The 54,154-nt window shown below is 68.5% G+C and carries 73 protein-coding genes (1 of these 73 cut by a window edge); 46 read left to right on the top strand and 27 right to left on the bottom strand.

Going from position 1 to position 54,154, the window contains the following annotated elements; all coding sequences use genetic code 11:
* The 18 genes from ACIA8K_RS12665 to ACIA8K_RS12580 all read left to right on the top strand — a co-directional run.
* Nucleotides 1-352: the 3' portion of a hypothetical protein gene (locus ACIA8K_RS12665; RefSeq protein ID WP_396058026.1), read on the top strand. It extends 140 nt beyond the left edge of the window; the window shows 352 of its 492 coding nt (coding positions 141-492); its start codon lies beyond the left edge, outside the window; its stop codon occupies nt 350-352.
* Entirely contained in the window at nt 349-690 is a 342-nt protein-coding gene (locus tag ACIA8K_RS12660) for a phage head-tail adapter protein (RefSeq protein ID WP_396058023.1), read from the top strand. The genes ACIA8K_RS12665 and ACIA8K_RS12660 overlap by 4 nt, the downstream gene beginning before the upstream one ends.
* A complete protein-coding gene (locus ACIA8K_RS12655) occupies nt 687-1,124 on the top strand; it encodes a hypothetical protein (protein WP_396058021.1) in 438 nt (145 codons plus the stop codon). Before ACIA8K_RS12660 ends, ACIA8K_RS12655 begins: the two co-directional genes overlap by 4 nt.
* Complete coding sequence (locus tag ACIA8K_RS12650) at nt 1,124-1,612, top strand: hypothetical protein (RefSeq protein ID WP_396058019.1); 489 nt, start codon at nt 1,124-1,126, stop codon at nt 1,610-1,612. Before ACIA8K_RS12655 ends, ACIA8K_RS12650 begins: the two co-directional genes overlap by 1 nt.
* A gap of 71 nt (nt 1,613-1,683) precedes the next feature.
* Nucleotides 1,684-2,424, top strand: a complete 741-nt coding sequence (locus tag ACIA8K_RS12645; protein WP_396058018.1) for a hypothetical protein — start codon at nt 1,684-1,686, stop codon at nt 2,422-2,424.
* Nucleotides 2,425-2,538: 114 nt separating this feature from the next.
* Entirely contained in the window at nt 2,539-2,883 is a 345-nt protein-coding gene (locus ACIA8K_RS12640; protein ID WP_396058016.1) for a phage tail assembly protein, read from the top strand.
* Between the two features lie 98 nt (nt 2,884-2,981).
* Nucleotides 2,982-3,251 carry a hypothetical protein gene (locus ACIA8K_RS12635; protein WP_396058014.1) on the top strand — a complete coding sequence of 90 codons (270 nt, stop codon included), beginning with the start codon at nt 2,982-2,984 and terminating at the stop codon, nt 3,249-3,251.
* A 2-nt stretch (nt 3,252-3,253) separates the two neighbouring features.
* Nucleotides 3,254-6,613 (top strand): hypothetical protein, encoded by a 3,360-nt coding sequence (locus ACIA8K_RS12630; protein ID WP_396058012.1) that lies wholly within the window; start codon nt 3,254-3,256, stop codon nt 6,611-6,613.
* Nucleotides 6,613-7,476 carry a phage distal tail protein gene (locus ACIA8K_RS12625; RefSeq protein ID WP_396058010.1) on the top strand — a complete coding sequence of 288 codons (864 nt, stop codon included), beginning with the start codon at nt 6,613-6,615 and terminating at the stop codon, nt 7,474-7,476. Before ACIA8K_RS12630 ends, ACIA8K_RS12625 begins: the two co-directional genes overlap by 1 nt.
* Entirely contained in the window at nt 7,476-9,194 is a 1,719-nt protein-coding gene (locus ACIA8K_RS12620) for a hypothetical protein (protein ID WP_396058008.1), read from the top strand. The genes ACIA8K_RS12625 and ACIA8K_RS12620 overlap by 1 nt, the downstream gene beginning before the upstream one ends.
* Nucleotides 9,195-9,213: 19 nt before the next feature.
* Nucleotides 9,214-9,903: a hypothetical protein gene (locus tag ACIA8K_RS12615; RefSeq protein ID WP_396058006.1), complete on the top strand. Its 690-nt coding sequence runs from the start codon at nt 9,214-9,216 to the stop codon at nt 9,901-9,903.
* A 12-nt stretch (nt 9,904-9,915) separates the two neighbouring features.
* Entirely contained in the window at nt 9,916-10,971 is a 1,056-nt protein-coding gene (locus tag ACIA8K_RS12610; protein WP_396058004.1) for a fibronectin type III domain-containing protein, read from the top strand.
* Nucleotides 10,968-11,267 carry a DUF2746 domain-containing protein gene (locus ACIA8K_RS12605; RefSeq protein ID WP_396058002.1) on the top strand — a complete coding sequence of 100 codons (300 nt, stop codon included), beginning with the start codon at nt 10,968-10,970 and terminating at the stop codon, nt 11,265-11,267. Before ACIA8K_RS12610 ends, ACIA8K_RS12605 begins: the two co-directional genes overlap by 4 nt.
* Nucleotides 11,264-11,662: a deoxycytidylate deaminase gene (locus ACIA8K_RS12600; protein ID WP_396058000.1), complete on the top strand. Its 399-nt coding sequence runs from the start codon at nt 11,264-11,266 to the stop codon at nt 11,660-11,662. Before ACIA8K_RS12605 ends, ACIA8K_RS12600 begins: the two co-directional genes overlap by 4 nt.
* A gap of 4 nt (nt 11,663-11,666) precedes the next feature.
* Nucleotides 11,667-12,755, top strand: coding sequence for a hypothetical protein (locus tag ACIA8K_RS12595; RefSeq protein ID WP_396057998.1), 1,089 nt, complete (start codon nt 11,667-11,669; stop codon nt 12,753-12,755).
* Nucleotides 12,752-13,378: a DUF4082 domain-containing protein gene (locus tag ACIA8K_RS12590; protein WP_396057995.1), complete on the top strand. Its 627-nt coding sequence runs from the start codon at nt 12,752-12,754 to the stop codon at nt 13,376-13,378. Before ACIA8K_RS12595 ends, ACIA8K_RS12590 begins: the two co-directional genes overlap by 4 nt.
* A gap of 72 nt (nt 13,379-13,450) precedes the next feature.
* Nucleotides 13,451-14,362 carry a hypothetical protein gene (locus ACIA8K_RS12585; protein ID WP_396057993.1) on the top strand — a complete coding sequence of 304 codons (912 nt, stop codon included), beginning with the start codon at nt 13,451-13,453 and terminating at the stop codon, nt 14,360-14,362.
* 85 nt (nt 14,363-14,447) lie between these two features.
* Nucleotides 14,448-14,726, top strand: a complete 279-nt coding sequence (locus ACIA8K_RS12580; protein WP_396057991.1) for a hypothetical protein — start codon at nt 14,448-14,450, stop codon at nt 14,724-14,726.
* A 54-nt stretch (nt 14,727-14,780) separates the two neighbouring features.
* Here the strand turns inward: ACIA8K_RS12580 and ACIA8K_RS12575 are convergent, their stop codons facing one another.
* Nucleotides 14,781-15,077 carry a hypothetical protein gene (locus tag ACIA8K_RS12575; RefSeq protein WP_396057989.1) on the bottom strand — a complete coding sequence of 99 codons (297 nt, stop codon included), beginning with the start codon at nt 15,075-15,077 and terminating at the stop codon, nt 14,781-14,783.
* A gap of 149 nt (nt 15,078-15,226) precedes the next feature.
* On the opposite strand from ACIA8K_RS12575, the gene ACIA8K_RS12570 reads away from it, so the two are divergent.
* Complete coding sequence (locus tag ACIA8K_RS12570; protein ID WP_396057987.1) at nt 15,227-15,679, top strand: hypothetical protein; 453 nt, start codon at nt 15,227-15,229, stop codon at nt 15,677-15,679.
* An 81-nt stretch (nt 15,680-15,760) separates the two neighbouring features.
* Here ACIA8K_RS12570 and ACIA8K_RS12565 read toward each other — a convergent pair whose 3' ends face one another.
* Both ACIA8K_RS12565 and ACIA8K_RS12560 read right to left on the bottom strand, forming a co-directional pair.
* Nucleotides 15,761-16,015 (bottom strand): hypothetical protein, encoded by a 255-nt coding sequence (locus tag ACIA8K_RS12565; RefSeq protein WP_396057985.1) that lies wholly within the window; start codon nt 16,013-16,015, stop codon nt 15,761-15,763.
* Between the two features lie 81 nt (nt 16,016-16,096).
* On the bottom strand, nt 16,097-16,459 hold the full coding sequence (locus ACIA8K_RS12560) for a hypothetical protein (RefSeq protein ID WP_396057982.1): 363 nt from the start codon (nt 16,457-16,459) through the stop codon (nt 16,097-16,099).
* A gap of 200 nt (nt 16,460-16,659) precedes the next feature.
* Here ACIA8K_RS12560 and ACIA8K_RS12555 point away from each other — a divergent pair, with 200 nt between their 5' ends.
* The 19 genes from ACIA8K_RS12555 to nrdJ all read left to right on the top strand — a co-directional run bounded on the left by ACIA8K_RS12555 (nt 16,660) and on the right by nrdJ (nt 27,132).
* Entirely contained in the window at nt 16,660-16,902 is a 243-nt protein-coding gene (locus ACIA8K_RS12555) for a hypothetical protein (protein WP_396057980.1), read from the top strand.
* 14 nt (nt 16,903-16,916) lie between these two features.
* Nucleotides 16,917-17,852, top strand: coding sequence for a hypothetical protein (locus ACIA8K_RS12550; RefSeq protein ID WP_396057978.1), 936 nt, complete (start codon nt 16,917-16,919; stop codon nt 17,850-17,852).
* 101 nt (nt 17,853-17,953) lie between these two features.
* Nucleotides 17,954-18,415: a hypothetical protein gene (locus tag ACIA8K_RS12545; RefSeq protein WP_396057976.1), complete on the top strand. Its 462-nt coding sequence runs from the start codon at nt 17,954-17,956 to the stop codon at nt 18,413-18,415.
* A complete protein-coding gene (locus tag ACIA8K_RS12540; RefSeq protein ID WP_396057974.1) occupies nt 18,412-18,588 on the top strand; it encodes a hypothetical protein in 177 nt (58 codons plus the stop codon). Before ACIA8K_RS12545 ends, ACIA8K_RS12540 begins: the two co-directional genes overlap by 4 nt.
* A 98-nt stretch (nt 18,589-18,686) precedes the next feature.
* A complete protein-coding gene (locus tag ACIA8K_RS12535) occupies nt 18,687-19,139 on the top strand; it encodes a hypothetical protein (protein WP_396057972.1) in 453 nt (150 codons plus the stop codon).
* 84 nt (nt 19,140-19,223) lie between these two features.
* Complete coding sequence (locus ACIA8K_RS12530; protein WP_396057970.1) at nt 19,224-20,060, top strand: AAA family ATPase; 837 nt, start codon at nt 19,224-19,226, stop codon at nt 20,058-20,060.
* On the top strand, nt 20,057-20,284 hold the full coding sequence (locus tag ACIA8K_RS12525) for a hypothetical protein (RefSeq protein ID WP_396057968.1): 228 nt from the start codon (nt 20,057-20,059) through the stop codon (nt 20,282-20,284). Before ACIA8K_RS12530 ends, ACIA8K_RS12525 begins: the two co-directional genes overlap by 4 nt.
* Complete coding sequence (locus ACIA8K_RS12520; protein ID WP_396057966.1) at nt 20,277-20,498, top strand: hypothetical protein; 222 nt, start codon at nt 20,277-20,279, stop codon at nt 20,496-20,498. The genes ACIA8K_RS12525 and ACIA8K_RS12520 overlap by 8 nt, the downstream gene beginning before the upstream one ends.
* Nucleotides 20,458-20,853, top strand: a complete 396-nt coding sequence (locus tag ACIA8K_RS12515; protein WP_396057964.1) for a hypothetical protein — start codon at nt 20,458-20,460, stop codon at nt 20,851-20,853. Before ACIA8K_RS12520 ends, ACIA8K_RS12515 begins: the two co-directional genes overlap by 41 nt.
* The gene (locus ACIA8K_RS12510) at nt 20,850-21,122 is read left to right on the top strand and encodes a hypothetical protein (protein WP_396057962.1); all 273 of its coding nucleotides are present in this window, start codon (nt 20,850-20,852) and stop codon (nt 21,120-21,122) included. Before ACIA8K_RS12515 ends, ACIA8K_RS12510 begins: the two co-directional genes overlap by 4 nt.
* A gap of 178 nt (nt 21,123-21,300) precedes the next feature.
* Entirely contained in the window at nt 21,301-21,681 is a 381-nt protein-coding gene (locus ACIA8K_RS12505) for a CHC2 zinc finger domain-containing protein (RefSeq protein WP_396057961.1), read from the top strand.
* Nucleotides 21,605-22,192 carry a toprim domain-containing protein gene (locus tag ACIA8K_RS12500; protein WP_396057959.1) on the top strand — a complete coding sequence of 196 codons (588 nt, stop codon included), beginning with the start codon at nt 21,605-21,607 and terminating at the stop codon, nt 22,190-22,192. Before ACIA8K_RS12505 ends, ACIA8K_RS12500 begins: the two co-directional genes overlap by 77 nt.
* Nucleotides 22,183-22,473, top strand: coding sequence for a hypothetical protein (locus ACIA8K_RS12495; protein WP_396057957.1), 291 nt, complete (start codon nt 22,183-22,185; stop codon nt 22,471-22,473). The genes ACIA8K_RS12500 and ACIA8K_RS12495 overlap by 10 nt, the downstream gene beginning before the upstream one ends.
* 1 nt (nt 22,474) lies before the next feature.
* On the top strand, nt 22,475-22,759 hold the full coding sequence (locus ACIA8K_RS12490) for a hypothetical protein (protein ID WP_396057955.1): 285 nt from the start codon (nt 22,475-22,477) through the stop codon (nt 22,757-22,759).
* Nucleotides 22,756-22,983, top strand: coding sequence for a hypothetical protein (locus ACIA8K_RS12485; protein WP_396057953.1), 228 nt, complete (start codon nt 22,756-22,758; stop codon nt 22,981-22,983). The genes ACIA8K_RS12490 and ACIA8K_RS12485 overlap by 4 nt, the downstream gene beginning before the upstream one ends.
* 114 nt (nt 22,984-23,097) lie before the next feature.
* Nucleotides 23,098-24,213, top strand: a complete 1,116-nt coding sequence (locus ACIA8K_RS12480) for a metallophosphoesterase (RefSeq protein ID WP_396057951.1) — start codon at nt 23,098-23,100, stop codon at nt 24,211-24,213.
* Entirely contained in the window at nt 24,210-24,533 is a 324-nt protein-coding gene (locus ACIA8K_RS12475; RefSeq protein WP_396057949.1) for a hypothetical protein, read from the top strand. Before ACIA8K_RS12480 ends, ACIA8K_RS12475 begins: the two co-directional genes overlap by 4 nt.
* Nucleotides 24,530-24,910: a sigma factor-like helix-turn-helix DNA-binding protein gene (locus tag ACIA8K_RS12470; RefSeq protein WP_396057947.1), complete on the top strand. Its 381-nt coding sequence runs from the start codon at nt 24,530-24,532 to the stop codon at nt 24,908-24,910. Before ACIA8K_RS12475 ends, ACIA8K_RS12470 begins: the two co-directional genes overlap by 4 nt.
* Nucleotides 24,907-27,132, top strand: a complete 2,226-nt coding sequence (gene nrdJ / locus ACIA8K_RS12465) for a ribonucleoside-triphosphate reductase, adenosylcobalamin-dependent (RefSeq protein WP_396057945.1) — start codon at nt 24,907-24,909, stop codon at nt 27,130-27,132. Before ACIA8K_RS12470 ends, nrdJ begins: the two co-directional genes overlap by 4 nt.
* A 6-nt stretch (nt 27,133-27,138) precedes the next feature.
* Here the strand turns inward: nrdJ and ACIA8K_RS12460 are convergent, their stop codons facing one another.
* The 3 genes from ACIA8K_RS12460 to ACIA8K_RS12450 all read right to left on the bottom strand — a co-directional run bounded on the left by ACIA8K_RS12460 (nt 27,139) and on the right by ACIA8K_RS12450 (nt 28,704).
* Nucleotides 27,139-27,486, bottom strand: a complete 348-nt coding sequence (locus tag ACIA8K_RS12460) for a hypothetical protein (protein ID WP_396057943.1) — start codon at nt 27,484-27,486, stop codon at nt 27,139-27,141.
* A gap of 145 nt (nt 27,487-27,631) precedes the next feature.
* On the bottom strand, nt 27,632-27,853 hold the full coding sequence (locus ACIA8K_RS12455) for a DUF397 domain-containing protein (protein ID WP_396057941.1): 222 nt from the start codon (nt 27,851-27,853) through the stop codon (nt 27,632-27,634).
* A complete protein-coding gene (locus ACIA8K_RS12450; protein ID WP_396057939.1) occupies nt 27,850-28,704 on the bottom strand; it encodes a DUF5753 domain-containing protein in 855 nt (284 codons plus the stop codon). Before ACIA8K_RS12450 ends, ACIA8K_RS12455 begins: the two co-directional genes overlap by 4 nt.
* Before the next feature lie 199 nt (nt 28,705-28,903).
* Between ACIA8K_RS12450 and ACIA8K_RS12445 the strand changes: the two genes are divergently transcribed.
* A complete protein-coding gene (locus ACIA8K_RS12445; protein WP_396057937.1) occupies nt 28,904-29,473 on the top strand; it encodes a hypothetical protein in 570 nt (189 codons plus the stop codon).
* Here the strand turns inward: ACIA8K_RS12445 and ACIA8K_RS12440 are convergent.
* Nucleotides 29,373-30,209: a hypothetical protein gene (locus tag ACIA8K_RS12440; RefSeq protein WP_396057935.1), complete on the bottom strand. Its 837-nt coding sequence runs from the start codon at nt 30,207-30,209 to the stop codon at nt 29,373-29,375. The genes ACIA8K_RS12445 and ACIA8K_RS12440 overlap by 101 nt on opposite strands.
* Nucleotides 30,206-31,105, bottom strand: coding sequence for a helix-turn-helix domain-containing protein (locus ACIA8K_RS12435; protein ID WP_396057933.1), 900 nt, complete (start codon nt 31,103-31,105; stop codon nt 30,206-30,208). Before ACIA8K_RS12435 ends, ACIA8K_RS12440 begins: the two co-directional genes overlap by 4 nt.
* Nucleotides 31,106-31,290: 185 nt before the next feature.
* On the opposite strand from ACIA8K_RS12435, the gene ACIA8K_RS12430 reads away from it, so the two are divergent.
* The 3 genes from ACIA8K_RS12430 to ACIA8K_RS12420 all read left to right on the top strand — a co-directional run bounded on the left by ACIA8K_RS12430 (nt 31,291) and on the right by ACIA8K_RS12420 (nt 32,918).
* The gene (locus ACIA8K_RS12430) at nt 31,291-31,650 is read left to right on the top strand and encodes a hypothetical protein (RefSeq protein WP_396057931.1); all 360 of its coding nucleotides are present in this window, start codon (nt 31,291-31,293) and stop codon (nt 31,648-31,650) included.
* A gap of 14 nt (nt 31,651-31,664) precedes the next feature.
* A complete protein-coding gene (locus ACIA8K_RS12425; RefSeq protein WP_396057929.1) occupies nt 31,665-31,925 on the top strand; it encodes a hypothetical protein in 261 nt (86 codons plus the stop codon).
* Nucleotides 31,926-32,315: 390 nt separating this feature from the next.
* Complete coding sequence (locus tag ACIA8K_RS12420) at nt 32,316-32,918, top strand: hypothetical protein (protein WP_396057927.1); 603 nt, start codon at nt 32,316-32,318, stop codon at nt 32,916-32,918.
* A gap of 69 nt (nt 32,919-32,987) precedes the next feature.
* Here ACIA8K_RS12420 and ACIA8K_RS12415 read toward each other — a convergent pair whose 3' ends face one another.
* From ACIA8K_RS12415 to ACIA8K_RS12370, 10 genes are all read right to left on the bottom strand, one after another.
* Entirely contained in the window at nt 32,988-33,479 is a 492-nt protein-coding gene (locus ACIA8K_RS12415) for a hypothetical protein (RefSeq protein ID WP_396057925.1), read from the bottom strand.
* An 8-nt stretch (nt 33,480-33,487) separates the two neighbouring features.
* Nucleotides 33,488-33,850: a response regulator gene (locus ACIA8K_RS12410; RefSeq protein ID WP_306835736.1), complete on the bottom strand. Its 363-nt coding sequence runs from the start codon at nt 33,848-33,850 to the stop codon at nt 33,488-33,490.
* Nucleotides 33,847-34,329, bottom strand: a complete 483-nt coding sequence (locus ACIA8K_RS12405; RefSeq protein WP_396057923.1) for a chemotaxis protein CheX — start codon at nt 34,327-34,329, stop codon at nt 33,847-33,849. Before ACIA8K_RS12405 ends, ACIA8K_RS12410 begins: the two co-directional genes overlap by 4 nt.
* Complete coding sequence (locus ACIA8K_RS12400; protein ID WP_396057921.1) at nt 34,326-34,712, bottom strand: response regulator; 387 nt, start codon at nt 34,710-34,712, stop codon at nt 34,326-34,328. Before ACIA8K_RS12400 ends, ACIA8K_RS12405 begins: the two co-directional genes overlap by 4 nt.
* A 5-nt stretch (nt 34,713-34,717) precedes the next feature.
* The gene (locus ACIA8K_RS12395; protein ID WP_396057919.1) at nt 34,718-35,563 is read right to left on the bottom strand and encodes a CheR family methyltransferase; all 846 of its coding nucleotides are present in this window, start codon (nt 35,561-35,563) and stop codon (nt 34,718-34,720) included.
* Complete coding sequence (locus ACIA8K_RS12390) at nt 35,560-36,726, bottom strand: chemotaxis response regulator protein-glutamate methylesterase (protein WP_396057917.1); 1,167 nt, start codon at nt 36,724-36,726, stop codon at nt 35,560-35,562. The genes ACIA8K_RS12395 and ACIA8K_RS12390 overlap by 4 nt, the downstream gene beginning before the upstream one ends.
* 121 nt (nt 36,727-36,847) lie before the next feature.
* Entirely contained in the window at nt 36,848-37,723 is an 876-nt protein-coding gene (locus tag ACIA8K_RS12385; protein WP_396057915.1) for a hypothetical protein, read from the bottom strand.
* A gap of 100 nt (nt 37,724-37,823) precedes the next feature.
* Complete coding sequence (locus tag ACIA8K_RS12380; protein WP_396057913.1) at nt 37,824-38,267, bottom strand: chemotaxis protein CheW; 444 nt, start codon at nt 38,265-38,267, stop codon at nt 37,824-37,826.
* A 1-nt stretch (nt 38,268) separates the two neighbouring features.
* The gene (locus ACIA8K_RS12375) at nt 38,269-40,650 is read right to left on the bottom strand and encodes a chemotaxis protein CheW (RefSeq protein ID WP_396057911.1); all 2,382 of its coding nucleotides are present in this window, start codon (nt 40,648-40,650) and stop codon (nt 38,269-38,271) included.
* A gap of 61 nt (nt 40,651-40,711) precedes the next feature.
* Complete coding sequence (locus ACIA8K_RS12370) at nt 40,712-41,410, bottom strand: response regulator transcription factor (RefSeq protein WP_396057909.1); 699 nt, start codon at nt 41,408-41,410, stop codon at nt 40,712-40,714.
* 188 nt (nt 41,411-41,598) lie between these two features.
* Here ACIA8K_RS12370 and ACIA8K_RS12365 point away from each other — a divergent pair, with 188 nt between their 5' ends.
* Nucleotides 41,599-42,285: a sensor histidine kinase gene (locus ACIA8K_RS12365; RefSeq protein ID WP_396057907.1), complete on the top strand. Its 687-nt coding sequence runs from the start codon at nt 41,599-41,601 to the stop codon at nt 42,283-42,285.
* 337 nt (nt 42,286-42,622) lie between these two features.
* Here ACIA8K_RS12365 and ACIA8K_RS12360 read toward each other — a convergent pair whose 3' ends face one another.
* The 3 genes from ACIA8K_RS12360 to ACIA8K_RS12350 form a co-directional block, all read right to left on the bottom strand.
* A complete protein-coding gene (locus ACIA8K_RS12360; protein ID WP_396057905.1) occupies nt 42,623-43,465 on the bottom strand; it encodes a polysaccharide deacetylase family protein in 843 nt (280 codons plus the stop codon).
* A gap of 304 nt (nt 43,466-43,769) precedes the next feature.
* The gene (locus ACIA8K_RS12355; protein ID WP_396057903.1) at nt 43,770-44,246 is read right to left on the bottom strand and encodes a GGDEF domain-containing protein; all 477 of its coding nucleotides are present in this window, start codon (nt 44,244-44,246) and stop codon (nt 43,770-43,772) included.
* A gap of 14 nt (nt 44,247-44,260) precedes the next feature.
* Nucleotides 44,261-44,410: a hypothetical protein gene (locus tag ACIA8K_RS12350; RefSeq protein WP_396057901.1), complete on the bottom strand. Its 150-nt coding sequence runs from the start codon at nt 44,408-44,410 to the stop codon at nt 44,261-44,263.
* Between the two features lie 248 nt (nt 44,411-44,658).
* On the opposite strand from ACIA8K_RS12350, the gene ACIA8K_RS12345 reads away from it, so the two are divergent.
* Nucleotides 44,659-45,138, top strand: a complete 480-nt coding sequence (locus ACIA8K_RS12345; RefSeq protein ID WP_396057899.1) for a CAP domain-containing protein — start codon at nt 44,659-44,661, stop codon at nt 45,136-45,138.
* 71 nt (nt 45,139-45,209) lie between these two features.
* Here ACIA8K_RS12345 and ACIA8K_RS12340 read toward each other — a convergent pair whose 3' ends face one another.
* Complete coding sequence (locus tag ACIA8K_RS12340; RefSeq protein ID WP_396057897.1) at nt 45,210-46,301, bottom strand: UDP-N-acetylmuramate dehydrogenase; 1,092 nt, start codon at nt 46,299-46,301, stop codon at nt 45,210-45,212.
* Between the two features lie 57 nt (nt 46,302-46,358).
* Between ACIA8K_RS12340 and ACIA8K_RS12335 the strand changes: the two genes are divergently transcribed.
* Both ACIA8K_RS12335 and ACIA8K_RS12330 read left to right on the top strand, forming a co-directional pair.
* Nucleotides 46,359-47,120: a maleylpyruvate isomerase family mycothiol-dependent enzyme gene (locus ACIA8K_RS12335; protein WP_396057895.1), complete on the top strand. Its 762-nt coding sequence runs from the start codon at nt 46,359-46,361 to the stop codon at nt 47,118-47,120.
* A gap of 39 nt (nt 47,121-47,159) precedes the next feature.
* Nucleotides 47,160-48,539 (top strand): GH1 family beta-glucosidase, encoded by a 1,380-nt coding sequence (locus tag ACIA8K_RS12330; protein ID WP_396057893.1) that lies wholly within the window; start codon nt 47,160-47,162, stop codon nt 48,537-48,539.
* Nucleotides 48,540-48,607: 68 nt separating this feature from the next.
* Here the strand turns inward: ACIA8K_RS12330 and pstB are convergent, their stop codons facing one another.
* From pstB to ACIA8K_RS12305, 5 genes are all read right to left on the bottom strand, one after another.
* Nucleotides 48,608-49,384 carry a phosphate ABC transporter ATP-binding protein PstB gene (gene pstB, locus ACIA8K_RS12325; protein ID WP_396057891.1) on the bottom strand — a complete coding sequence of 259 codons (777 nt, stop codon included), beginning with the start codon at nt 49,382-49,384 and terminating at the stop codon, nt 48,608-48,610.
* A gap of 29 nt (nt 49,385-49,413) precedes the next feature.
* The gene (gene pstA, locus ACIA8K_RS12320; RefSeq protein ID WP_396057887.1) at nt 49,414-50,490 is read right to left on the bottom strand and encodes a phosphate ABC transporter permease PstA; all 1,077 of its coding nucleotides are present in this window, start codon (nt 50,488-50,490) and stop codon (nt 49,414-49,416) included.
* Nucleotides 50,487-51,572, bottom strand: a complete 1,086-nt coding sequence (pstC, locus tag ACIA8K_RS12315; protein WP_396057885.1) for a phosphate ABC transporter permease subunit PstC — start codon at nt 51,570-51,572, stop codon at nt 50,487-50,489. The genes pstA and pstC overlap by 4 nt, the downstream gene beginning before the upstream one ends.
* A gap of 45 nt (nt 51,573-51,617) precedes the next feature.
* On the bottom strand, nt 51,618-52,733 hold the full coding sequence (gene pstS / locus ACIA8K_RS12310; RefSeq protein ID WP_396057883.1) for a phosphate ABC transporter substrate-binding protein PstS: 1,116 nt from the start codon (nt 52,731-52,733) through the stop codon (nt 51,618-51,620).
* A gap of 358 nt (nt 52,734-53,091) precedes the next feature.
* Nucleotides 53,092-53,808 (bottom strand): winged-helix domain-containing protein, encoded by a 717-nt coding sequence (locus ACIA8K_RS12305; protein WP_396057881.1) that lies wholly within the window; start codon nt 53,806-53,808, stop codon nt 53,092-53,094.
* Between the last annotated feature and the right edge of the window lie 346 nt (nt 53,809-54,154).

Below are 54,154 nucleotides of genomic sequence, written 5' to 3'. Positions count from 1 at the left end.
CCCGCCTCGCCAGGTGAGGGTCCTCGTGCTGCGGGCGGCTCGGCGGTTTGTCGAGAACCCGCAGGGCTACACGACGTCGCGCGCTGGCGACGAGACGGTGCAGTGGTCGGACGCGGCCGGCGAGAACGCCGGCTCGGTGTACTTCACGCGCGAGGAGCAGAAGCTGCTGGCCGGCATCGCCGGTCGCGGCGTCGGCCTCACGTCGGTGACGGCGTCGGCATGGGGTCCGCAGAGCACGTCGCGCCGGATGCGCAAGGTCGGCGAGACGATCTCGCCGTCCGCGTATGTGCCGGTGAACGGCTCTCCGAACTCGCCCTTCCCGTACTTCGGCGACGGGCTGGAGCCCTGGTGAGCAGCCATCAGCGACGCCGTGGCGTCACCGTCAAGGTGTGGCCCACGACGGCCACCACGAACCGGCGCGGCGACGAGGTCCTGACCGTTGACATGGATGCGCCCCCGATCACCGTCCGCGCCGCGATGATCCCGCAGCGGTCCTCCAAGGCCGAGGTGCCGGGTCAGCAGCAGATCAACGTGATCAAGATGATCGTGCCGGCCAACCTGCCCGGCGTCGACCTGTGGTCGCGCGTCGAGTGGAACGGCCAGCTGTGGGACGTGGCGGCTCCGCCGTCCTACCACCACGGTACCCGGCAGACGCGGCACTGGTCGCTAGACCTGCGGGAGCGCCCGTGAAGTGGACGGTCGAGGAACGCTGGCTGAACGGCCATCTGGCGAACATGCCGGGCGTGCAGGGCTACCTCGGTGGCCTGGCCTTCGGGATGTTTGCGGCGGCTGAGGAAAACCTGGTCCGCGCGCACCTGGACCGCGACGACGCCCGGGGCGACAGCTCCGGCCACGCGTCGATCCGGCTGGAGCGCGGCGACAACGAATACGGCCACGTCGATTGGTACGTCGTCTTGGACGACACGCGTGGCTTGCACGCCGCGTTGTCGATCGAGTACGGCCACGGCTCGTACAAGCGCCGGATCTACAACAAGGAGTTCGGCTACTCCTACACCATCACCGTGCCGGCCTCCCGGCCCACCTACATCCTGACGAACGCGACCCGGATTCCCCGCAAGGGCAAGAAGGTGTCGGGCTCGGCCGCGAAGAAGGCGAGGGGCTGATGGCGAACCTTCCCCCGATTGTCCGCCAGCTGGCCGAGCTGAGCCCGGTCGAGGACATCCTGCTGCACGTGCTGAGGGAGCGGCTGCCGGGTGTGCGCGTGCAGGCGCTGGTCCATGACGACCAGCACTGGCCGCTCGTGCTGGTGCGCCGCCTGCCGCAGTTCGGCGACTGGCAGGGCGATGACCGGTTCACCGACCGCGCCGACATCGCGGTCCACACGTTCTGCGAGGACCCGGACGGTGACGAGGATGCCGCCCTGCTGGCTGAGGCCGTGCGGGTGTCCCTGCGAAACGCCTGGTTCGACAACGCAATCGTGCCCGGCCGAGGGCACATCACCCGCGTCCAGATGACGTCGGCCCCCCGGCGTGCGCCCGACTGGGCCACGTCTTCCGGGCCGGTGCAGTACGCCGACTTGCCGACCGGCGTGACCAGGTACGAGACGCAGTTCCGCGTCTCGATCCGCAAGGCGCTTACCCCCAACCTCTGACCCCGCTTCGCCTCACCCCGCCTGCCCAGCAGCGCGGGGCTTTCGGCGTGCCCTGGAAAGGAAAATCCACAGTGGCTCTGAACGACAACGCCACGCTGGTCATCGGCAGCGGTAACTATTTCACCGCCCCCACCGGGACCACGCTCCCCAACGACCTGCTCTCGATCGGTGCGCCCTGGCAGCCGGTCGGCCACACCAGCCTGGAGGACGTTTTCGGCGTCACCTCCGAGGGCGGCGAGGCGACCACGCTGGGCAGCCTCCAGAACAAGAGCCTCCGCACGAAGTACAGCGCGCGGCAGGAGACGCTGACCTTCACGGTCGTCCAGTTCGACGAGGACTCGCTCCGGCTGTTCTACGGCCAGAACGCGCCGACTCTGCCGTCCGGCCTGATCGGTGTCCCGCAGGACCCGGCCCCGACGCAGGCGGCCTTCCTCGCGGTCTTCATCGACGGCGCGAACTACTTCGCGTTCTACGCGCCCAAGAGCGAGATCTTCCGCAACGACGATCTGTCCATCTCGGACACCGAGTCGCTGGCCGGCCTCCCGCTCGGCGTCAAGCCGATGGCGCTCGGCACGAACACCTGGACCTACGCGGTGACCCCGCTGGGCGGCACGCCGGCCAGCGGCGCTACCGCTGGCGCACCGGGCACGTTCACGCCGTCCGGCTCGGCGACCCCGGCGAACCTCGCGGCCATGGCTGACGTGGATGCCTCGCCGACTACGGCGTGGACCAGCGGCCAGTACGTGATTCTCGGCGACGCGTCGAACGCGTACTGGAACGGCACCGCCTGGGCGGCCGGCATCAAGTCCTGACCCACCTGGACGACCCGGCTGCACGCGTGACGCGGACCTCCGCGTGCAGCCGGGGTTCCACCCCCGAGACGCCGCGAACCCCTTGCCCCACCGACCTTGGAGGTCCGCAACCCCATGTCCAACGCCATCACCCTTGACGACATCCGCGCCGCCGCCGAGCGCAAGTACGGCTCGACCGACATCACCATCGCCGAGGGCGAGGTCGTCCGGCTGCTGAACCCGCTGCGTCTGCCGAAGACCCGGCGTGACGAGCTGTCCAAGCTCCAGGACAAGCTGGGCGAGGACGGCGCAGACCAGGCCGCGCTGCTGGCCGACGCGATCCGCCTTGTGGCGGAGAGCGAGACGCGCGCCCGCAAGCTGCTGGACGCGGTTGGCGAGGACCTGGCCGTGCTCGCGCAGATCTTCGAGGCGTACTCGGCGGGCACCCGCGTGGGGGAAGCCTCGCCCTCTGCCGCCTGATCGACGAGCACGGCGAGGGGCTGTACGCGGACCTGCGGTTCTACTACGGCGTCGACCTGGTTGACGTTGTGGAGGGTCGCGGTCCGGCCCCCTCGCTCGTGCTCGCGCTGGTGCAGAGGCTGCCCGACGATTCCATGACGGTCGCTCTCGCGTCGGGCGGCCGGACCCAGTTCGGCTGGGGGACGGACCGGCATCTGCTGGCCGACATATACGACGCCATCAATCAGCAGACGCGGGCCACGGGCAACTGGGGCAAGGGCAAGGCTCCGAAGATCCCGCTGTGGCCCCGCCCGAAGGCGAAGGCGAAGCCGGACAAGCCGAAGAAGCCAACCTCCGTTGCCGAGCTGTTCAAGAACTTCGGGAGGTAGGCATGGCCGACGCGGTCATCGGGTCGATCGCTGTCAAGATCACGCCGGACACCACGGACTTCAAGAAGGAAGCCAAGGTCCAGCTGGAGCGGATCGAGAAGTCGCTCGACCCGATCAAGGTCAAGGTCGAGCTGGACACGACCGGCTTGAAGGCGGCGGCCGAGCGGGTGCAGCGCCAGCTGGAAGCGGCCCTGAAGGACGCCAAGGTCAGGGTCGATCTGGAGGGCCAGGACCGCCTGCACGTTGCGCTCGCCGCGATCCAGCGCCAGATCGACTCGCTGTCCGGCAGCAAGGTCAAGCTCGACGTCGACAAGGATCACTTCGACGCGCAGCTCGCCTGGATTCAGGAAGACGTCGATGCGATCGACCTGGACGTGGACCTGGACGAGGTCTCGCGTCGCCACGTGCTCGACCAAATCTCCGACATTCAGGACCACCTGGACGAGCTGCGCGGTGACATCGAGGTCGATGTAAACGAGCCCGCAAAGATCGTGGCGCAGGTCAAGCTCGCTGCCCTGACCCGCCCGCGCACGGTGACGATCATTCCGCAGGTCAGCAAGTCGGCGGTTACGAAGGTCGCCACGCTGCTCGCCGCGCTGTCTGGTGCCCGGCTCCTCGGGGACATCCTGGACAAGCTGTGGAACAGCATCAAGAACCTGGACAAGGCCATCCCGCTGATCGGCACGCTGGCGCTCGCCATCGCGAACCTGGGTTCGGTCGGCATCGCGTCGGCCGCCAACCTGTTCGCCCTGGCGTCGTCGCTCGCGTCGATCGGGCCGGCAGCGCTCGCGCTGCCCGGCATCCTGGGTGGTGTCGCGATCGGCCTCACGGCCACGGTCGTTGCGTTCGCCGACTTCAAGCAGCGCATCCCCGAGGTCGTCACCGCGTGGAACAGTCTGAAGTCGACCATCCAGGACAACTTCTGGGCGGTCGCGCAGGAGCCGCTGCGAGAGCTAATCGACGGGCTGCTGCCTGAGTTCTCCTCCGGCATGGCGAAGGTCAGCACGCAGCTCGGCGGGTTCTTCGCGAGCCTGGCGACCGGCTTGGGCGACTCGCTCGTCCCGGCGTTGGCCGGCATGTTCGACGACCTGTCCGAGTCCATCACCATCGCGACCGGCGCGACCGGCGACATGGCGTCGATCATCGCGATCCTGGGCACGGTCGGTGCCGGGTACCTGCCCCGGTTGGCGCAGTGGTTCGCCGACATCACGGCCCGCCTCAACGAGTTCCTGATCCGCGCATCCGAGGGCGGCGAGCAGTCGCAGCTCAACGGCTGGATCAACACCGGCATCGAGGCCCTGAAGGACCTGGGCACGATCCTGGTCGAGTCCGTGCAGATCCTCAATGGATTCGCAAAGGCGGCCGAGGCGGCGGGCGGTAGCTCGCTGGCAACGCTGGCCGACGCGCTGACGCACATCTCCGACGTCGTCAACGGTGCGAACTTCCAGTCCAAGCTGACGAACGTCTTCGTCGCGGCGCACGCGGCGATGGACGAGATCAGCACCCGGTCTGGCCCCGGCGTCGAGAAGTTCTTCTCCACCCTGGCGGACACGCTTCAAGCGGTCCTGCCGCTGGCCGGCCAGGCGCTCGGCGATCTGCTGGGCGGGCTGACCACCGCGCTGTCGCAGGCATCGACGCAGATGGGCATCATCGAGCTGTTCGACGGGATCGCCAAGGCGGTCACGGCGTTGCAGCCCGCGCTCGGCCCGGTCGCTACCGCGCTCGGCGCACTGCTCGGCCTGATCGGCGCGATGGCGGCGGCGTTCGCTCCGGTGATCGCCACGATCTTCACCGCTCTGGCGGGTGCCGTGATCCAGCTGGCCCCGGTCATCGAGCAGCTGGTGATGCTGCTCTCGGGCGTTCTGCTGGCTGCGGTTACCGCGCTGGCCCCAGTCGTCGGTGAGCTGGCTACGGCGTTCGCCGGTCTCGGCTCGGGCGGCATCCTGGACACGATCGTCGTCGCGTTCTCCGGCCTGGCTCCGGTGCTCCAGACGATTGCTCCGCTGCTCGGTGACGCCCTGGTCGCCGCGCTCGGCGCGCTGATGGGGCTGCTCGGCCCGGTCGCTACGCTGCTCGGCTCGGTCGCGAACGTGCTGCTCAGCATGGTCGCCGAGATCCTTCCGCTGATCGTTCCGCTGTGGGACTCCCTGGGCTCCGCCCTGGCCGGCATCGTCACGGCGCTGACCCCGGTGATCACGAAGATCCTGGAGATCGCGACCGCGATCATCGGTCCGCTGGTAGCCGCAATTGCACCGGTTGTGACCGAATGGTTCCCCAAGATGAAGGAGGCCATCGCGCGGCTGGCCGAGGCACTGATGCCCGTGCTCGTCGCGCTACAGGCTGTAGTCGACTTCCTGGTTCCGATCCTGGCTCCGGCCATCGCGTTCGTCGCCGGGCTCCTGCTCGATACCTTCGTCGGCGCGATCAACGGCGTGGCCCTGGTCTTCGAGGGCGTCGTCGAGATCGTGACCGGCATCTGGAACACGTTCGCTGGTTTGTTCACCGGCGACTGGTCCCGCATGTGGGACGGCATCAAGTCGATCTTCAAGGGCATTTGGGACACGATCGTTGGCATCATTGAGACGGCCCTGAACGTCTTCGTGATCGGCAAGATCACCGGCTTCTTCAAGGCCGGGGCCAAGCTGTTCGCCGAGGGCTGGGCGTCGATCCGCTCCGGCGCGACGGCGGCGTGGGACGGCATCAAGGGCGGCTGGTCCTCGTTCCTATCCACGCTGAGCAACCTCGGCTCGTCGGCGATGAGCACCCTGCGGTCCATCTGGTCCGGCGGACTCAACGCGCTGAAGGGCGTCGCCGAGTCGGCCTGGAACGCGGTGCGCGGGGCTTTCAGCTCCGGGGTCAGCGCGGTGGTCAACACGGTGAGGAACCTGCCCAGCACGATCCGGGACGCGCTCTCGAACGCGGGCTCCGTGCTGGTCAGTGTCGGCCGGCAGATCATCGAGGGCCTGATCAGCGGCATCAAGTCGATGTTCAGCACCGTAGCGGCGACCCTCGGGGCGCTGACCGACATGCTGCCCGACTGGAAGGGTCCGGCCCAGCGCGACCGCGTCCTGCTTTACGACGCCGGCCAGCTCGTCATCGACGGATTCATCAACGGCTTGGAGTCGCGCTACGGCGCGGTGCGCGAGTCGCTGACCGGCCTGACCGACGAGGTCAGCGGAATGCAGGTCGAAGCCCCGGGCGTGTCCCGGTCACTGACGGCTGCGATCGACAGCGCAATCGAGGCTGGCGGCGGCAGCTCCGGCGGCAAGACCCTCAACTACTACGCGGCACCGGGCAGCTCAATCAGCTCCGAAGAGGACCTGTTCAAGGCCGCCGACCGGGCCAGGATGGTGGGCTGGTAATGCCGCATCTTCAGCTCGAATCGAGCACCGACGTCCTCAACCTGGACGACGTGCTCAACTTCGGGACCGGGATTCAGGCCCTGGCCGGCGCGACCGGCCTGGGCTTCCCGGAGGTCGTGCCGCAGTGGTCGGAAGGCGCGGGTGACGGAGCGACGTTCCGTGGCTCGCGCCTCGGGCCGCGCGACATCGACCTGCCGCTGCACATCAACACGAAGGGCCGGCAACAGCTCAAGGACGAGCTGGCCCGGCTGGAGATCATGCTCGCCGAGGGCGGCATGACGCTGCGCATGGTGGAGGACGACGGCACCAGCTGGTCCGTACCGGTTGAATGGCAAGGCGGCGGGGCCTGGATCTACGGCGTCGACACGATCGGCGAGACAGACCTCTCGACGGTCGTCACGCTGCGGGCCGGGTCACCGTACTGGACCAGCTCGGTGTCCAGCTCGACAACCGTCCGCAACTCCGGCGCGGGACGCGGCCTGCTCAACGGGTCGCTGACCGCGCTGAAGGTGGCCGCCTCGCAGGCGATCGGCACGATTCACCTCGTCAACCCGGGGTCGGCTCCGTCGCCGCCCATCTGGACGGTCACCGGCCCCGGCACCAACTTCACGGCGACGTCACCGACCGGGGAGACGCTGCGCTGGACCGGCACGCTGACGGCCGGCCAGGTCCTCACGGTCGACGCCTCGCGCGCCTCGGTCGTCGACCAGTCCGGCGCGAACCGGTACGCGAACCTCGCGCCCGCGCCGCGCTTCTGGCACATCCCCCGGGGGACGAGTGACGCGGTCGCGTCGATGGACAACACCACCACGGCATCGAGCATCACGTGCACGTGGCGGGCGCGGAAGCGGGTGATCATCTGATGCGGCTGTCGGACATCACGGTGGAGGTGCGCAACAAGAACCTGGACCGGCTGGGACTGATCTCCCCGCAGGACCTGGATCTTGAGGTTGACGACGTTCACCTGAACGTGGGCAGTTGGAAGCTGGTCCTGCCGACCGGTCACCCGCTGGCCGGCGCGCTGCGGACCCCGGGCGCGGGCATCATCATCACGGGGCCGGACGGGCAGACGATGCTCTCCGGCCCGGTGGTCACCCCGACCAACGAGGCGACGATCACCAACCCGGGCGGCGAGCTGACGTTCTCCGGCGTGACCGACATGGTCCTGCTCGCCGACGTCCTGGCCTACCCGGACCCGACGAACCCGAACCCGCTGACGCAGGGGCTTGCCAACGACGTTCGCACCGGCCCGGCCGAGACCGTCATGCACGGCTTCGTCGCGGCGAACATCAGCCCGCTCGCGCCCGGCGCTCGCCGGCCGACCGGCACGATGTTGACCAAGGTGCAGATGGGGCCGAACCTGGGGCGCGGCCCCACGGTCACGAAGTCCGCCCGGTTCTCCGTCCTCGGGGAGCTGCTGACCGACCTGGCGACGATGGCCGGGCTCGGCTTCCGCATGATCCAGCGCGGCGGCGCGATCGTCTTCGAGACGTACGCCGTTGCCAACCGGACGGCGGAGATCCGGCTCGACATCCGCAACTCCACGCTGTCCGGCCACAAGGTCGCTACGTCCCCACCGGGCATCACCCGGGCGCTGGTCGCCGGTCAGGACGAGGGCGTCAAGCGCCAGTTCGTCCTGCGCACGACGGCCGCGAGCCTCGCAGGTGAGCAGGCATGGGGTCGCAGGATCGAGCGATTCATCGACCAGCGGAACACGGAGAAGATCGCCGAGCTGGAGCAGGCCGGCGATGAGGCCCTGGCCGAGGGCGGCTTCTCGTCGATCGCCGTGCAGGCGGTCCCGATGGAGGACAGCTCGATGCCGTTCGGCACCAGCTGGTTCATGGGCGACTCGGTGACCGTGGTCGTCGAGGGCCAGGAGCTGTCAACGACGGTGTCCGGCTACGTCATGAAGGCCAAGAGCGACGGCTTCCACCTGGGCGCAAAGCTCGGCGAGACATCCGGCTTCGACGCGGGAGCGGCGATAGTGAAGCGGGTCTCGTCGGCGGAGTCGCGCATCGGCGTGCTGGAGTCGGCCGGCCAAGCGCCGGTCCTGTCTCGGCTTTCCACGCCGGCCGACATCCCCAGCTCCATGCTGGCGAACGCGTTCGAGCCAGGCAAGACGGGCCTGTACCTGGCCCCTACGCAGCAGTCCGCCTACGGCCTGCCGGGTGTGCGGGGCGGCTATCTCCAGGTGTACGGCGACGGCGGCGACGGCGCGATCCGCATGTTCAACGAGATCGCCGATACCGGCGCACCGAACGTCTACTTCTCCTCCGGCAACCCCTCCGGCTGGTCGGCCTGGCGGCGCGTCCGTTTCGCCGACGACCGGCCGATCATGATCGGCGGCACGGTGGCGATCACGCCGACCGCCGCGAACACGCCGACATCGGTCACGGTGTCGTTCCCGGCCGGCCTGTTCACGACGATTCCAATCGTCCAGGTGACCGCCGACACGAGCGTGCCGGGGACGCAGGTGACCGGCGTCAGCTTCAAGGACCCGACCCTGACCGGCTGCTCGATCGTCCTGACGCGGACGAACACGTCGCTGACGAACGTGCACTGGACCGCCACCCAGTTCTGACCCCTTGGAGGTAGGCCGGATGGCCATCACGTCTTTCCCCTATGACGACCAGGACACGACCGAGACGCAGTTCTCGACCTGGGCGCGCGAGCTTCAGGACTCCGGCGTCGCCGACTCGGCGAACGGCAACGGACTGAAGGTGTCCGGTGGTGGCGGCGGCATGGCCGTGCAGATCCAGGCCGGCTCGCTGATCGCCCGGGGCCACTTCCTCACCAGCTCGGCGGTGGAGACGCGCACGATCGCGACCGCGCCGACGTCCGGCATCCGGTACGACCGGGTCGTGGGCCGGATCAACCCGGCGACCAACGCGGGCGAGCTGGCCGTGCTGACCGGCACGGTCGGTGCCGGGGTTCCGGCACTGACGCAGACGGACGCGGGCATCTTCGAGGTGTCGCTCGGCACCGTCACCGTGACGGCGAACGCGACGACGATCGACGCGGCGCGGGTCGCCGATGACCGGTCGTTCGTGGGGACGCGGATCAGGTCCTGGTCCTCGTCGACCCGGCCGGCCAGCGCCCGGCTGTTCCAGCTGGGCTACAACACCAGCACCTCCCGGTGGGAGTTCTGGAACGGTGCGACCTGGCAGAACCTGGCGACCGCCACCAGCGAGAACGCGTCGAACTGGGGTGGCTACAGCCTGACGGTGTCGACGTCGCAGCCGTCCGGCACTCCGTCCGCTGACCGCATCTGGGTCCAGCCGACCGCGTAAGGGGGTACCTCAGTGGCGATCACCTGGGGTGGCTACAACGGCCACCTGCGGCTCGGCATCGATCTGACGACCAGCGCGGCTACGACCGGCGACGTGGTCACCGTGTACGTGAAGCTGTACGTGCAGGTCGACAGCTCGTGGAACTTCGACGACACCCAGTCCTGGCGGCTGAACGGCACGAACGGCAGCTCGGGCTCCTTCAACAACACGCTGTCGAACGGCGCGTCGAAGCTGCTGTTCAGCACGCAGTATTACGCCTCCGTGGACTACGACGGCGGCCCGACGTACTCGTACTCGGCGAGCCTGTCCGGGGCGTACAACGGCGCGGCCCCGACGCACTCGCGCAGCATCACGCTCCCGGCGCGGCAGGCATCGGCTCCGTCCACGCCGGCCGCGCCGAACGTCGGCAGCATCACGGGCACGACGGCGCACCTCACCTGGTCGGCCCCGGCCACGAACGGCTCGGCGATCAACGGCAACGCCGGGCAGGTGTCGACCAGCTCCGGCTTCGGCTCGATCCTGAAGTCCTGGGAGAAGACGCCGTGGGAGGGCGAGACTGTCACCGGCCTGCCGAAGGGCACGACGCTGTACGCCCGGGTTCGGGTGCGCAACGGCGTGGGCTGGTCGGGCTGGTCTTCGGGTCGCTCGTTCACCACGCTGATCACGGTCCCGTCCGGCCCGTATCCGGCGACGTTCACGGAGATCAAGGCCGAGTCGGCGCGGATGTCCTGGGGCGTGCCGGCCGACGACGGCGGCGCGGCGATCACCGGCTACGACATCAACATGGCGATCGATCCGGAGTTCACGGAGGCGGCCGGCTTGTTCCGGGTGACGTCGAACTCCACGGTCCTAACGCAGCTGCGGCCGGGCACGACGTACTACGTCCGCCAGCGCGCGGTCAACTCTGCGGGCACGGGCGACTGGTCCGAGGTCCGCTCCTTCACAACGGAGTCGGCGCTGTTCGTCGGCAACGGCACCACCTGGGTTCCGGCCCTGGTGTGGGTCGGCAACGGCACGAGCTGGGTTCCGTGTCGCGTGATGGTTGGCAACGGCACGGAGTGGAAGTGATCCCCATCTTTTCCCTGGAAGCACCGGTTCAGGCCGCGATCGTAACGGCGGTCGGCACGGTGACGGTGGCCCTGATCGGTGTGGTGCTGGAGTACCTGCGGCGCAACCACAAGCGGCTCGGCGAGGTCAAAGAGCAGGTCGCGAACTCGCACAAGACGAACCTGCGGGACGACATCGACGTGGTGATCGCGGAGCTGCGCGGCCTGCGGACCGAAGTCCAGCAGGAGCGGCGCGAGCGGTTCGAGGCCGACCAGCGCACGGATGCCCGGCTGGCCCAGCTGGAACGGAAGCTGTGACCCGGCCGAGCCGGGATGACTACTACCTCGGTATCGCCCGCGCGGTCGCGGCGCGAGCCGACTGCACCCGGCGTCTGGTCGGCGCGATCGTCGTAACGGACAACGTCGTGGTGTCGACGGGCTACAACGGCGCACCGGCCGGCCAGCCCGGGTGCTTGACCGCTGGCGCGTGCCCGCGCGGTCGCCTCTCCTACGACCAGGTGGCCGCCGGGGATTCGTACTCCAGCGGTGCCGGGACGTGTATTGCAGTCCACGCCGAAGCGAACGCGCTCCTGCGCGCCGGGCTCGCCAGCCGGGGCGCGACCTTGTACCTCACCGATGCGCCGTGCGACGGCTGCTCGCGCCTGCTCGCGGGAGCCGGGATCGCCCGCGTCGTCTACCCCGAGGGGGATTGACCCAGTGGCATACCCGCCGAGCCTCGCCACCAAGACGGTGACGGGGCGGTTCATCACGCATCCGGACGGCACGCCCGCGAAGGGCACCGTCAAGTTCACCAGCAAGCTGTTCGTCCAGGGTCCGGCCGACGACCTGATCCTGACGCCGTTCGAGGCGAAGCTGACCCTGGACAGCACGGGCGGCTTCTCGCTGGTGCTCCCGGCGACCGACGACCCGGACTGGGTGCCGGTCGGCTGGAGGTATTCGGTCGTTGCGATGGTGGCCGGTAAGTCGCTGAAGGCGGAGCTGGCCCTGCCGGTGTCTGGCCCGGACGTCGTTGACCTGGCCGACGTGCTCGACGCCAGCCCCGTGCCGGAGGCTCCGGGCTTTTGCCTCGCCGCCACGCTGAAGGGCGCTGCGGGCGGCCTGGCCGAGCTGGGGCCGAACGGCAAGGTTCCGGCCGCGCAGCTCCCGCCGGGCAATTCTGGGCAGGTCGAGTGGACGGCGATCATCGGCAAGCCGAACACGTTCCCGGCCGAGCGGCAGGTGGTCACCTGGACCGAGGTGCAGGGCAAGCCGGCCACCTTCCCGGCGGCGGCGCACGGCCACGCCTGGTCGGAGATCGCCGACAAGCCGGCCACCTACGCGCCGTCCGCGCACGGGCACGTGATGAACGACCTGACCGGCACGCTCGGCACGGGCCAGGGCGGCACCGGCATGACCACCTTTACGACCAGCGCGTATCTGCGGGCGGCCAGCTCGACCGAGCTGGAGTTCCGATCGGCGGCGCAGGTCCTCTCTGATATCGGCGCGGCGGCGGTCAGCCACACGCATGACGCCAGCGCGATCACGGCCGGCACGCTGGCGACGGCGCGCGGCGGTACTGGCCTGACCTCGTTCACTGCGAACAGCTACGTCCGGGCCAGCTCGACAACCGCGCTTCAGTTCCGCACGGCGGCGCAGGTCCTCTCCGACATCGGCGCGGCGGCCAGCTCGCACACGCACACCCTGGCGCAGATCACTGACGCCGGGGCGAAGGTGCTCGTGCTGGCGGCCGGCGCGGCGGTGCCGGGTGGCACGGCTGCGGGAACGGTGATCGTGAGGACGGCGTGACGACGGTAACGATCTTCCCAAACACGGAGGTGCCGGCCTACCTGGGCGTCGCGGACGGCACCAAGGTTTCCCAGACCCAGGGCACCCGGTTCACGGTCAACGTGGCTGGCCGCGCGACGCACATTCGCTGGTTCGTTCCCACGGCAACCCAGCCCACGGACGGGCTGAACGGAGGTCAGGTCGTCTTTGGCCTGCATCGCGTATCCGATGGCGCGCTGCTCGGCTCGACGATGGTCTCGACGCTCGGGTTCGAGGGTGCGTGGATGGAGGTCGCGCTCCCCGCGCCGATCACGCTTACGCCCGGCGTGGCGTATCAGGCGTCAATCCTGACGCCGGAGCGCTACGTCTACCGGACCGGCTTCACTACGGCTTCGTCGTCTCCGGGTGGCGAGTTGACGTCCACGGCCCCGCCGGGGCGCTGGGCGAACGCGTCCACGTTCACGCTCGCGAACGGCGTCGAAGCGGGCTGGAACTTCTACCAGGACGTGCGGTTCGAGCTGGACGCGACGCCTCCAGCCGGCCCGATCCTCACGCTGTGGAACGGCACCGCCGAGGTGGCCGCGACCGCGACCGTCTGGAACGGCGCCAGCGAGGTCTCTGCGGTCCTGGAGATCGTCGCCTAACCCCATATCAGCCCGCATTCCACGAGCCCGTCAGCGACCCGCTGGCGGGCTTTCTGCATGGAGGTAGCACCAGTGGCAACCAACCCCAACCCGACCCGGATCAGTGGTCCGATGTGGAGCCTGTGGGAGCGCTTCGTCGCCTTTCACCGCAACGTCAAGCTCGGCGGGGTCTACGCTGACAAGCCCGGCTACCACAACTACCGCGATGACCTGCCGACCGACGACTACTCACGGGGCGATGTCGCGGCCGACCGTGAGGGCAACGGCAAGCTCAGCTCCGCGATCGACCTGACGTTCCCGGACGCGTCCGACATGCGGCTGTTCTCCAAGCGGCTGCACGACGCCATGAAGGCGCGGGACGGCCGACTGTTCATCGACGGCAAGCCGATCCTGCGCGAGTACATCGGCACGCTCGACTCCGAGACGGTGAGCTGCTACGTCCTGACCGGCGGCAAGGCGCTGGGCGTCGGCGCGGACTCCGGCCCGGATGCCGGCCGCGACACCAGCCACCTGTGGCACGTGCACATCTCGTTCATCCGGAAGTACGCCGACAGCCAGGACGCGATGGACCGCGTGCTGTCGATCCTGAAGGGCGAGAGCTACGACGACTGGGTGAAGGGTGGCGGTAAGCCGTCGACCCCCGCACCGGCTCCGGCTCCGTCCGGCAAGCTGGCCGAGGACGGCATCCTGGGCGCGGCCACCATCAAGGCGCTCCAGAAGAAGCTGGGCACGCCGGAGACCGGCGCGGTCACGCAGGGCGCTCCGTCCCCGATGATCAAGGCGCTCCAGCGGTACCTCAACGCGAAGGTGAACGCCAAGCTCGCGATCGATGGCTACGGCTTTTACCAGAACGGCCAGGTCTACAAGACGGTCGCGGCGCTCCAGAAGTACCTGGGCACGCCCGTGACTGGCGCGCTGACCAAGGGCGCGAAGTCGACCGCGATCGTGGCGCTCCAGAAGCGCCTCAACGCGGGCACGTTCTGACCCTCCGACCGGACTGCCGGTCTCCCGATTCGACCCCGCTGGCGACCGCTGGCGGGGTTTCTTCCATGCCCAGGAGGCAATCCCAGTGGACGCCAGCACCCGTCGCGTCATCCGCACCGCTTTCCAGATCACCCTGGCTGTGGCGAGCATCCTGCTCGTCGCGACCCCGGCGGTCCTGTCTGCGGCCGAGGCCGCGCTGACCCCGGAGCAGGCCGCCGTCGTCGCGGCGGCCGGTGCCACCATTGTCGGTGTCGCCAGTCTCGTCGCTCGTGTAATGCAGTCCCCGATCGTGGCCGAGCTGATCGACCGGTTCGCACCGTGGCTGTCGGCTGACGAGCCGGCCGACCGCGAGATCGAGGGCTGACCCACCAACGCAAAGCGCCCCGCAGCTTCACGGCTGCGGGGCGCTTTTCGCGTCTCAGTCGTCGGGTTCGGTGATCTTGATCCGCCGGGCTCCGCGCGAGGTGGCCTTCGCCGGTGCTGCCTTCGCTGGGGCCGCCTTCGTCGTGGCGGCCTTCACCGGCTCTGCCGGCCTGAACTTCACGGGGTCGGGTTTGGCTGGCGCGGCAGGCTTCTCAGATGGGAACAGGTCACGGATGCTCATGTCGTCGCGGGCGCACAGGTCGACGATCTTCGTCTCGCCACCCATGGTGACCTCGAACCTTGTGGTCGGGTCACCCTGGTTCCGGCAGACGTCACAGACGATGACGGTCAATTCCATCCGGGGCCTCTCGGTGCGTAGTGTCGGATGTTCGGATGGTGACAAGATATGCCATCCCTTCGGCCTGGAGTTGACGCATAAAGCAGGCTCACCGTACCTTGGAGCGCGTAGGGGTGAAAAGTCCGTCGGGGGGATGAGGGGTCATGACCGCCACGAAGGTGCAAAACCAGGCCGAAGCGATTGCTTGGATCGAGGAGGGTAGGCCGTACCGCTGGATCATCGACAAGTACATCGAGAAGTACGGCATCGAGACCAAGCCGGCCATGTGGTCGAACTTCCGGCGCAAGCACGGCATCAAGACCCGCACTGTTCGCAACGAGAGCCTGGTGCCCTGGAAGATTGAGGAGCATCACCGGACCGCCTACCACCTGGAGATGTTGCGCGCCGAAGCGCGGAGACGCGCCGGAGTCGAGTTACTTCCCGAGGCTGCCGACAAGCTGCGGCGGTTTCATGAGAACTTGGAGGAGACCGGCACGGTCGTGCACTACTCGCCGAAGAAGGGCTTCACGTACGCGCCACGCCGGCCGGGTGTCGACCTGGACCTGATTCGCGAGCCGGCCTCGCGCAACCGGACCGGTAGCAGTGCGGGCGAGTGATATAGACGCCGCACAGGATTTCAGCACGACCCGCAGAGCCCCCGCCAGCATCACGCTGCCGGGGGCTCCTTGCTGTCCGGGCTACAGTCCAGCTCGCGCGGCGGCCGTCTCGACCTGGGCCGCCGGTAGCGCGTCAGGTTCGGTTCGGGCGTGGAGCTGGTCGTCGGGAAGGGGGAAGGCGTTTTCCAGTTCAACCCTCAACCTTGATTCCGGCATGTCCGGCAAGACCCGCTGAAGGGCGTACAGGGCATCTTCACGGGACAGCCTTGGATCGAGGAACACCGTGTCGCTGCGGGTGACGATGTCAACCCCCGTCTTGAGTCGAACTATCTTCACGTGCTTGCCCTCCCCCGGAGCCATCGGTCGACCCCGATTAGTACAGGCGTTCGACTACAACCTTCTCTTTCTGAGCATCGTTCAGGAATCGTCCGTACGGGTAAACAGTGTTTCGATGAAGTCGGCGACCCGCCGCCGGTCCGCTTCATTGAGCTGGTGGTAGTGAGCGATCACGATTTCGTCCCCGGTGGCAAGGGTTGCCGGGTACACGTTGTATCCCGCCGCGCGCTGGGCGGCGATCGTGACACGTTCCACGGGGAGCCCGAGCCCGAGCGCGAGACCAGCCAGAGTCTCTGGCTTTGGGACCGCCTTGATCGGGTTGTTGGCGAGCGCGTGCACGACCGACCGGGACAGATTTCCGCGCCTGCCGATTTTTGCGTAGCTTTCGCCGGTCCGCTGCTGATGATCCGAGATGAGGCGCGCGAGTGGGTTGAGCTGGGCCACGTGCTGGTCTCTCCTCATCTGACCGGACAGGGGTCATCGTACGCTCGGACATTCCTGCTGCGAGCCAGCTTTGTGTGTCGTCCGTCGCTGGACGACAATTCGAGCCCGGCCTACACTTCAAGTCCCGCCTGCTGGAAGCGCGCGGCGGGGGAACACGGCCGAAGGCCCCACTCTTTCGGCCCGCAACTTACGGGGGAACAGTGCGCGAAATCGCCACCACGGACGGCCTCGCCATTCTGCACATCGACCACGAGACGATGAACCTTTGGGTCGACTTTCTGCCAGAACACACGGCGGAGACGACGGCCGAGGTCTACCTGACCGTGGGCCTGGAGAGGCTGTACGTGATGACGGACGAGGAGATGCCGGCCGAGCCGGTCAAGGACGCCTACGGCCGTGATGCCTCGCGTTTCCATCTTGCCTACACGGAGGTGTTCGAGTAGTGCCCCTGAACATCGTGACGATTCCTGGCCCGTCGCGGGTGGACCTTCTGACCGAGGTTCCCCGCGACGGGAAGGATCGACCGGTCGTCGTGCCGGAAGAGGGAGGTCGGCCGATCGCGCTCGCGCGGTCATCGAAAGCGGCCGGCACCCTGGAGGACCGGAGCAACCTGGAGCGGTACGGCAAGCGGATGACGCTTCGCGGTGCCGCTCTGCTGCATCCGGCGGACCTCCGCCGGGCCGGTGACATCGACCTGGAAGACCCGGTCGGCAAGCGGGAGATGAACCGCCTGGTCGAGCGGGCCGAGCGGTTGTCCGGCTCCAATGCGAAGGCGGAGCGCGGCAACCACCTGCACGACCTGAGTGAGTACGTCGACCGCAACGAACCGCTCCCGGCACACGCCAGCGAGCAGGACCGCATCGACATGGCGGCGTACATGCTGTCGACGTCGATGCTCAAGCAGATTCACATCGAGCAGTTCACGGTGTGCTCGCAGCTCAAGCTCGGCGGGACGCCGGACCGGGTCAGCTTCTACGACGGCCCGGACCCGGACGGCCGCCCGGCCGGCAACCTGATCACGGACCTGAAGACGGGCTCCGTAGATTACGGCGAGCTGAAGATGGCGATCCAGCTCGGCACATACTCCCGGTCGAAGTTCTACGACCACACCCGGTTTCAGCTGCCCGAGCACGACCCGACCGACCTGAAGGCCAGGTGGGCGGCGATCTCCAAGTTCAAGAGGCAGTCGTTCTCCGCCGAGGACGCTGTCGCCGCGTACCGGCCGCTGCCGGATGTGAATCCGAACTGGGGCCTGATCATCCACCTGCCGGCCGGGACCGGCCAGTGCACGGTGTACTGGATCAACCTGAAGGTCGGCTGGGCTGCGGCGCAGCTGGCGATGCAGGTTCGGGAGTCGCGCGGGACGAAGGTCCTGACGCCGTTCGCGGCCTGACGTGTAATGTGGGCCACGTCACGGCCCGATCGTTTGGCCTGCACTTTACGTGCGAGCTACGCTCATGGTATGCGGATGAGACGAGAGGGGGTGGTCGCCGAGTGGGTCTCAAGGTGATCATCAAGTACGGCAAGGGCTACGAGGACACCTGGGCCACGTTCGAGGGCACGGTGGACGAGGTCCGCCAGGAGGTCTCCTCCTACTTCGACATGGACCCGAACGAGACGGCCGGCCTGAGCGTGTCCGCGCTGGTCCTCAACGCGACCAACCTGGCCCACGCCAAGGGCAACCTGGGCGCGACGCTCGGCGCGCAGGCGATCCCGGCCAGCACGCCGGCCACCCGGCCCTCCGGCCCGCGCGGTGCGGCCGCCTGGGACGCTGCCGACTCGGCACCCGCCGACAAGGGGCCATCCCCGGTCGAGCACATGACCAAGCGGATCGCGGAGATCGGCGACGTGGACGCGCTCAAGCGGCTCTGGGCTGAGAACCAGGAGCTGTTCGCGGCGGAGTCGACGATGATGGACGCCTGGAAGGCGCGCGGTCGTGCGCTGAGCGCGGCGTGATCAGCCGGGATCTCATCCGGGCGGTCTTCCTGGTCGCAGTCATGAACCTTCTCCTGGCCGCCATCCTCGGTGGCTGGAAGATGTACGACCGGCACCACGCCGATTGCAGTGTCTTCGCAAACGACTCCGTGAGCGAAGCCCCGCTGCGCTGCGTGCCCGGGTACGGCAAGTAGCACCACCTGCAACACCACCCTCCGGTCGGGGAACGGCCGGGCTTTTTTGTGCCTGCACGTGTAATGCAGGCCAGGCATCTGACAGGAGAACCCCAACAGTGGGATTCAACGTTGTCGACGCGTCCTCGTTCAACGGCGGCGGAGTCTTCAAGCCGGGCAACCACATGGCCGACAAGGCCCTGCTCATCGAGCCGAAGCGGATCGACCGTGACCGGCCGAACACCTACCAGGGTGTGACGAAGAACCGGGACGAGGTCACCGCCAACATCACGGTCTTCAAGACCGAGGAGAGCCTGTCCACGGGCAAGCCCTCCGAGGTCCTGGACGGCGCGCGGGTCGTGCACGGGATGCTCACCGACTACCTGGACAAGGTGCTCGCGGGCGGTCCGGACCAGGCGGTCGTCGTGATCCTGACCAAGGTCCCGACCAAGGGCGGTTCCGGCTATGCGTTCCGGCCGGCCACCCCGGAGGTCACCAAGCAGGTGATCGCGTACGGCGTCCAGCGCGAGGCGGACATCGCCAAGGCCGTCGCGGACGCGCCCGCCTTCTGACACACCCCGATCCGCAGCAATGAGGCGGGCGGCTCGTGTCATGCGGGCCGCCCGCCCTTCGCACTCTGAGGGAGGTAAGACCGAGTGCTGACCGCAAGCCGATCGCTGAGCCTGAACGCGGAGGCGGGCAAAGAGTTGCCTCGCGTCCCGGCGATGCGCGGGCTGTATGAGCGGGGGGTTCGCTTCCGGCACGGGCAGGTCATCATGATTGCCGGCCGGTCTGGCTCGCAGAAGTCCGCGCTGGCGATGTACCTGGCCGCGCAGATGAACGAGCCGAGCCTGTACTTCAGCGGGGATATGAGCGCGTTCGACGCTTCGTCCCGGCTGGCGTCGATGTATACCGGCGACGTCGCCGACGCGGTGTCGGCCGCGATGCTCCGAGGCGGCGCTGACCGCCAGCACTACCTGGACGCGCTGAAGGCGTGCAAGATCCAGTTCTCGTTCGGCTCACCGATCACCTGGCGTGCGGTGGACGAGGAGCTGGAAGCGTACGTGGAGCTGCACAACCGGTTCCCGACCAGCATTTTCTTCGACAACCTCATGGACTTCGAGGGCGCGGAGAGCGACTACACCGAGCAGATGGCCGTGATGCAGAACGCGACCGAGCTGGCCCGCAACACCGGGTCGACGGTCTGGCTGATGCACCACGCGAGCGATAAGTCGTGGGAAGCGAAGACCGACCCGTGGAATCCGCCGTCACGGCAGGAGATCAAGGGCGGCCTGAGCGAGAAGCCCGAGCTGTCGCTGACCGTCGCGCTCGACCCCAACGACCTGTCGTTCCGGGTGGCCTGCGTCAAGCAGCGCTCCGGCCCGTGCGACCCCTCCGCCCGGTCCTACGCGATCTTGTGGGCCGAGCCCGAGCTGTGCCGCTTCCATGCGGAATCCCCGATGAACCGAGCAATGCAGGAGGCAAGGCAGTGAGCAGCTACTTCAGCCGTGTGAACGGTGCCGGTGACGAGGGTTTCCTCGCCGAGGGCTGGGAGCCGAAGAACGAGGCGGATCTCGCCGCCGCCCTGCTGGTCGCCATGGGCGCGCAGGTGAAGCGATCGACGGCGTACGTCGCCGCCATCGCCTACGGCCTGGACCCGGCGCGAACCGCCGAGCTGGTCTCGCTCGCCACGGTCAAGGTGACCTGGGATGAGTAAGCCGTTCGTCGTCACCGTCGAGAAGACCTTCACCTGGCAGATGGTCCTGGTCGGCGGGGACGAGTTCGACGTGGCTGAGCAGGCTCGGGCCTACACCGGAGCGATGCCGAACCTGCCGGCCACGCCCGGCGTGACGGAGACCCCGTGGACGGTCACCAACGCGGTGTCGGTCGGTGGTGATCCGCTTGCCGAGCCCGGCGCAGAACAAGCGTAGGGGCGCGGCGTTCGAGATCGACCTGATGAACGAGCTGCGGTCGGCCGGCCTGGACGCTGAACGGCTCCGGCTGGCCGGCCGCGACGACGAGGGAGACCTGGTCGTCCGGCGCACCCGGTCGATCGACGATCCGGTTCTGGACTACACGGTGATCGAGGCCAAGTCCGGCGCGATGCACCCGCTTCAGTTCGTCCGCGAGGCGGAGATCGAGCGGGCCAACTTCGCCCGGCATCGCGGCCTGTCACTGGACCTGGTGGACGGCCTGGTCGTCGTGAAGGCTCCGCGCCAGCCGATCCGCAAGGCGTACGTCCTGACCACTCTGGAGCGCTACTTCGACCTGGAGGCCGATCGGTGACCGCTCGCGACGACATGAAGATCGACAGCCCGCTGTTCCGCGCGGTCATCACGCGGACCTGGCGGGCGAACCCGGACGCACCCGAGTGGTCCGGCCGGCACAAGTCCGGCTCGGTGACCTACGTCTACGGGCCGTACGTCACGCCGGGTCCGGCGAAGGCGTGGATCACCCGCGAGAAGAACGAGGCGGCCCGCCGCGACGACGGCCTGTCCACGGTGACCGGGGTCATCGAGACGTGCCAGCCGGCCTGGGCTCCGCTGGAGTCCTGATGCCGTTCGACGAGTCGGTCCGCTTCTCCCGGCCGCATCAGTGTCGAAAGCCATCGAAGCTCCGGATGCTCCTCACGCTGCGGGACTCCGGATCGATCTGGCGGTGCCGCTGGTGCGGTCAGCGCTGGCGCTGGGGCTGGGGCGGGCTGGGGGCGGGCAAGTACCGCTGGTCCCCGGAATGAACACGGAGCGGCCGGATCTGACGGCCGTCCTGGAGCACTACGGGGTGCAGGTCAACACGATGCGCGTGACGTCGATGGTGGCCTGCCCCTTGCACGAGGACAACACACCGTCGTGCTCGATCAACCTGGACCGCCAGCTGTGGCGGTGCCATTCGTGCAACGGTGGCGGGTCCTCCTGGGACCTGATCATGGCGAAGGAGGAGACCGATTTCCGAGGAGCGCGAGCCATTGCGGCCTCTGTCGGATTCGCAGCGGGAGCAGCTGGCGGAGGCGACGAGCAGGTATCAGGATCGGCTTACGGTGGACGCCGCGCGGTGGCTGGCCGCAAGGGGAATCAGCCGGGACACGGCTCTTACCGCCCGTCTTGGCGTCGTTGACGACCCGATGCCGGGCCACGCTCGCTACGCCGGGATGCTCGCCATCCCGTACCTGGACCGCGCGGGCGAGCCGTTGCAGCTGCGGTTCCGCTGCATCCAAGACCACGACCATCGAGCCCACCACCACGGCAAGTACAACTCGGTGGCTGGCGACCCGGTCCGGCTGTACGGGATCGACTCGCTGCACGAGGCGGGCGATGAGATCCACGTGACCGAGGGCGAGTTCGACCGCCTGGTGCTGCGCCAGCTGGGCCTGCACGCGGTGTGCGTGCCGGGCGCGAACCTGTTCCAGCCGCGCCACAGGCGCATGTTGGCCGGTTTCTCTCGCATCTGGACGTGGGGCGATCCCGACGACGCCGGGGCGGAGTTGAACGCGAAGATCGCACGCGGCCTGCGGCAGGCGAAAGCGGTCAACCTGCGGGACGGCGACGTCACCGACACATTCCTGAAGGGCGGGGCGCCTGCCCTGCTTTCGCTGATCGGCCTGGAGGACACACCGCCGTGGAGCTGACGACGACGAAGGCCGTGCTGCGCGCGGCGCTGATCGAGCGGCCGGCCGATAACCCGTACGAGTACGTGGGCCTGACCGGCATGTGGGCGGCGGACGGCGTGCAAGTCGAGTACCAGTCGTGCGTGCGCGATCGGGCGGACTGGTATCACCTGCTGGGCTTCACGTTCACCGCGCTGCCGACTGACGGCCGGCTCGCGGTGATGAACACGGACGAACCGATCACGATGGTCGAGCTGGGCTCGTTCCGCTCGGGCCGGACCACCTTCTACCCGGAGGGCTGAGGTGACCCCGCGCCCGATCAAGCGGCACGGCCCGTCCGGCGGTTACTGGCCGAGCCTCAGCGATGCCGAGCTGGACAAGGCGTTCGGGCTGAACGAGCCGGACACGCTGAAGCACGACGACCTGGCCTGGGTGCGCTCGCCGAACCAGGGCCATCTGAAGCTGGCGCAGTACATCGACCGCGATGGCGACGGGAAGTCCGCGTACTGGGCGTACTTCGGCACCGACTGGACGGACCGCCCGGAGGACGTCGAGATGGTGCGCCGGGTCGCGGTGATCTGGGCATGACCACGACGCCCCGCCTGCTGATCTTGCCCGGCCAGCCCGGCGCGAAGCTGCGGGCGGCGTTCGAGCAGATGGACCGCGACGAGCGGTCCGCGTTCCTGGATCACCTACTGGCGGACACGCCGGCCGAATGGCTGTCCGACCTGCTGACCCGGCACGGCACGCCGGTCAGCGCGAGCACGATCCGATCCTACCGGCGGTCCCTTCCGCCAGAAGCGAGGCAGTAAGTGGACACCCCCGAGAATGCCCCTCAGAGCCTGCTGGAGGAGCTGCTGGAGAAGCCGGTAGGCCCAGCTACGCCTCGACGTGAAATGCAGGCTGAGCGCGATTTCACGCGGCAGGTGGAGGTCTCTGGTGACACGGCCGAGGTCACCGTGAACGCGCCCGAGCGGGTTCAGGAGGACGCGGCGACCGGCGTCCTGATCGAGCAGGGTCTCGACCCGGCCGACTGGGTGGTGTCCGGCTTCCGTGTCTCGGAGTGGACGCGGCCGAACGGCGACCCGGGGGTGTCCACCCGCTACACGTTCAAGCGCTCGACCGTACCGGCACTCAATCCGGGTCGGCCGGACGTGGACGAGCTGGTCGCGCTGTTCAACGACAAGCCCCCGGTTGCGGTCGGCCGGGCGATCGGCTCGCACGGCGTCGTCGTGCTGATCGGCGACACGCAGTTCGGCAAGGTTGATGGGGACGGCGCGGCTGGCACGATCTCCCGCACGATCGCCTGCATCCGCGAGGCGGCCCGGCAGATCAGCCTGATGAACGTCCTCGTCGACATCGGCCACGTCCACGTGGTGTTCCTCGGTGACCACGTTGAGGGCTTCGTGTCGCAGGGCGGCGCGAACACGTGGCGTACTCAGCTGACGCTGACCGAGCAGGTCCGGCTTACCCGCCGGATGATGCAGTACGCCGTCGAGTCGTTCGCGCCGCTGGCCGAGCGGGTCACGCTCGCTGCGGTACCCGGCAACCACGACCAGGCCGTCCGCGTGGCCGGCAAGGGCGTCACCCGCTACGACGACTCGCACGACTGCGAGGCCCTGGTCGCGATCTCCGACGCCGTACAGATGGCGAACCGGCCTGACCTGGACCACGTCGAGTTCTACGTCCCGGAGACCGACGAGCTGACCGTCACCGTCCCGGTTGCGGGCACCGTCGTGACCGCCGTCCACGGCCACATGTACCGGCCCGGCCAGCACTTCAAGTGGTGGACCGGCCAGGCGTTCAACCAGGCCAGCGCGCTGCACATGACGGACCTGCTGGTCGCCGGCCACCTGCACCACCTGGTCGTCGACAGCGACGGCCCACGCACGTTCATCCAGGCCCCGGCCCTGGAAGCCGAGTCCACCTGGTTCCGGCACGCAACCGGAACCGGCGGCTCGCCGGGCATCGTCCTCGCCCTGACCAAGGACGGCATCACCAGCCAGATCACGACCATCAGCAAAGGAGCGCAGATCCAGTGACGACCGAGACGATCACCTACGACTGGACGGTGCTCGACAACCCCGTGGTGTTCGACGCCATCCGTAAGGCCGCGCACCGGGTCGCCCGGGTGTCGGCCGCGCAGCTGCACCTGGACCTGGACGACCTGGTCCAGGAGGGCTCGCTTCTCGCCGCCGAGAACGCCGAGCAGGTCCACGGCTGGGCGGGCAACGGCGACATCGGGCTGCTGGTCACCTGGCTGTGGCGTCGCCTGCTGGACAAGACGAAGACGGAGATCCAGCGCGCCGGCCGGAACACCAGCTACGAGCGGGCCACCGAGGTCTGGGAGACCTGGCAGTGAGCTACACCCGCGAGCTGGTCGAGCGTCTGCTGCCCGCCCTGTGGGATCGGCACTTCGTGTACTCGGGGCTGGACAACCCGTACGCCCCAGACCCGGACATGCCGCGCGTCGCCTCGAACCCGAAGACCGCGAACACCGTGTACGCCTACCTCGCCGACATCAAGGCGGGGTGGCGTCACGCCCCCCTGGACCTGACCGACAAGCGGGTTCTGGTCCTGCGGTACGGGCAGGACCTGGAGCTGGCCGCGATCGGCGCGGTCCTCGGGATGAGCAAGCAGGCGGTCGGCCAGCGCGTCGAGCACGCGGTCGGCGCGATCAGGTTCTACCTCAACGGCGAAGCCGCCGAAGACGAGCAGGAAGAGAGCATCACCCAGTGACGCAATCGTTCATCACCCTCCCCACCGAGGCCGAGCAGGACTGGACGTGGGGAGGCCAGGGCGAGCTGGTCTACGACCGCACGTACGCCCGCCCGCTGCCGCGCGGTGGCCGCGAGACGTGGCCGGAGACGGTGGACCGGGTCGCCCGGGGCAACCTGGAGCTGGTCTACGGCCCGCAGGTGGGCTGGACGTGGGAAACCCGCGAGGAGTTCGAGGAGCTGCGGACGTTCATCCGCCAGTTCAAGATCATCCCGGCTGGCCGGCATCTGTGGGCGTCGGGTGTGCGCGGCGCGTCGTACCTCTACAACTGCCACGTGTCCGGCTGGCACGAGAAGCTGTCCGACCACTTCGAGTTCTCGTTCCTCCGGCTGATGGAAGGTGGCGGGGTCGGCGCGAACTACAGCTCGCGGTTCCTCGCCCGCTACGGTGCGCCGCGCCGCCAGCTCCGCGTGCACATCGTCTGCGATCCGGCGCACGCCGACTACGAGGCGATGCGGTCGGCCGGCATCCTCTCCGACGTCTACGATTCGGACTGGGAGGGCAGCTTCGAGATCGAGGACTCCCGCGAGGGATGGGCTGCCGCGCTGGTCGACCTGATCGACACGTTCATGACGGACGACCGGGTCCAGCACAAGAACCGCGTCTACGACGTGTCCCGGGTGCGCCCGGCCGGCGCGCGGCTGAAGACGTTCGGGGGCACCGCGTCCGGCCCGCAGCCGCTCGGCCAGATGCTGCACAAGGTCGCCCTGGTCCTCAACGAGGAGCACCGCCACGCCGAGGTCGACGAGCGGATGTACGACGGCGCGGAGATCGTCGTCATGTCGGACGGCGAGACGACGACCGTGAGCCGGCTCGGCCAGCCGTACATGCCGTACCACGTCTCGCCGATCGCGGCCATGGACATCGACCACGCCATCGCGGAATGCGTCGTCTCCGGCGGCGTCCGGCGGTCGGCCCGGATGGCGATTGTCGAATGGGACGACCCGTGGGTGGCCGCGTTCCTGGCGTGCAAGCGCGACCCGATGAAGAACTGGACGACGAACATCAGCGTCGGCATCGACGGCGAGTTCATCCGCCTGCTCGGCGAGGTGCCGGACTCCAGCGCGCCCGGCTTCCGCACCGCCGCTCACGCGCAGTGGGTGCACGGCGAGGTCGTCCGGGGGATGCTCGGCAACGGCGAGCCCGGCTACTGGAACCGGGAGCTGACGAACGTCGGCGAGGTCAACGAGGTCATCGCCACGAATCCCTGCGGGGAGATCGGGCTGCCCGCCTGGGGCGCGTGCGTGCTCGGCCACGTCAACATGTCCGCGTTCGCGCCGACCCGGCGCGGCGGTCCGGTCGACCACCTCGGGCTGCTCAAGGCGCACCGCCTGATGACCCGGTTCACGCTGCGGGCGACGTATGGCGACATGAACGACCCGAAGCAGGCGGAGGTGATGAACAGCGAGCGCCGCATCGGCGTCGGGCACTTCGGCGTGCAGGACTTCTACGCCAAGCAAGGCGTCCCATACAGCGAGGTCCCGCACCTGCCGTACCTGCGGAAGAACCTGCGCGAGCTGGCCCAGGAGGTCCGCGACGAGGCCCGCCGGTACGCATTCCAGCTGCGCATCCCGGAGCCGGTCAAGGTAACCACGGTCGCGCCGACCGGCACGATCTCCAAGCTGCCCGGCGTGGGCGGCGAGGGCATCCACCCGATCTACTCGCGGTTCTTCATCCGGCGCATCCGGTTCTCGATGACCGACCCGGCGCAGGCGATGACGGTGGCCGGCTACCGGGGGCGCGGCTTCCTGGTGGAGACCGACGTTTACGACCAGTCTGGGAACACGGCGGTCGTCGCGATCCCGACCAAGGCGACCCTGCTGGACGAGGTCGAAGCGCTCGGCTACTCGGCCAGCAGCGCACGAATGCTGGTCGAGTCCGCCGACGAACTGTCCCTGGACCAGCTGCTCGCCTTCCAGGCGATGTACCAGGTCGAGTGGGCCGACAACGCCGTGTCGTTCACGGCGAACCTGCACGGCGAGCACGAGGCGTACGACGTCGCGGAGACGATCCGCTTCTGGCTGCCCGTGCTGAAGGGCACGACGATCATGCCGGACAACGGCTCGCGGGCACAGGCCCCATACGAGCGGATCACCGAGGACGCCTACCTGGCCGCGAAGGCAACCGAGGTAGGCGACGGAGTGGATGAGGACTGCGCGACCGGCGCGTGCCCGGTTCGGTAGCCGGCCTCAGGGCGCGGGTCTCTGAGCTTCCCGTGAGGCCCGGTCCGCCCTGTGCTTCTCGCAGGCCGGAGACCTGGTGGTGCAGGGCGACGGCACATCGGCTGCGGTTCCGCACCGCACCAGCTCACCGGCCTCGAACTGCCAGGTCTCCAGCTCGCCGCGATGGATGAACGTCAGATGCGTATCGCTGACGACGTCCAGCACCCGATGCAGCGGTTCGGCCGGCACGGGGCCGACATACGCCACCACGGCGTCGTACTCGGCGTCGTCGTCGGGACTGTATCCCCGCATCACGGTGCCGGGGTGGAGGGGCTGTCCGCAGGTGCACGTGCGGGCGAGAATGCGCTCAGACATGGGGCTCCCATACAAGTTGATCAGGAAGCCCCGCGTGCGCGGGGAAGACATCGAAGGTAGCACCCGAGGCCAGCATTTTCGACCCCGCCACGAACGAGCGCCCCACCCTGCATTGCTGCGGGGTGGGGCGCTTTTTGCGTTGCGGCTACAGGTCGAACTCGCCGTCCTTCGCACCGCCCAGGAACGCATCCCATTCGGCGGCCGTGTAGATCATCGGCGCGCGGCTCGGGTCCTTGGTGTCGGTGACAAAGACGTGCCCGTCGTGCCGGGCGACCCGCACGCAGTTGCCGGACCCGCCGGACCGCGTGCTGACGTGGCCGTCGAGCTGGGTCGGGTCGACGTCGGCGTACTTCTCGTAGGGGTTCATGTTGCAAAGTCCTTCCGTCGTGCGCTGATCAGCTTGCGGGAGTCAGCCTGGCTGAGCGCCAGGGCGATCAGGTGCTCGAAGTTCGAGCTGTGCAGCGAGACCTCTTCGGCGGACTCCAGAATGACGCTGCCGGTCAGCGTCTCGATGTAAACCAGGTCCGGGTCCTCGGCGAACTGCATGACCACGAACGAGCCTTGCGAACCCGGGTGTGCACCAACGCCGAACGGCACGACCTGAAGCTGCACGCGCCGGGCGTCTCCGTCCAAGAGTGCATCGAGTTGTGCACGCATCACCTCGGGACCGCCGACCGGGCGATGCAAGATCGCCTCGTCAATCACCATCCACAGCGGGGTGCGCTTGCGTGCAAGCACCTCTTGCCGACGTGCACGAACCTCCGCACGCTGTGCGACCTCGTCCTCGGGCATCGTGCGGTGCACGCCCCGAATGACCGCTCGTGCATACTCCGGCGTTTGCAGCAGGCCGGGCACGAAAGCTGCATCGAAGGCGTTCAGGCGTGCAGCATCGACCTCGAAGTTGATGTATCCCTGGTAGTCCTCGGGCAGCGTGCCCTCGTACGGGGCCAGCCAGTTCAGCTCGGCTGACCGGGTACGCAGCTCCAGGTATCGGGCCTGCTCAGCGGGGTCCTTGACGCCGTACAGCTCCAGGCAGACCAGCACGGTGCGCTTCAGTGGGACGGTGAGGGCGCGCTCCAGCCGCCACATCGTCGTCGGGTCCATGTGCAGCGCGGCAGCGGCCTCAGTGTGCGTGGCGAAACCGGCCGCCAGGCGCAGTCGGACCAGCTCTTTTGCAAGCCGTCGCAGCCGCACAGTGGGCGGCTTGCGTGCAGACACCTCGTGCATCCTCTCGTCTCCGTTCTGATCAGTGTGCACGCTTCCCCGTGCATTGCACACGCGTGGGTCGGTCCCTGCAAAATACGCCGTGCAATCTTGCATGGACGCTTTGGTGCGTGCACGATAACTCACACAGGGTTTGCATCGTTGAGACATGCACGTGTGCAAACCACCCCTCCGTCCGGATCGGGAGGCTGCAATGCCGACGACCGCGCAAGAGCTGACGCACACCGCCACGCCAGGCAAGGACTGCCGAGTGTGCGATGAGCCCTGGCCGTGCGCTCCCGCGAAGGTCGAACTGCTGGAGGAGCACGGCCGCACGCCGTCCGCGCTCCGGCTCTACCTGTTCGCGCACCTGACCGACGCCATCGACATGCGGATGGATGGCGACCTGTACGACCGCTTCATCGGATGGACCGGGAGGCCCTCAATGCACCGTAACTACGTCGTCACGCACATGTCCGCGTTGGACAACCTGCCGACCGGCACCTTCATCAACGGCGTGTTCATCGACGTCTGCGGCGTGCAGCAGATCGTCACCGCCGAGCCGCCCATGGCCGTGCTGCACCTGGTACTCGACCCGGGGATGCTTGCCCATGCAATGAACGCAGAAAGCCCCGCCACAGCATCCGAGGAGGACGCTGTGGCGGGGCTGGAGGAATACCTTGCTACGAGGCCACCAGTAGAAGCTCCGTCCGATCAGCCGACGATGCAGGTTCTGCCGTGGCAGGGTGGTCGACCTTCCGCAGCGCAGCCTCGAAACGACTGACCGTGCTGGCCGAGAAGCCAGAAAGATCCCCGACCGCTTCCTGAGAGGCGTTCGGACCAAGCTCCCGGCGAGCGGCAATGATCCGCGCCGCCTTGTCGGGGGACGCGGCCCTCTTCTTCTTCCCCCCGGATGTTGAGGGCTGCGGGAGCGAGGGCTCGGGCTCGTCGTGCGTGAGGGTGCCGCCGGGCTCGGGCCTGGCTTCCGCCTGCTCTGCCTCGCGCTCGGCCGCCTGCTGCACGATCATCTCGGCCCGCCGGATGACCTCTGCCTCCAGCGCCTCCCGGACGGCCGCTATTTCGATGACCTGGTCAACGCGCACGGCTGCCGTTTGCAGTAAATTCTCGATCGTTTCGACCGGCGCGGCCGGCACGGCGACGTGCGCCTTGCTGAGTATCAATTTGACGAGGCCCATGAACGCCAGTGTCGGGAACGCGGCCACGGCCACGCCGGTAACGCCCGGTCCGGCGGTCGCGACCTGCGCCCACAGCGAGAACGCCCCGGCGAGCAGGAGCAGGCTGATTGCCCAGCCGTTGAGCTTGCCGGTCACCCGGGCGTGCAGGGCAACACCGATCGGCATCAGCTCGGACACGGCGGCGACGATGATGCCGGTCTCGGCCGGGGTGCCGGGCGCGGAGTGCTCCAGGACGAACGTGTAGACGTGGCCCAGGCTGATGTATCCGGCCCCCACGCCCAGCAGGGTCACGGCGATGCCACGGGCGAAGCTCTCGGGGGTCATGCGGCTTTCCTCTCCTTCTTCTCGCTCTTGCAGCCGACGCAGTTGATGGCCGGGTAAAACTGGTGTCCGGGCTTGTCGCAGCGCTTACCGCCGCGCGGGGGGAGGTTCTTCGCGATCTCGTCCTGCGGCTTCGGGCGCTTGCCCGCTGGCCTGGATTTCACAACGGGCTCGTAAGGCTCGTACTGGGCTTGCTTCGCGCTGCGGTCTGGGATGTTCGCGAACGCGGCCAGCGCGGAGGCCAGGCTCATCTCCTCCGGGGACTGCGGCTCCCGCTCGGCCGGCACCTGCGGCTCCGGCTCGGCGGGCTGCTCAACCTCCGGCCATTCGACGTCCTCCGGCTCGGCCGGCTCCGGCTCGTCGGATGCCTGCCCGGCCAGGAGTGCCGCCAGCTCCGCGCGCTTCGCCTCTTCCTTCGCCTTGTGCGCGGCGTCGATCGCCTTCGCCCGCGAGCTACTGGCGAGCGCGTGCTCACGGGCCTCCCGCCGGGCCTTCGCCGCCGGGGACTCGGCGGGCTCCTGCTCGGGCTGCTCGATTGGGGGCTGCTCGGGCTCGAACGCGGGCTTGTCGCCCTTGCCGGAGACAGGCTCGGTGGCGATCTCAATCGGCCGCCGCAGGTGCAGGGCCAGGTTGTAGACGACCGGGCGGCGGTCGGCCGGCAGGTGCGCGACGTACGCCTGGTTGCCCCGGACGATCAGCTTGAGCTTCAGCAGTTCCTTGATGTCGCGCTTGATCGCGCTCTCGGACTTGCGGGCGTAGCGGGCCAGCTTCGCGACCGAGGGGAAAGCTGCGGTGCCGTCCGCGTGGGCGTGGTTGGCGAGACCGACGAGGGTCATCGCGCAGTGGGCGGGCAGGTTGGGTGCCTGGTCAATTGCCCAGGCCAGGGCCTCGATACTCATCGAGCACCGTCCCTGGCTGTGGTACGATGTTGCACGAATCGTTCCTCTTCAACGGTTCCGCTCCCCGGGTGGCTGGCAGGCCGCGCCGGGGTTTTGTCTGGCCGGAAAAACATGCTTCACGAAACTGAGGCCAGACGCTGTTCAGCCTGTTCAACGCGCCGCTGTTCGCCACGTTCATCGTGGGCATGTTCTGGAAGCGGATGACCGCGCAGGCAGGCTTCTGGTCGCTGCTGCTCGGCACGCTCGCGTCGTTCACCGTCTACCTGCTCTACAAGGCCGGGACGCTCGGCTTCGGCTCCGACCTGGAGGAGAGCTTCTGGGGTTCCGGCATCGCGTTCGTGACAGTGGTGATCGTCGCGCTGATCATCACGCCGCTGACCACGCCGAAGCCGCACGAGGACCTGCGCGGCCTGGTCTACGGCCTGGAGTCCACCGGCGGCCCGAGCGACGCGCTGGCCGGCGACGCCGTCTGGTACCGCTCGCCGCTGCTGCTCGGCGGCATCGCGGTAGCCCTGTCCGTCCTGCTCTACATCCCGTTCTGGTGATGGGGGAACCCACGATGACCGATAACGAACTCGACCGGAAGCGCGCCTCGGCCGCCCGCACCTTCGACGTCCGCCGCGTGATCGGCGGCCTCTTCACCGTCTACGGCGTGATCATCACCCTGGTCGGCATCTTCGACGGCCCCGACGAGATCGCCAAGGCCGAGGGCGTCCGGATCAACCTCTGGATGGGCCTCGCCATGCTCGCCCTTGGCCTCCTCTTCCTCACCTGGCAGTGGCTCCGCCCCGCCGACCCCCCCACCCCTCAAAACCACTAAAACCCACCAAGACAGCGGGGGTACGGCGCAAGCCGTACCCCCGCTGCCTTCTTTTCCCAAGACAGCCCCACGTCGCCCTCCATCTGCACTGCCCCAGATCGTCGCGGTGCTGGAACGTCGGTGTCAGTCAGACACGCAACGCGCCCACCGATCTTCATCTGCAGTTTCTCCGGACCCGTCGCTTGCGTGACCACGTCGTGAGGCGCGGACGACCGAGGAACGTCGGTGTCAGTCAGACACGCTTTTCGTCTGCCTGACACCGCCGTCCGCAGGCCGTGGCGTCGAGCCCGGAGGAGCGAAGCGACGACCATAAACTCATCTCCCGCCGCAACCGGCCGATAACCGGATTACAGCGGACCGCCTACCCCCGGTCCGTGAAGGGAGATCTCCATGGGTTCCATCAGCAGTGTCGGCGGCGGGGCGAACACCGCCTACGCGAACAGCGGGCGGGTCGAGCGCCGTGATCCGATGGCCACGGTCGCGAAGACGCTCGGATTGGACAACAACACGCTCCGGGACAGGATGAAGGAGGGAAACTCGCTTGCGGACATCGCGGAGACGCAGGGGGTCGCGCAGGACGACCTGATCGCCGCGATCAAGCAGGGTATGCCTGTGGACAAGGCGAACTCGCCGCAGGCCACGGAGCTGGCCGAGTCGCTGGCGAATGCGACGAACGCGGGCGCGCTCGTCGCGACCGGTGGCGCGGCCGGTGCCGGCGGGGCCGGTGGGCCGGGCAGGCAGGGTGGCGGGCCGGGTGGTGGTGCCGGTGGCCAGCTGGGCGGGCCGGGGCTGGGTGGGCCGCCGCGGGCGACCACCGAGTCGGAGTCGCTGACCCGGATCAGCAATCTGCTGGAGATGTCCACCGAGGAGGTCAGCAGCCAGGTGCACAGCGCCTCGGACCTGCTCAATCTGGTCAGCTCGAAGGGTGTCACCACCGAGCAGCTGACGTCAGTCCTGCAGCGCAGCGGCAGCCTGGTCGACGTGCGGGTGTGACGAACATAGAAGGGCCCGGGACCATCGAGGTCCCGGGCCCTTCTGTTGCAGTCGGCCAGAGGCAGAAACTCAGAAGCCGGCGAGTGAGAGCGAGAATGTGCCGGTGCCGTAGCGCGCGATCTCGACCGAGAGGTCGATGCGGCGGCCGAGCGCGAGCAGCTGGGACTGTGCGTCGTTCGGCAGGGATTCTCCGGGGTAGACGACCCGGTCCAGCTTGATGTGCGGGCCGCCCTCCTTGTTGAGCAGGCCGGTCAGGATGTTGCAGAGCTCGCCCACGTTTTCCGCGAGGTTGGGGTAGAGCTCCTTGTCGTCGATGGCGTCCTCCGCGCCGCCGACCGGCAGCAGGCCGAGCGCGGCGCCGGCGAACGCGGCGAGCTTCAGGTCCATGCCGAGGACGGCGGCCACCTTGTTCTGCGCGTCGACGTAGATCGCGACCGCGGCGGTGGGGAGGTCCTTCTGCGTCAGCGGATTTCCGACATTGACGGTGACATCACGGCCGAGGGTGTCCCCGAGCATGTTGCGCACCGCGAGAGAGGCGGGAACTGCGAGAGTGTCAGACATGGCTCATATCATCCCAAAATTGGACTAAAGACCTCATCAAATCGTTCAGCTGTGAACGGCTTGATGATGAAGAACAGGGCACCGGCCGCCTCGGCCTGCTGCATCATCTCGGGCGTGCACTCCGAGGTGACGAAGCCGAACTTCACGTCGTTGCCGTTGGCGCGCAGCTGGCGCAGGCACTCGACGCCGGTCATCTCCGGCATGTTCCAGTCGGAGATCACCAGGTCCGGCTTCTCGGACTGCACCAGGTCGAACGCCTGCTTGCCGTCCTGCGCCTCGACCAGGTCGTGACCGTCGAATCCGGCCTGCCGCAGCGTACGGGTGACGATCTGGCGCATCACCCGGCTGTCGTCCGCGATCAGGATCTTCATGCCGCCTCACCCGAGTCCCCGCGGCTCTGCCACATGGTGATCACGAATGGGTCTTCCTTCCAGGTCCCGGCCAGCTGGCACACCGGCTCCGCGGACGGGTAGTGCGGGGCGTCGCCTGTGACAACTGTCGGCAGTGACACGAAACAGCCGGGCGGGAGCATGCTCTTCACGTTGCCGCCGATGATGTTGGCCAGCTCGCCGAGCACGTCCATCATGTCGTCGTTGCTGACCTCGTCGACCTCCATCGCCAGGAACGCGGCCGAGCAGTTCTTCGCGGCCGATCCGTTGCAGGCGACCACGACGTGCCCGTGCCAGGTGCCGGTGATCGAGACGGAGGCGTGGATGTCCGTCTTGAGGCTCTCGACGTCGTCGTAGACCGGGAACAGCGGCTCGATGCCGTCCGGGTCGAGGTACGAGGACCACACCTGTTCAACGATCTCCTGCAGGTCCTCGACCCGAAGTGCCGCTACATCACTCATGAACTCGCTCCCTGAGGGACGAGGCCCAGGAGGGCCAACTTCTCGATCATCGCGCCGGCAGTGAACGGCTTGATCACGTACTCGTGGGCGCCGGCTGCGAGCGCCCGTACGATCTGGCTCTGTTCGCTCTCGGTGGTGACCATCACGAGCGTCATCTCGCGGAACTTCTGTTCCTTGCGGACCGCCATGACGAACTCGAGGCCGTTCATGTTGGGCATGTTCCAGTCGATCAGCGCCAGTTCCGGCGGCTTCTCCATACTGTTGAGCAGGTCGATGGCCGCCTGCCCGTCCTCTGCCTCCACCGCGTCGAAGCCGATCTGCCCGACGATGCGGCGCAGGATCAGGCGCATCGCCCGGGAGTCGTCGATCAAGATCGCCTGCACGTGGCTCACCCCTTCCTAGCGATGCCGGCCGGCACCGCAGACTTGAGTCGGTACGCCGACGTGCGCCCGGCTACGACCCGCTCATAGTTGTCATCGATGCCAATGGTTGTCTCGGCCGCGCCCAGGAAGAGCCAGCCATCGGGCCGCAGCATCCGCCCGATGTTCCTCAGCACGGTGCGTTTGGTATCCACGTCGAAGTAGATGAGCACGTTCCGCAGGAAGACGATGTCGAACGCCGGCATCGGCGGCAGCGGCGCGGTCAGGTTCAGCCGCGTGAAGGAGACGTTGCGCCGCAGCGAGGGCACGATCCGCCAGTGTGCGCCGGCCCGCTCGAAGTAGTGCACGAGCTGCGCGGCCGGCAGCCCTCGGTTGATCTCCACCTGGCTGAACTCGCCGGCCTCGGCCCGCTTGATCATTTCGGTGGAGATGTCGCTGCCGACGATCTCGTAGTTCCAGCCGGCCGGCAGCGCCTGTTGCAGCAAGATCGCCAGGCTGTACGGCTCCTGCCCGCTTGAGCACGCCGCCGACCAGAACCGCAGCTTGCGGCTGGTCGCCCGGGCACTGATCAACTCCGGCAGGAGCTGCTCGGTCAGGGCGGTGAACGGCTCACGGTCCCGGAACCAGGACGTCTCGTTCGTGGTCAGCGCGTCCACGATCATCCGCTGATGCGTGGGATCCGGCCGGCGCTGGATGTTCGCCAGGAACTCGGTCACGCTTGCCGCACCGACCTGGCGTGCCACCGGGATCAGCCGGGCCTCGACAAGGTACTCCTTGCCGGGCGCCAGCACGATCGACGCCTCGCGGCGCACCATGCCCGCAACGAACGAGAAGTCTTGTTGAGACAGTGTCATCGAGTCACCACCTTCGGCCGGGCCGTGCGGCCGGCATTCACACGAGAGGTCAGGTACGGGCCGATCTGGTCCAGCGGCAGCACGGTGTGTGCAAGATTCGCGGTGACCACCGCGCCGGGCATTCCCCACACCACCGAGGTCGCCTCGTCCTGCGCGACGATCTCGGCGCCGGCCGCCCGAAGCTCCTGGCAGCCGTTTCGGCCGTCCTGACCCATGCCGGTCAGGATCACGGCCAGGGTCGACGGGCCGTAGGCGCGGCCCACCGCGCGGAACATCACGTCCACCGCGGGCCGGCAGGAGTTCTCCGGCGGCGCCGTGGACAGCTGGGTGAGCACGCCGGTCCCCCGCTTGACCAGGACGAGGTGGCGATCGCCGGGGGCGATGTACATGACCCCCGGCTTGAGCGTCAGATTCTCAGTGGCCTCGACGACCTGGATGGCGTTGGTCCGGTCGAGGCGCTCGGCGAACATCTTGGTGAAGACCGGCGGCATGTGCTGGGTGACCACCACCGGCACCGGCAGATCGGCCGGGAACGACTGGACCACCCGGGCAAGCGCGTCCGGGCCTCCGGTCGAGCAGCCCACCGCGATCAGGTCGATGCGGCCGCTCGGCGCGCCCGCGCCGCCGCTTGGCGCCGGGCCGCCGGAAAGGGGCGGCAGGCCGGGCCGGCCGACCGCGGGGCCGGGAGGACCGTAACCGGGGCGGGCCGGGGCCATCGGGCGCGCCGGCGGGCGACCCGCAGCCGGGGGCCCGCCACGGCGTCCGGCCAGCGCGTGGATCTTCGGGACCAGCTGGTCGCGGACCGCCTGGATGGAGGCTTGGACGCTGCCCACGTTCGCCGGCTTGGTGACGTAGTCGGTGGCACCCGCGGCCAGCGCGTCAAGCGTGGCGGAGGCGCCCGCGGCGCTCAGCGTGCTGAACATGATCACCGGGATCTTCGGGTGCCGCTTGCGCAGCTCCCGTACGGCCTCGATGCCGTTCATCTCCGGCATCTCGATGTCCATCGTGATGACGTCCGGCTTCAGCTGATCGACCTTGGCCTGTGCGAGACGGCCGTTGGAGGCGGTGCCGACGACCTTGATATTCGGCATGCCGTCGAGCGCGTCCGTGATCAGGCGGCGGACGACCACTGAATCGTCTACCACCATCACTGCGATCGTCACTTCGTCGCCTCCCTGCGCCACGTCCGGCGGGTCGGCGCGCCATGCTGCGCACCCCGCCCGCAACCTTGAATCGACCCCACTGCGACCGAATTGAGGCTTTCTCGCACCGGGGATATAACGGTCAGGACAGCCATGCCGGCCCCAAAGCGGCGACGACCGGGCTCAACAGCCGGTGCGCGGTGCCGGTGTCCAGCAGATCGCGCACCACAAGTGCCTGCACCGCGCCACTGAGCATGTTCCAGACGCCGCCCGCACGCGCGGACATCGGCACCGCGGACGTGTCGATCGCCTGCACCAGCAGCAGCTGGGCGGCCGCCGCGGTGCGGATCCGATCGGACAGGTACGCGGCCCAGGACGCGGAATGCACTGCGGGTGACCAGCCGCCGGAGTTCACCCGGGCGTCCTCGCCGGACCGGGTCAGCCGTTCCACGTCCGCGGCGGTAAGCGAACGAAGGCGTTCCAGCAGCGAGGACACCACGTAGTGGTGCGGTCCCAGGTCCACCGGCGGGCCACCTGGCAGCTTGCGCACCGCGGAGACCCAGCCCGCGCCGAGCCTGCGCCGCACGTTCTCGTCAAGCACCTCGCGCAGATAGGTCGCGACCACCGCGTCACAGAGCAGCGCTGTCGCCTGCTCCGCGACCTCCTCCTGGCGCGCGCCCCGGCCCTTGCCGGTCCACGTCCAGGACATCACGTCGTACCGCACGCAGGTGAGCAACGAGTCGACGCTGCCGATCGGGGCCCGTTCCACCATGGTGAGCGCGGCCATGGAGTCCTCCATGTCCGACAGCCCGCGCAGCGACGGGACCTGGCGGGCCGCGCTCTCCACTTCGAGCCACAGCGGCGCGCGGATCTCCTCGTTCGGCAGCGCGCCGGCCAGGATCGGCAGGTCGTCCCGGCTCAGCCGCAACGACCGGAGCAGCACCTCGGCGGTCGCGGCGCCGCCGGCCAACCGGGTCAGGTCGAAGCCGAGCACGGGCGCACTGACAAGGCTGTACACGAGTAATCAGCACCCGGCCTTAAACAGCGGACCCCTGTGCCGCACGGCCGCCGGAAGATCGGCGGCGCGTCGGCGCAGGGGTCCGGAGATGATCAATTGCCTAGCCCGCGGCCGGCGTGCGGTAGGTGTCGACGGCCTGCGCCACGTTGAGCGCCAGCATCAGGCGGCCTTCCAGCTTGAACGTGCCGACCACCAGATCGCGGGTCGGCCCGTTCAGCGTGTCCGGCGGTGGTTCGAACGTGGCCTCGTCCAGGTCCACAACCTCGCCGATCTTGTCGACCAGCAGGCTGACCGGCTCCTCGTCGCCGCGCAGGATCACGTTCATCACCGGGCCGTCAAGCGTCTGCCGGGGCAGGCCCAGCTGCACGCGCAGGTCCACCGCCGCGATCACCTGACCGCGGAGGTTGAACAGGCCGCCGACCGCGGACGGTGCAAGCGGCACCATCGTGTACTCGTTGTACGAGAGCACCTCCTGCACGGTGTGCACCTCGACCCCGAAGAGCTGGCCGGCCACCTCGAAGGTGGCGTATTGGCGGGTCGCCATCTCAGGCCTCCACGAGCATCTCGTCGTCCTGCAGGTCGCTGTAGAAGTTCGGGTCGGCCGCGACGATTGCGCGGCGGACGTCGAGCAGCTCCGTGACCCGCTGCTGGATGACGGCGGTGCCGACCAGGCCGTCGTCGTCGACGTTCCGGCGGGCCGTCATCGCGTCCTCCACGATGTCGACGATCTTGTCGACGACAAGCGCGACACTTCGCTCGCCCTCGCTGTAGACCACCACCGAGACCGTCTCGCCGGTCTCCTCCGGCATGGCGCCGAGCAGATACGACAGCCGGACCAGCGGCAGGATCTGACCGCGGTACTGGACGACCTCCCGGCTGCCGGCGTGCTCGATCTTCGCGATCGGGAACTCCTCCAGGCGGGTGACCGTGTCGAGCGGGATCGCCACCCGGCGCTCGCCGACCGCGGTGACAAGCAGGCGCTCGGCGTTGTCCGCCGGGCCGCGCGGGTCCCGGGCGCTGATGCTCGAGTCGCGCTCGGAGCTGGTCGCCAGGTTCGAACGGCGGGCCAGCGACGCGACGTCCAGGATCAGGCCGACCTTGCCGTGGCCCAGGATGGTGGCGCCGGCGTACAAGCCCACGTCCTTGAACCGGGAGTTGAGCGCCTTGACCACCACCTCCTCGGTGTTGAGGACGCGGTCCACCACAAGACCGAAGCTGCGGCCGTCCGCCTGCAGCACCACGATGTAGACGCCCTGGTCACCGCCGACCGGCAGGCCGAGCGTGCGGTCCAGCCGGACCAGCGGGAGCAGCCGGCCGCGCAGCCGGTAGACCGGGGCGCCGGACGCGTACTCGATCTTCGTCGAGTTGCCGTCGATGAAGACCAGCTCCAGCACCGAGGCCTGCGGCACCACGTACCGCTGGTCGGCGCAGTCGATGGTGAGCGCCTGGATGATCGCCAGGGTGAGCGGGATGGTCAGGCGCCAGACGGTTCCCTTGCCGGGCACCGAGTCCACGCCGACCGCGCCGCCGACGCGCTCGATGTTCGTCTTCACCACGTCCATGCCGACGCCGCGGCCGGAGACGTTGGTGACCTTGGCGGCGGTGGAGAACCCGGGCTGGAAGACCATCGCCATGATCTCGCGCCGGTCCATGGTCGCGATCTGCTCCGGCTTGGCCAGGCCGTTCTCCACTGCCTTCTTCGCGATGCGCTCCACGTTCAGGCCGGCGCCGTCGTCGGCGACCTCGACCGTCACGTGACCACCCTCGTGGAACGCGCGCAGCGTGAGCGTGCCCTCCGGGCCCTTGCCCGAGGCGATGCGGGTGGGGACGTCCTCGATGCCGTGGTCGACCGCGTTACGGACCAGGTGGGTGAGCGGGTCCTTGACCGCCTCCAGAAGCGTCCGGTCGAGCTCGGTCTCCTTGCCCTCCATGACCAGGTTGATCTGCTTGTCCAGCGCCTTGGAGAGGTCCCGGACGACCCGCGGCAGCTTCGACCAGATGTGGTCGATCGGCTGCATGCGGGTCTTCATGATGCCCTCTTGCAGCTCACTGGTGATCAGGTTGAGCCGCTGGGCACTGCGGATCATCGCCTGGTCGCCCAGGTCGGCCACGCCGCGGACCAGCTGGTTGCGGGCGAGCACCAGCTCACCCACCAGGTTCATCAGCCCGTCCAGCAGGTCGACGTCGACGCGGATCGCGCTGTCCGCCACGCTGCGCTTCGGCGCCTGGGACTGCACCGCGTCGGTCACCGCCGCCGGGGCCGCCTTGCCCTCGTCGAGCAGGATCGTGCCGAGCTTCCGCTCGTCGCCCTCGATCTGCTGCTGCAGCGCGGAGGCCACGTCGGTCTTGCTGGCCGCGCCGGACTCGACAAGCTGCTCACCGATCGGCTTGCGCTGCTCGTCGATCGGGTCCGGTGCCGGGCGCTCGCCGGCGGCCTCGTCGTCCTCGAACGCGTCAGGCACGCCGGCAGGCGTCTTGGCAGGCTTCTCCTCGGCCGGGGCCTCGGCTGCGGCAGGAGCGGCGGCGGCTGGCGCGGCGCCCGGCTCGGCCATCTGCCGGTTGACTGTGGCGATGATGCCGTCGACGTCGACGTCGCCCTCGGCGCCGCTCTCCTCGATGGTGGCCAGCAGCGCCCGGACGCCGTCAAGCATCGCCAGCAGTGCGGTGATGGTCTCCGCGGTGACCGGCTGGACGCCGTCCCGAAGGCGCGACAGGAGTGACTCACCCGCGTGGGTCAGGGTCTCCAGCCGGGAGAACGCCAGGAACCCACTGGTGCCCTTGATTGTGTGGATCGTCCGAAAGATGCGTGAGATCAGGTCACGCGATCCGGGGTCCTGCTCGAGCGACACCAGATCCCGGTCCAGCTGGTCCAGGTTCTCGTGACTCTCCATCAGGAACTCGCCGACGATCTCGCCAAGCTCTTCCACAGGCTTCCCTCCTGCTCCGGTGCAGGAGCCCTATCGACCGAAAAAGGACGTACTTGAGGAATCAGGCATCGGGGTTGGCCTTCCGGTACCGGTAGCCGAAACCCCGCACCGATTCGATCGGCGACTCTTCGGGGTCGGACCAGCCGAGCTTGCGCCGCAACCGCAGCACCGCGAACTTCACCCGCTCCTGGCCGATGCCGGTGGGGTCGTCCCACGCCTGGGTCAGCAGCTGGTTCGGGCTGAGTACCGCACCGGCATGCCGGACGAGCGCGTTCAGCAGCCGGAACTCGGTGGGCGTCAGGCGCACCTCCTCGCCCTTGACGTAGACGCGCCTGCGGGTCGGGTCCAGGTGCACGACACCGTCGTCGTAGACCTGGCTCGCCCAGCTGTTCTGCCCGGTCGAGGAGCGCCGCAACAGCGCCTCCACCCGGGCCAGCAGCTCCGCGTTAGCGAACGGCTTGGTCAGGTAGTCGTCCGCGCCGCCGCGCAGGCCGCGCACCTTCTCGGCCTCCTGACCGTGCGCGGTCAGCACAAGCACGGGCACGTCCGAGACGTCCCGAAGCCGTTCCAGCACCTGCCAGCCGTCCATCTCCGGCAGTCCCACGTCCAGGACCACCAGGTCCGGCTTCTCCGTGTAGGCCTCGCGCAGTCCGCTGCGGCCGTCCGAGGCATGCGAGATGTCATAACCGGCGCGGCCGAAGAGCATCCGCAGAGCCAGCGCGATGTCCGGATCGTCCTCGACGACCAGAAGCTTGCTCATCGGATCGCCCCCGCCCGGACACACATGGGTTCCTGCATTAACCCACCCCCTGAAGCACGCCCGGGTCCGCCCATATGGCATGAATCGGTTACGATGCCTATAAGGTGATATTAGGAGCAAACAACCGAACAGTCAGAGTTTATCGTGGGAAGTCACTGCTTGCGCCCGCATCCGAAATAGGACCGCTCTTGAAGACAGCGCCGGAGCCCGAGTCACGGGACGCATTCAAGGCCCAATTCCTCGCCGTCGTCTCGCACGAGTTGCGCACGCCGCTGACCTCCATCGCCGCTTTCACGGAGATGCTGTCCGGCGAGGATCTGCCGGAAGGCGAGCGGCCGACCGCGCTCTCCGTGGTGCAGCGCAACACCGAGCGCATGCTTGTCCTGGTCGAGGATCTGATGCTGCTGGCCCGCCTGGAGTCCGGCGATCTGCCTGTGGAGACGGAGCCGGTCGACCTGGTCCCGCTCCTCACCGGCGCCGGCCGGGAGATCGAGCACGTGGTACCGACCGCCGCGGTCCGCACCGTGATCGACACCGGTCCGCCCGTGCCCGGCGACGCCGCCCTGCTGCGCCAACTGTTCTACGCGGTCACCGGCGCCATGACCGCCCGCGCGCTCGACGGCTCCAGCGAGATCAAGGGTGCCTGCTTCGGCGACCACTGGACCGTCACGGCCCGCAGCACCCAGGCCGAGACGCTCACCGACGAGTACTTCCTGGCCACCTCACTGCCGGTCCCGCGCGGCGACCGTACCCGCAGCCTGGCCCTCTGGATGCTGTTGGCCCGCGCGATCGCCCACCGCCACGGCGGCGCGATCTCGATCACCTACGACCCGCACACCGGCGCCTCCATCACGGTCCGCCTGCCGACCCGCTGAGCCCGGAACCAGACCCAGACCAAGATCTAATTCATGTGCCCGCTCTGCGGGTGGTCCGGCCCGCATGCTCCCGCGGGCAAACCTGCGCGCCGGGCTCCGCTGGCGCTCCGCACGTCGCTTCGGAGCCGGCCCCGCCGCGCCAAACCCTCAAGCAAGATCAACGCCCGCGGCACCCCGACACGCTTCCCGGCAGCCTTTGCTCTGCTTACCTAGCGGCAAAGCCGCCTAAATCGCGCGTACATGGCGTCCGGGCCCGGCGGATCGCACCGGGCTGCAGCGAAAGGGACGTCGGTGGTCCAAGGGGATCGAGAGCCTCCGCGTGGGCCACCGGCCCCGGTCAGGGTATGTAGTCCTCGAGCCGGGCCGGGGTCAGGCCGGCCTCGTGGATCGCCTTGAGCACGGCCAGGAAGTCGTCGGCGAACTGCGGCCGGAAGTGCATGAGGATGATGTCGCCGGGCTGGACCTTGTGCTCGGTCTGGTAGAAGACCTTGCCGTGGTCGGTCGCCTCGCGCCAGAAGAACGCCGCCTTCATGCCGCAGTCGTGCACCGCCTTGAGGGTGTTGGCGTCGTGGTTGCCGAACGGCGGCCGGAAGAGCGTCGGCCGTTCCCGGTAGTACTCCGTCAGCTTGTCGGAGCCCCCACAGATCTCCTTTTTCTGGGCGTCGTAGGACATGCCCTCCAGGTTGGGGTGGCTGATCGTGTGGTTCTGGATGGTGGCACCGCCCTGGTCGCGCAGCGGCGTGAAGTAGCCCGGGTCGGACTTGATCGCGTCGATCTCGAGAAACAGCGTGACCGGCACGTGCGCCGCCTGGAACAGCGTGAGCGCCATCGGGTCCTTCGACCAGCCGTCGTCGATCGTGATGAAGGCGATCTTCTGCTCGGTCGGGATGCTGCTGAACCAGCCCGCGCTGCCGTTCGTCGGCAGCGTGACCTTGGTCGGCGCGGGCGGCGGCCCGAACGTGGGCACCCGCTTGCGCATGTCCTCCGGCAACGCCGCCAGGGCGGCCTGCCGCGCCACCTCCTCCGGCGGCGGAGCGCTCGGCACGGCGGCCGACGGCGCGGCGACGGGGGCGGCCGACGCCTCCGTGCGCTCGGGAGCCGCGCCCCCGGCGCAACCGGCGGCGATCGTCATGACCGTGGCCGCCGCGGCGAACGCGCGCACCATCCGGCTCGTCCTCACAGGCCCGTCCTCACACTCGACTGGTCGTTACCCGTGCTGACCCATCGAGAGGACGGTTCGGTTGCTGGGCGTGCGCTTGTTCACTTCGGTGAACTCCGCGCCCGGCCGTGTCAGCCGGTGCCGGAGCGGTACGGGCCTTGGCAGACCTGCTGTTCGCGGGCCGCGCGGCGGGAGAAGGCGAGGATCTTGGACGCTGTCGAGCGGCGGTTGCGGGCCGACGCGGACGCGTCCGGCGATCTCGCTTGAAACGCCTTCCACCGGCTCAAGCAATTCCGGGCCGTCGCCGCCAGGCATCAAACACTGCCTAGACGGCGGCCGAGGGAGTAGGGATGCCGTGGACGACATATTGATTGCGGCCGGCCCGCTTGGCGGCCTCCAGGGCTTCGCTTGCGCGCATGATGAGCGCCTGGCCGTCCTCGGAGCCGTTCCAGAGCGCGAGTCCCGCCGAGAACGTCTGACCGGACGGGGTGGCCTGCTGCAGGCGGGCGATGATCCGCTCGGCGGCGCGCAGCTGCACCCGGCTGAGGATCACGCCGAACTGGCCGTCGCCGTAGCGGACGAGCAGGTCGTCGGGGCGCACGTGGGTCCGCCACGACTCGCTGGTGTCGTGCAGGAGTTGGTCGCCGGCCGGACGCCCGTGCCGCTCCAGGTAGGCCGCGAAGTGGTCCAGGTCGAGCAGCACGATCAGCAGCGGGTACCGGCCGCGGTAGGCGGCGGTGACACGCCGCTCCAGCTCCTCCTCCCACGCGATGCTGTCGATGGCACCGGTCGGGGCGTCCATGAGAGCGAGACCTCCTAGGCCGTGTTGCTGTGGATCGCGGCGAGCCGAGGCACGGTCCAGGTGCCGTCCGGATGCACGGCGCGCGTGCCCACATTCAGGTGGGTGTTCGCGACGTGCGGCCAGGTGGTGCCGGGGTCTCGCCGCAGGCCGCCGGCATCCGCCATACACGGACCGGTCCTACGGCGGCCGGCCGCCAAGCCCGACTTCCTCATATCACCGGTATCGGCGTGCGGTCCCGGTTCCTGAGCGGTCGGGTTGCGAAGCGGTGGCCGAATTCGGCACCCGTTCGGGAACCTACTGCTCACCGCATAGCACCAGGTCTATCTGTCAGACCGCCGCACCACCCGCCGAACTTGATTGGCGTAACGCTGAGCGACACCGCACAGCGAACGCCAACCGAGAGGCACGCATCTTGCGCAACCTGGTCCGCTCCGCCGCCCTGACAGCCGTCGCCGCCGTGATCGTGATCGGTGGCACCGCCACCGCCGCGACCGCCGCCGTGACCCCGGCCACCACGCTGGAGACCCAGGTCGTCGCACAGACCAACGCCGAGCGCGCCAAGGCCGGCTGCAAGACGCTGGTCGTCTCCCCTGGCCTGACCAAGGCCGCCCGCGGACACTCCAGCGACATGGCCAAGTTCAACTACTTCTCCCACACCGGCCGTAACGGCTCCACCTTCACCCAGCGCGTGAAGTCCGCCGGCTACGCCCCGGCCGTAGGCGAGAACATCGCCTGGGGCTACGCGGGCACCACCGGCGTGATGACCGGCTGGATGAACAGCCCCGGCCACCGCAAGAACATCCTCAACTGCAAGGCCGCCAAGATCGGCGTCGGCGTCGCCCGCGACGCCAAGGGCACCATCTACTGGACCCAGGAATTCGGCGGCAAGTAAAGACTTCCCTCACCCCCCGTTGAGCTAGGGATCGGCGTCCTCGGACACCGATCCCTAGCTCTGTTTCCGGGTCAGATCTCGCAGCCGACAAGCACCGGCTCGGGGTGCAGCACCACGCCGAAGCGGTCCCGCACCCCGTCCCGGATCTCGCGGGCAAGCGTCAGCAGCTGCTCCGTGGTGCCGGAACCGCGGTTGGTAAGCGCCAGCGTGTGCTTGGTGGAGATGCTCACCGGGGCGTCGCCGCCGGGGTGTCCCTTGCCGAAGCCGGCCCGGTCGATCAGCCAGGCCGCACTGACCTTCACCACGCCGCCCTCGCCAGGCCAGCCGGGCGGCTCGCCGGTCTCCGCGGTCACGGCGCGCAGGTGCTCCCAGGCGGCGGCGTCAAGCACCGGGTTGGTGAAGAACGAGCCGACGGACCAGGTGTCCCGGTCGTCCGCGTCAAGCACCATGCCCTTGCCGGCCCGCAGCGCCAGCACGGTCTCGCGCGCGGCGGCCAGCGGCACCCGGTCGCCCTGGCCGACGCCGAGCGTACGGGCCAGCTCCGCGTACCGCACCGGGCTGGACCGGTCGGCAGGGCGCAGGCGGAAGTCGACGGCGAGCACGACGTACCGGTCGTTGTGCTTGAAGACGCTCGCCCGGTAGCCGAAGTCGCAGTCCGCCGCGGGCATGTCGCGGATGACCCCGTCCGCCCGGTCGTAGACGGTGACGGACGAGATGGTCTCGGACACGTCCTGCCCGTACGCCCCGACGTTCTGGATCGGGGTGGCGCCGGACGAGCCGGGGATGCCGGAGAGGCACTCGACGCCGGCCCACCCGGACTCGACAGTCTCGGCGACGAACTCGTCCCAGGGGTGGCCGGCCTGCACTCTGACGATCAACTGGTCCGGGCGGCGGCTGATCACCTCCACGCCCCGGCTGCGGACCAGGATCGCGGTCCCGGCGAATCCGGCGTCCCCGATGACCACGTTGCTGCCTCCGGCGAGCAACAGGACGGGGTCGCCCGAACGACTCGCAGCCCTCGTCAAATCGACCAGTTCGTCCGCATTTTCGGCTGACATCAGCCGGGTGGCGGGCCCGCCGAGCCGCAACGTGGTGTGCGGAGCGAGCGAACTGGGGACTGTCGAGCCTGCGACGGTGGGCGTTTCAGCGCTAACGTCGTGCACGCCCCTAACCCTAGGCTGGGGACGAGCGGACTGGGCGGCCGCGTGGGAGGAACGGTCATGACGAAGCTGCATGCCACGAAAGACTTCTGGATCGGTGCGCTGCGCGCCGAGGGTCCCGCGTTCCGCGCGGCCCTGGAGGAACAGGCGCCGGACGCGCCGGTCCCTACCTGTCCGGAGTGGACCGTGACGGACCTCATCGGACATCTGGGCGGCTTCTACGATTGGATAGGCACGCATGTGACGCGCGGTGTGACGACCGCGCCTGAGAACCTCCGGCCGGCGACCACGGTCCCGGCCGGCGTCGACCCGAAGGCGTGGTGGGACGAGCGGTTCGCCGCCGCGCTCGCGACGCTCGAGGGCGTGGAGGAAGATCTTCCGGCCTGGAACCCGATGCCCGCGCCGAAGAAGGCCGCGTTCTGGCTGCGCCGGGCCGCGCAGCACACCGCGGTGCACCGGTGGGACGCCCAGATGACGGTCGGGCTGGCCGAGCCGATCGAGGCGAAACTTGCGGCCGACGGCATCGCGGAGCTGCTCGACACGCTGCTCCCGGGCGGCCGGGGCGCCGGTGCGCGGGACAAGTACGGCGTGGTCCAGCTGGTCGCGTCCGACCTGGAGCACGAGTGGTTCGTGCGACTGCGCGGCGAGGGTCTGGCGCTGCTGGACACGGACACGATTCTCGATTCGGACGACCACCACGCGCGGGTGCTCGCCACCGGGCCGGCGAGCGATCTACTGCTGGCATTCTGGGGTCGGCTCGGGTTCGACTCGCTCGAAGTGTCGGGAGAGCGTTCTCTGCTGGACGGCCTGCGCATCGGCTGAGGGGTCACGTCGTCATGATCCAAGAGTGATAATGGCGACGTGACTAACCCTTCAACACAGAGCGTGACGTTCCCGGAGGGCTTCCTCTGGGGGTCCGCAACGGCCTCCTACCAGATCGAGGGCGCCGCCCGTGAAGACGGGCGCGGGCCCTCGATCTGGGACACGTTCAGCCGTACGCCGGGCAAGGTCTACGCCGGGCACACCGGCGACGTCGCCTGCGACCACTACCACAGGTACCGCGACGACGTGGCCCTGATGGCGGACCTCGGACTCCAGGCGTACCGGTTCTCCATCGCGTGGCCACGCATCCAGCCGGACGGCACCGGCCCGGTGAACCCCGCCGGCCTCGACTTCTACGACCGGCTGGTGGACGAGCTGCGCGGCAAGGGGATCACCCCGGTCGTCACGCTCTACCACTGGGACCTGCCGCAGTCGCTTGAGGATCGCGGCGGCTGGACCTCCCGGGACACCTCCTACGCGTTCGCGGACTACGCGCTCGCGGTGCACAAGCGGCTCGGCGACCGGGTCGAGACCTGGACCACGCTCAATGAGCCGTGGTGCTCCGCCTACCTGGGCTATGCCTCAGGCGTGCACGCGCCCGGCATCAAGGACCCGGAGTCCGCGTTCAAGGCGGTTCACCACCTGCTGCTCGGGCACGGCCTGGCGACCCGGGCGCTCCGCGATGCGGGCGTGCAGAAGCTGGGCATCACGCTCAACCCGGCCGCGGTCTCCCCCGCCGATCCGGACAGCGAGGCGGACGTGGCCGCCGCCCGCCTGGTCGACGGCCTGCAGAACCGCATCTTCTTCGACCCGATCCTGCGCGGCAGCTACCCGGACGACGTGCTGCGGCACATCCGCCGGTTCAGCGACCTGAGCTGGCTGCAGACCGGCGACGAGGCGCTGATCGGGCAGCCGATCGACGTGCTCGGCATCAACTACTACTCGCCGTCCTACGTCAGGTCGAAGCCGGGCATCGAGGGCAATCCGACCGCGCCGGGGACCGAGGGCATCGAGTTCCTGCCGCCGGCCGGCCCGGTCACGGACATGGGCTGGGCGATCGAGCCGGCCGCGCTGACCCGGCTGCTTGAGCGCATCCACGCGGACTACCCGGGCACCGCGCTGATGATCACGGAGAACGGCGCGGCGTACCCGACCGGCCCGGACGAGACCGGGGACCGCGTGCCGGACGTGGAGCGCGTCGCCTACCTGGACGGGCACCTGCGCGCCTGCCACGAGGCGATCTCGCGCGGCGTCGACCTGCGTGGCTACTTCGTGTGGTCGCTGATGGACAACTATGAGTGGGCCGAGGGCTACAACAAGCGCTTCGGCGTGGTCTACGTGGACTACCACACCCAGCGCCGCATCCCGAAGGACAGCGCGCGCTTCTACTCCCAGGTCATCCGCAACAACGGGCTCTGAGAAAACACCACAAAAATGCCGCGGGGGTACGCGTACCCCCGCGGCATTTTGATCTTGAAGATACAAACTCAGCCGAAGCGACCGGTGATGTAGTCCTCGGTCCGCTTCACGCTCGGGTTCGAGAAGATCTTCTGGGTGTCGTCGTACTCGATGAGGCGGCCCGGCTCGCCGGTCTTGTCGATCGAGAAGAAGGCGGTGCGGTCCGAGACGCGCGCCGCCTGCTGCATGTTGTGCGTGACGATGATGATCGTGAACCGGTCCTTCAGCTTGAAGATCAGGTCCTCGATCGCAAGCGTCGAGATCGGGTCGAGCGCGGAGCACGGCTCGTCCATCAGCACGACCTGCGGCTCGACCGCGATGGTGCGGGCGATGCAGAGCCGCTGCTGCTGACCGCCGGAGAGGCCTGCGCCCGGCTTCTCCAGCCGGTCCTTGACCTCGTCCCACAGGTTCGCCGAGCGGAGCGACGTCTCCGCCGCCTCCTGCAGCACCGACTTCTTCTTGACGCCGTTGAGCCGCAGGCCGGCCACCACGTTGTCGAAGATCGACATGGTGGGGAACGGGTTCGGGCGCTGGAACACCATGCCGATCAGACGGCGGACGGCGGTGACGTCCACGTTCTTGTCGTAGATGTTCTCCTGGTCGAGCGTCAGCGTGCCCTCGACCCGGGCGTTCGGCAGGACCTCGTGCATCCGGTTGATCGACCGGAGGAACGTGGACTTGCCGCAGCCGGACGGGCCGATGAGCGCGGTGACGGTCTTCGGCTCGACGACGATGTTGACGTTCTCGATGGCCTTGAATGAGCCGTAGTAGGCGTTGACGTTCGTCGCCTCGACGCGCTTTGCCATTGTCGTTTCTCCTCGGGGGTGGTGCAGCTTCAGCGAGTCAGCCGGTTGCGGCGGGCGAGCAGCTTCGCGGCGATGGTCAGGATGAGGACCAGCGCCACCAGGGTGAGCGCCGCCGTCCAGGCGCGGTCCGGGGAGAACCGCGAGGAGTCGGTGGCCTGGCTGAACACGTACAGCGAGAGCGACGACTGGTTGTTCTGGAACGGGTTGAAGTTGATCGCCGCGGTGCCGCCTGCGACGAGCAGTACCGGCGCGGTCTCACCTGCGGCGCGGGCGATCGACAGCATGATGCCGGTGACGATGCCGGGCAGCGCGGTCGGGATGACGATCCGCAGGATCGTCTTCCACTTCGGCACGCCCAGCGCGTACGCGCCCTCGCGGAGCGGCGCCGGCACCAGCCGGAGCATCTCCTCGGTGGAGCGCACGATCGTCGGCAGCATCAGCACGCTCAGCGCGAGCGCGGCGGCGAAGCCTGAGTACTGCGGCGTCCCGTTGTTGAACAGCGGCGAGATGATCAGCACCCAGAACGCGAGCACGAAGAGGCCTGCCACGATGGACGGGATGCCTGTCATCACGTCGACGAAGAAGCGGATCGCCAGCGACAGCCGGCCCCGGCCGTACTCCACCAGGTAGATCGCGCCGAGCACACCGAGCGGGATGGTGATCAGCGCGGCGATGCCGACCTGCTCAAGCGTGCCGACGATCGCGTGGTACGCGCCGCCGTTCGGGTCACGCGCGCCGATGTTGTTCATCGACGTGAGGAAGAAGCCGGCGTCGAACCGGTTGATGCCGTTCGAGATCAGCGTCCAGGTGACCGAGGCCAGCGGCAGGATCGCCAGCACACAGGCGGAGTGGATCAGCGCGCTCCAGGTGCGGTTGCGCGCGGACCGGGGGCCCTCCACCGCGTTCGTCGCGATCCAGAAGCCGACCAGGTAGAAGACGGCGCCGAGCACGACGACGAGCACCCAGTTGCCGATGCCGGTGCCGAGCACAAGCGCGGCGGAGAGCGCGAGCGCCACCACAGCCGTGGCGAACGCGGCCCAGACGGGCAGCCGCTTGGTGTGCAGGCTGCCGGCCGTCACGTCCTGTTCCGGGGCGAGAATCGTCATGCTGCCACATCCGTGAACTCGCGGCGGCGGTAGATGATCACGCGAGCGACCATGTTGACCACCAGGGTGATGGCGAAGAGGACCAGGCCGGAGGCGATGAGCGCGCCACGGCCGATGTCGTCGGCCTCGCCGAACCCGTTGGCGATGTTGGAGGCGATCGTGACGCCGCCGTTCTGGATCACGTTCGCCGTGATGACGAACGACGAGCCGAGCGTCATGGCCAGCGCGATCGTCTCGCCGAGCGCGCGGCCGAGGCCGAGCATCACCGCGGCGATCACGCCGGGGCGGCCGTAGGGCAGGACCGCGGTGCGGACCATCTCCCACTTGGTGGCGCCGAGCGCGAGCGCGGCCTCCTCGTTCTGCTTCGGCGTCTGCATGAACACCTCGCGGGAGAGCGAGGTGACGATCGGCAGCACCATGATCGCCAGAACCAGCGAGCCGAGCAGGATCGAGTTGCCGAACGGCCCGTTGCCCCCGAAGAGCGGGATCCAGCTGAAGTAGGTGTTGAGCCACACCGAGAAGTCCCGGACCGGCTCGATGAAGACCGAACGACCCCAGAGACCGAAGACCACCGAGGGTACGGCCGCGAGCAGGTCGATGACGAACCCGAGCCAGGTCGCGACCCGCCGGTGCGCGTAGTGCGACAGGAAGAGCGCGATGCCGAGCGCGATCGGGACGGCCACGACCAGCGCGATGACCGCCGAGAGCACGGTGCCGAAGACGACCGCCGCGATGCCGAACCGCGGGTCCGCGCTGTTGGCGTGCCACTCGTTGAAGGTGAAGAAGTTCTCCTGGTTGGCCCGGAGAGCCGGAATCGCCTTGGAGATCAGGAAGACCGCGATCGCCACGATGATGACCAGGACCATGATGCCGGCGGCCTGCGTCAGGCCCCGGAAGGCCGGCTCGGCGCCGAAGGCCTTGGCTCGCGGCAGAGAGCTGCCACCGCCCCGGCTGATGTTGTCAGGCAGTGCCGTGTTGGCGTGGTGGCCCTCGGAAGACGCCGCGGCGCCGGCGGACCGGGTGCTGTGCGCACCTGGCCCGCCGGCGCTGGCGTCGACCGAGCGGGGTGGGGTGTCACCCATCTGCGCGCTCCGTCTTAGGCGTTCGAATCGGGGGGTTGTCTACCGTCAGGCGATCGCGGCGACCGCGGTCTCGACCTTGGCGCGGACCGACTCCGGCAGCGGGGCGTAGCCCAGCTCGAGGAGCGTGGCCTGGCCGGTGGTGCTGGCCGCGTAGCCGAGGAAGCCCTTGATCAGCGCGAGCTTGTCGGCGGAGTTGCCGGCCGAGCAGGCGATCTCGTAGGTGACCAGGACGATCGGGTAGGCGCCCGCGGTCGTGGTCGCGTAGTCGACGGACATCTTGAGGTCGTTGCCGGTACCGGTGACCTTGGCGCCCTCGATGGTCTTGCCGGCCGCCGCGGCGGTCAGCTCGGTGTACTCGCCCGCGCCGTTCTTGACCTTGGCGGTGGTGAGGTCGGAGTTCTCCGCGAAGGACATCTCCACGTAGCCGATGGAGCCGGCCGCACCCTTGACCGAGGTCGCGATGCCGTCCGAGCCCTTCTGGCCCGTACCGCCGGTGATTGCGGACGGCCAGGTCTTGGCGGCCGGGAAGGTCCAGTCAGCCTCGGCGACCTTCGCCAGGTACTTGGTGAAGTTCTCGGTGGTGCCCGACTCGTCGGAGCGGTGCACCGGGTTGATCGTGGTGTCCGGCAGGGTCACACCGGCGTTGTCGGCGGCGATCTCCGGCGCGTTCCACTTGGAGACCTTGCCGGCGAAGATCTTGGCGATCGTGGCCGAGGAAAGGTTTAGTCTGTCCACGCCGTCCAGGTTGAAGACGATCGCGATCGGGCCGATGACGGCCGGAAGGTGGATGGCCGGGTTGCCGGCGCAGCGCTGGTCGGCCTGCGGCTGCTGGTCGTCCTTGAGCGCCGAGTCCGAACCCGCGAAGTCAGCGGTACCGGAGATGAAGGCGGTGATGCCGGCGCCGGAGCCCGAGCCCTCGTAGTTGATCGTCGAGCCGGCGCACGCCTGCTGGTACGCCTTGATCCACTCAGCGACCGCGTTCTTCTGCGCCGAGGAACCCTGAGCGTTGAGCGTGCCGGTCGCGCAGTTGGCGGCCGCCGGTGCCGACGCCGCGCCGCCGCCAGGGGCAGCCGTCTCCGTGTTGTCCGATCCGCAGGCGCTCGCAGCGAGCACCGTGGTCAGGGCGAGGCACGCGAGAGCGCCATGCCGGTGGAGCTTCACCTTGGGAATTCCCTTCAAGTGGACGGTTCGCCGGGTTGGGCGTCCCGGCCGCCGGAGTCGCACCGGCTGATTGCAAGCTAGGAGGGTCAGGTAGCCGTAACGCCCGGTGTAAGTGAACAAGGACTTAACAGGTCCGGCCTCGAAGGTGACCTGAGGCTGAGGTATGGATGTCCGTTACGTGAACCGCGTTCCCCTTGGGCGGAATATCGTATATATCCGGTCAGCCGAGATCACTATGAGTTGTTGCCGTGATACCGCCGTTATCAAAATTGCAGGTCAGGCGGGCACGGCAAAGGGCCCGCCGAGCGCGATGTAGATCACCGCGACGACGGGCCCTTGGGCGTTTTGTGGGGTCTTGTTACCCGACCGGGATGGGCGCGAGCTCCGACTCCGGCAGCGGACGGCTCGGCGGCACCACGAACTTGTAGCCCACCTGGCGGACCGTGCCGATCATCGACTCGTACTCCGAGCCGAGCTTCGCGCGCAGCCGCCGGACGTGCACGTCCACCGTGCGGGTGCCACCGAAGTAGTCGTAGCCCCAGACCTCGCGCAGCAGCTGGTCACGGGTGAAGACCCGGCCCGGGTGCTGCGCCAGGAACTTGAGCAGCTCGAACTCCTTGTACGTCAGGTCGAGCGGGCGGCCCTTGAGCTTCGCCGCGTACGTGTCCGGGTCGATGGTCAGCTCGCCGGCCCGGATCAGGCCACCGGCGCCGGCCGTCGCGTTGGTCAGCCTGCCGACCGCGAGCCGCAGCCGGGCCTCGACCTCGGCGGGCCCGGCACTGGCCAGGATGACGTCGTCCACACCCCAGTCCGCATTGAGCGCGATCAGACCGGCCTCGGTGACCACCGCGACGAGCGGCACGCCCAGTCCGGTCGCGTGCAGCATGCGGCAGGTGGCGCGGGCCTCGGCCAGCTCCGAGCGGGCGTCGACGAGAACAGCGTCCGGGCTGGGGCCCGAAACCAGGGTGCGCACATCGCGGGGAGCGGTTCGCACCGAGTGGGGAAGCAGATCGAGAGCGGGGAGCACGACGGACGGTTCCCCGGCGCGTGCCGTCACCAGCAGCAGAATTTCCACACAGACCTCCGTCCTGGCGGCGTCTAGACCGCACAGGTGACCGGTAGCAGCTCAAGCACCCAGGCCGGCTACCCCGAACTGGCGTCGGTCCCGGCGTCGCTGACGGGCGGTAAGGCATTACCTTAGCCGATTGTTAAAGAAAAGCGCTCCCACGAGTTCAAGGAGTGAGCAGGCGCGCTCTACTTTTGGTCCTCGCTTCGCTCGTCCGGGCTCGGGCGCTCTCGGGCGTTGGGGGGGGGGGGGGGGGGGGGGTTTGTTAGGTCTGGGGCGCCAGACAACAACACGACGCCGACAACCCCGCCCCCCCCCCAGGGGGGGGGGGGGGGGGGTGTGGAAGTGTGGGGGA

It is taken from the genome of Catenuloplanes sp. NPDC051500 (genome assembly GCF_044454585.1).
Classification (GTDB): Bacteria; Actinomycetota; Actinomycetes; order Mycobacteriales; family Micromonosporaceae; genus Catenuloplanes.
This window is presented reverse-complemented; position numbering and strand designations above follow the sequence as displayed.

Excerpts from the sequence above, each read along its gene's own strand:
- ACIA8K_RS12650 (WP_396058019.1), top strand. The coding sequence starts at position 1,124 with ATGGCGAACCTTCCCCCGATTGTCCGCCAGCTGGCCGAGCTGAGCCCG.
- ACIA8K_RS12640 (WP_396058016.1), top strand. The coding sequence starts at position 2,539 with ATGTCCAACGCCATCACCCTTGACGACATCCGCGCCGCCGCCGAGCGC.
- ACIA8K_RS12630 (WP_396058012.1), top strand. The coding sequence starts at position 3,254 with ATGGCCGACGCGGTCATCGGGTCGATCGCTGTCAAGATCACGCCGGAC.
- ACIA8K_RS12625 (WP_396058010.1), top strand. The coding sequence starts at position 6,613 with ATGCCGCATCTTCAGCTCGAATCGAGCACCGACGTCCTCAACCTGGAC.
- ACIA8K_RS12620 (WP_396058008.1), top strand. The coding sequence starts at position 7,476 with ATGCGGCTGTCGGACATCACGGTGGAGGTGCGCAACAAGAACCTGGAC.
- ACIA8K_RS12615 (WP_396058006.1), top strand. The coding sequence starts at position 9,214 with ATGGCCATCACGTCTTTCCCCTATGACGACCAGGACACGACCGAGACG.
- ACIA8K_RS12570 (WP_396057987.1), top strand. The coding sequence starts at position 15,227 with ATGACCGCCACGAAGGTGCAAAACCAGGCCGAAGCGATTGCTTGGATC.
- ACIA8K_RS12520 (WP_396057966.1), top strand. The coding sequence starts at position 20,277 with ATGAGTAAGCCGTTCGTCGTCACCGTCGAGAAGACCTTCACCTGGCAG.
- ACIA8K_RS12505 (WP_396057961.1), top strand. The coding sequence starts at position 21,301 with ATGAACACGGAGCGGCCGGATCTGACGGCCGTCCTGGAGCACTACGGG.
- ACIA8K_RS12485 (WP_396057953.1), top strand. The coding sequence starts at position 22,756 with ATGACCACGACGCCCCGCCTGCTGATCTTGCCCGGCCAGCCCGGCGCG.
- ACIA8K_RS12460 (WP_396057943.1), bottom strand. The coding sequence starts at position 27,486 with ATGTCTGAGCGCATTCTCGCCCGCACGTGCACCTGCGGACAGCCCCTC.
- ACIA8K_RS12455 (WP_396057941.1), bottom strand. The coding sequence starts at position 27,853 with ATGAACCCCTACGAGAAGTACGCCGACGTCGACCCGACCCAGCTCGAC.
- ACIA8K_RS12445 (WP_396057937.1), top strand. The coding sequence starts at position 28,904 with ATGCCGACGACCGCGCAAGAGCTGACGCACACCGCCACGCCAGGCAAG.
- ACIA8K_RS12440 (WP_396057935.1), bottom strand. The coding sequence starts at position 30,209 with ATGACCCCCGAGAGCTTCGCCCGTGGCATCGCCGTGACCCTGCTGGGC.
- ACIA8K_RS12435 (WP_396057933.1), bottom strand. The coding sequence starts at position 31,105 with ATGAGTATCGAGGCCCTGGCCTGGGCAATTGACCAGGCACCCAACCTG.
- ACIA8K_RS12430 (WP_396057931.1), top strand. The coding sequence starts at position 31,291 with ATGTTCTGGAAGCGGATGACCGCGCAGGCAGGCTTCTGGTCGCTGCTG.
- ACIA8K_RS12425 (WP_396057929.1), top strand. The coding sequence starts at position 31,665 with ATGACCGATAACGAACTCGACCGGAAGCGCGCCTCGGCCGCCCGCACC.
- ACIA8K_RS12420 (WP_396057927.1), top strand. The coding sequence starts at position 32,316 with ATGGGTTCCATCAGCAGTGTCGGCGGCGGGGCGAACACCGCCTACGCG.
- ACIA8K_RS12415 (WP_396057925.1), bottom strand. The coding sequence starts at position 33,479 with ATGTCTGACACTCTCGCAGTTCCCGCCTCTCTCGCGGTGCGCAACATG.
- ACIA8K_RS12410 (WP_306835736.1), bottom strand. The coding sequence starts at position 33,850 with ATGAAGATCCTGATCGCGGACGACAGCCGGGTGATGCGCCAGATCGTC.
- ACIA8K_RS12405 (WP_396057923.1), bottom strand. The coding sequence starts at position 34,329 with ATGAGTGATGTAGCGGCACTTCGGGTCGAGGACCTGCAGGAGATCGTT.
- ACIA8K_RS12395 (WP_396057919.1), bottom strand. The coding sequence starts at position 35,563 with ATGACACTGTCTCAACAAGACTTCTCGTTCGTTGCGGGCATGGTGCGC.
- ACIA8K_RS12380 (WP_396057913.1), bottom strand. The coding sequence starts at position 38,267 with ATGGCGACCCGCCAATACGCCACCTTCGAGGTGGCCGGCCAGCTCTTC.
- ACIA8K_RS12370 (WP_396057909.1), bottom strand. The coding sequence starts at position 41,410 with ATGAGCAAGCTTCTGGTCGTCGAGGACGATCCGGACATCGCGCTGGCT.
- ACIA8K_RS12355 (WP_396057903.1), bottom strand. The coding sequence starts at position 44,246 with ATGGACGCCCCGACCGGTGCCATCGACAGCATCGCGTGGGAGGAGGAG.
- ACIA8K_RS12350 (WP_396057901.1), bottom strand. The coding sequence starts at position 44,410 with ATGGCGGATGCCGGCGGCCTGCGGCGAGACCCCGGCACCACCTGGCCG.
- ACIA8K_RS12335 (WP_396057895.1), top strand. The coding sequence starts at position 46,359 with ATGACGAAGCTGCATGCCACGAAAGACTTCTGGATCGGTGCGCTGCGC.
- pstB (WP_396057891.1), bottom strand. The coding sequence starts at position 49,384 with ATGGCAAAGCGCGTCGAGGCGACGAACGTCAACGCCTACTACGGCTCA.
- pstA (WP_396057887.1), bottom strand. The coding sequence starts at position 50,490 with ATGACGATTCTCGCCCCGGAACAGGACGTGACGGCCGGCAGCCTGCAC.
- pstC (WP_396057885.1), bottom strand. The coding sequence starts at position 51,572 with ATGGGTGACACCCCACCCCGCTCGGTCGACGCCAGCGCCGGCGGGCCA.